Below are 55,727 nucleotides of genomic sequence, written 5' to 3'. Positions count from 1 at the left end.
GTCGGCGGCGATCACCGCGGTGACGGCCCCGGTCGCCATCGGCAAGTTCACCCGGAAATGACGGCCCGGCCGGCCGGCCCTCGTCAGACCAGGGCGAGGGCCTGCACGGCGGTGAGGCGGGCGCCCTCCGCGCGGGCGGCCGTGTACGCGTCCTCGGTGAGGGCGGCGCGCACGGTCGCCTCGGCGTGCTCGCGGGCCGTGCGCTCGGCGAATCGGGTCACGTGCCCGGCCGGCAGCAGCGCGTCGGCGGCGCCCAGGCAGCGGGCGGCGTCCGGGGCCCGGCGGCCGCCGTCGGCGCCGGCCAGCGCAGACGCGACCAGGGTGAGGCACAGCGACTGCATATGCGGGGCGATCGCGCGGGACAGCGGTTCGTCGGCCCGGGCCAGCGCCCGGCGGCCCTTGTCGAGCGCCTGAGCGTGGTGCCCGTCGAAGACGTCCAGCCAGCCTTCCTGGGCGAGCAGGAAACCATCGAAGATCACGAACGTGCCGGGGCCGAAGTCCTCGCGGACCCTGCCGAGTTGCTCGCGCGCTTCCGCGGTGCGCCCGGTGACGCTGAGCCAGCCGGCGAGGAAGAGGCGTGCGAAGGGCATCGCGTCGGTGGGCCCGCCGTCCTCCCCGCCCGCCACCTCGCGGAGCAGCGCCTCGCCCCGCTCGGCCTCCCCGACCTCCAGCAGCGCGCTGCCCAGCCGGGCGGTGAGCACCGCCACCTGGGCGCGCGCACCCAGTTCCTCGGCCTGCGCGACGGCGGCCTCGTAGTCCGCCGCGGCCCGGTCGAACGCGCCGCGGCGCTCGTGGGCCTCCCCTCGGGCGGACAGCGCCTCCGCGACGCCCCACGCGTCACCGAGCCGCCGGAAGGTCTCCAGGGCCTCGTCGGCGTCCCGGGTGGCGTGGCCGGCCGAGTCGACGCGGTTGGCGAGGAGGTTGGCCCGCATCTGGAGGCAGACGGCGAGGTCCCACTCGTAGTCGGGTCGGCTGCGGCAGGTGCGGACGGCCTCCTCGGAGATGACGCGGACCCGCTCCATGTCGCCGCCGAGGAGCACCGCGAAGAACCAGAGGTAGCCGGGCGACCGGCAGGTCTGGGGCATTCCGGGGCGGTAGGTCGCCGCGATCACCCGCAGCTTCTCCTTCGCCTCCGGGGTCTCCCAGGCCTCCGGTTCGGTGTCCATGCAGGCGAGGTGGGTGAGATGGAGCCCGCGCCGCGCCTCGGCGAGCGGTTCACCGGTCCACGGCGGCGGGTCGTCCGTGACGCGTTTCCAGACCGGCTCGGCGGGGCGGACGGGCGCGGCGAACGGGTCCGGGCCGAGGTCCATGACCTCCCGCGCCCAGTGGCGGGCCTCCGGACGCAGGTCGCGCATCTGCCAGTACCAGCCGAGGGACAGCACCAGGCAGAGCGCCTCCTGCTCGTCCTGCTCGGTGATCGCGTGGCGCAGCGCGGTGCGCAGGTTGTCGTACTCCCGCTCCAGTCGCCCGATGGCGGCGCGCTGGCCGGGTCCGCGGAGCAGCGGGTCGGTGGTGCGGGCCAGTTCCCGGTAGTACGTCAGGTGGGCGCGCTCGGCGTCCGGGCGCCGGCCGGACTCGTCGAGGCGTTCGGAGGCGTACTCGGCGACGGTCTCCAGCAGCCGGTAGCGCATCGCACCGTCGCCGGAGGGCGCCGCGACCACGAGGGACTTGTCGACGAGCGAGCCGAGCGCCTCGAACGCGGCGGGGCCGCAGACGGCCTCGGCGGCGGCCAGGTCGCAGCCGCCGGCGAACACCGACAGCCGCCGCAGCACGTCCCGTTCGGCCGTGTCGAGGAGGTCCCAGGACCAGTCGACGACGGCCCGCAGGGTCTGCTGGCGGGGCAGCACGGTACGGCTGCCGGAGGTGAGCAGCCGGAAGCGGTCGTCGAGCCGGTCCGCTATCTGGCGGGGAGTCAGCATCCGTAGCCGGGCGGCGGCGAGTTCGATGGCGAGCGGCAGGCCGTCCAGGCGCCGGCAGATCTCGGCGCAGGCCTCGGCGGTCGCCGCGTCGGCCCGTGCGCGGAAGCCCGGGCGGGCGGCCGCGCCGCGTTCGTCGAGGAGCCGCAGCGCGACCGGCTCGGGGAGTGGTTCCACGGGCCGCAGCACCTCGCCGGGGACGCCGAGGGGTTCGCGGCTGGTGGCGAGCACCGTCAGCTCCGGGCAGCGGGCCAGCAGCTCCGCGGCCAGCGCGGCGGCCGCGTCCACGACGTGCTCGCAGTTGTCGAGGATGAGCAGCATCCGGCGGCGCGCGCAGTGCTCGGCGAGGCGTACGACGGGATCGGCGGGGCGCTCCGCCGCGGCCCTGATCTCCTCGGCGCCCGCCCCGCGCAGCACGGTCTCGCGGGCCCCGAGGGCGGTCAGTACGGCCTCCGGCACCGCTTCCGGGTCGTCCAGCGGGGCCAGTTCGGCCAGCCACACCCCGTCCCGGGCGGCGTCCCGCACGGTCTCCGCGGCTTCCTGGGACAGCCGTGTCTTGCCGGCCCCGCCGGGACCGAGCAGCGTGACGAGCCGCGCGGTCTCGAGGTCGTCGCGCAGGTCCGCGATGTCGGCCTCCCGTCCGACGAAGGAGGTGAGTCGGGCGCGGAGGTTCCCGCGGACGCGGGCCCCGGACACCGGGGCGGAGGAGTGCGCCGGGGCGGCCCCGTCGGGGTGGGCGTGCGGCGGTGCGACCCCGGTCGGGTGGGCGTGCGGCGGTGCGGCACCCGCGGGGAGGCGGCTCGCGGCTGCCTGCGGGGCCGGCCCTGCGGAGGGCCCGGGCACCGGGTGGGGGCCGGCGACGGGGTCCAGCAGCCGGGCGTGCAGTTCCCGCAGCTCCGGGCCGGGGTCCGTGCCGAGCCGGTCGGCGAGCAGCCGGCGCACGTCCTCGTAGGCGGCCAGCGCCTCCGCGGCCCGGCCGGTGTCGCGCAGCGCGCGCATCCGCAGCGCCTGCAGGGGCTCGTCCAGCGGATGGGCGTCGCACAGGGAGGTCAACTCGGGCAGCGCGTGGTCGGCGTCGCCGAGGGCGAGCGCGGCGGCGAGCCGGGCGCGGCGGGCGTCCAGCAGCCGCCGGTCGCAGCGGGCGGCCTCGGCGGCGCGGTCGGGCAGGTCGGCCAGCGCGGGCCCGTACCACAGGGCGAGTGCGTCGTCGAGGACGGCGGCCGCCTTGGCGGGGTCGCCGTCGGCGAGGGCGCGCAGGCCGTCGCCGGTCAGCCGCTCGAAGCGGTGCAGGTCCACGTCCTCGGGCGGGGCGGCCAGCAGGTAGCCGCCCTCGGCGGAGCCGACCGCGTCGGCGCCCAGGGCCCGGCGCAGCCGCCCGACGAGGGCCTGCAGCGCGCCGGTCGCGTCCGTCGGCCGGTCCGCGTCCCACACCTCCGCCACCAGCCGCCCGACCGGCACGGTCCGGCCCGCCCGCAGGGCGAGCACGGTCAGCAGGGCGCGCAGCCGCGCTCCGCCGAGGGGGACGGCCGTGCCGTCGGGGCGGATCGCCCGGGTGGTGCCGAGGATGCGGTAGCGCACGGGGGCCATTGTCCCGGATCGGTCCGGAGCGGGCGGACGGCTCATGGAGGTCATCCTCGGGGAACCCCTGCCTGGCCGCGAGACGTTTTCACCGAGCGCGATACGGTCGGGCAGTCCTGTGCGCGCACGACAAGTCAGGAGCCCCGCCCATGACCATCGCGACCACCCGCCGCGCCGACGAACGGCGGATCAGCCCGGTCTTCCTCGGCATCCTCGCCGTGATGGCGGTCACCGGCTGGGCCACCTGGACCGGGTACGCCGAGCAGCCGGGCACCGCGGTGTTCCTGTTCGTGACGTCGGCCTGGATCGTCTCGCTGTGCCTGCACGAGTACGCCCACGCCCGCACCGCGCTGCACGGCGGCGACCTCACGGTCGGCGCGAAGGGCTATCTGACGCTGAACCCGCTGAAGTACACGCACGCGCTGCTGAGCATCGTGCTTCCGGTGCTCTTCGTGATCCTGGGCGGTATCGGACTGCCGGGCGGCGCGGTCTTCATCGAGCGCGGCCGGATCCACGGCCGCTGGAAGCACAGTCTGATCTCGGCTGCGGGCCCGCTGACGAACGTGCTCTTCGCGATCGTGTGCACGGCGCCGTTCTGGCTGCACGCACTGGACGGGGTGCCGGCGGACTTCCGGTACGCGCTCGCCTTCCTGGCGCTGCTGCAGGTCACGGCGGCGATCCTGAACTTCCTGCCGGTCCCCGGGCTGGACGGCTACGGGGTGATCGAGCCGTGGCTGTCGTACGGCGTGAAGCGGCAGGTGGAGCCGTTCGCGCCGTTCGGGTTGATGTTCGTGTTCGCGCTGCTGTGGGTGCCGTCGTTGAACGGCGCGTTCTTCGACGGTGTCGACGCGGTCCTGCGCGGCCTGGGCGTCAGCGACTTCGACACCGCCGCCGGCTGGTCGCTCTACCGCTTCTGGTAGGCGGCGGCCGCCCTGCCGCGTCGCAGGTAGTACCAGGTCATGTTGGACGACAGTCCGGCGAGCAGCACCCAGACGATCCCCAGCCAGCTGCCCTGGACGAAGGAGACCACGGCCGCGGCCACGGCGAGCAGGCAGACGGCGAGGGTGTAGAGGGCGAGGCGGGGCATGGCGGTCGGCTCCTGTCGGGGACACTGCGGGCACTGCTGGCGCCCCCAGTGTCCCCCATGGCCCGCCCTTCCGTGACGCGGAGGCCCGGCCGGGGCCGGGTCACACGTCCCCGAGGCGGGCCCGGGTCACACGTCCCCGAGGCGGGCCCGGGTCACACGTCCGTGACGCGGAGTCCCGCGTGCGCCTTGTAGCGGCGGTTCACGGAGATCAGGTTGGCGACGAGCGACTCGACCTGGTGGGCGTTGCGCAGCCGGCCGGCGAAGACGCCCCGCATGCCGGGGACGCGGCCGGCCAGCGCCTGCACGGTCTCCACGTCGGCGCGTTCCTCGCCGAGCACCATCACGTCGGTGTCGATCCGCTCGACCGCCGGGTCCAGCAGGAGCACCGCGGACAGGTGGTGGAAGGCGGCGGTGACCCGGGAGTCGGGCAGCAGCGCGGCGGCCTGCTCGGCGGCGCTGCCCTCCTCGGGCCGCAGCGCGTAGGCGCCCTTCTTGTCGAAGCCGAGCGGGTTGACGCAGTCGACGACGAGCTTGCCGGACAGGTCGGCACGGAGCGACTCCAGCGTCCTGGCGTGTCCGTCCCAGGGCACGGCGACGATCACGATGTCGCTGCGGCGGGCGGCCTCGGCGTTGTCGGCGCCCTCCACGCCGTGCCCGAGTTCGTCGGCGGCGGACCGCGCACGCTCGGCGGCCCGCGAACCGATGATCACCTTCTGCCCGGCCCGGGCGAAGCGGAGGGCGAGCCCCTTGCCCTGCGGGCCGGTCCCGCCGAGCACGCCGACCACCAGTCCGGAGACGTCGGGCAGGTCCCAGGGGTCCTTGGCGGGGGCCTTCCGGTCGCTCGGGCCCTGCTGTGCGCTGTCGCTTGAGGTCATGGGGCGACTCTACGTGCGGGCCGCACCGGCGCGGGCACCGCTTCGGCGGGGGCAACACGTCGGCGGGGCACCACTTCGGCGAGGCGCGGCCCGGCGAGCAGAACCCGCGGCGGGAGAACCGGCGGCAGGCAGGACCGCCGGGGAGGGGCTGCCCGCCGCGTGGGGCGCCGTGGCCGGGGCCGCGCGGAAAAGCGGTTGCCGCGGTCGGCGTTCACGGCGGACCGTTGCCCCTCGTGACCGACGACTCCCCCGCACCCGCCGCCTCGCGGCGCGGCACCCTGCTGCCCGACCTCGCCCCCTGGCGGGCCTCCGCGGACTTCCGGCGGCTGTGGCTGGCGGGGCTGGTGTCGAACTTCGGTTCCTTCCTGACCTTCGTGGCACTGCCGGTGCAGGTGAAGCAGCTCACCGGCTCGGCCGCGGCGGTGGGTGCGCTCGGCGCGGTGGAGCTGCTGCCGCTGGTGGTGTGCGGGCTGTACGGCGGCGCGCTCGCGGACGCCTTCGACAAGCGGCGGCTGATCCTTTGGACGGAGGCCGGGCAGGGGCTGCTGAGCGCGGTGCTGCTGGCCGACGCGCTGCTGCCGCGTCCGGCGCTGTGGCCGCTGTACCTGGTGGCCGCGGTGTCCTCGGCGCTGGGCGCGGTGCAGCGGCCCGCACTGGACTCGCTGTGGCCGCGGATCGTGGCGCACGCGGACCTGCCGGCCGCGGCCTCCCTGAACTCGCTGCGGTGGACGGTCGGCGGCGTCGCGGGGCCGGCGCTGGCCGGCGTGGTCGTCGCCTGGGCGGGACTCGGCTGGGCGTACGCCGCGGACGTGCTGACCTTCGCCGTCTCGCTGGCGTACATCCGGCGTATCGCCCCCTCCCCCGCCTCGCACGAGGCCTCGCGGCCGTCCCTGCGCTCGATCGCCGAGGGCGCCCGGTACGCCTGGAGCCGCAAGGAGCTGCTGGGCACCTACGCCGTCGACCTGGCCGCGATGTTCCTGGCGATGCCGCTGGCCGTGCTGCCGTTCCTCGCGGACGGGCTGGACGCGGCGTGGTCGCTGGGCCTGATGTACGCGAGCATCCCGGCGGGGGCGCTGCTGGTGAGCCTGACCAGCGGCTGGACCGCGCGGATCCACCGGCACGGGCGGATGGTCGCGGTGGCGGCCGCGGGGTGGGGGCTGGCCGTGGCGGCCGCCGGGGCCTCGGGCAACGTGTGGCTGGTGCTGCTGTTCCTGATGCTCGGCGGCGGATGCGACATGGTCAGCGGGATCTTCCGGTCCGCGATGTGGAACCAGACGATCCCGGACGAGCTGCGCGGCCGGCTCGCCGGGATCGAACTGCTGTCGTTCTCGGTGGGCCCGACGCTCGGCCAGGTCCGCGCCGGGTCCACCGCCGCCTGGCTGGGTGTGCGGGCGTCGGTGGGTGCCGGCGGGCTGCTGTGCGCGGGCGCGGTCGGGCTGCTGGCGCTGTGCCTGCCGCAGCTGATCGGGTACGACGCGCGGACCAGCGTGCACGCGGTGCGGCTGCGCGAGCGGCGGGAGGCCGCCGCCCGTGCGGGGACGTGATCAGTCCTCGTCGGCCGCTCCGCCCGCGGGGGTGTCGTGCCAGCGGGGGTCGTTCTCCCACTCCAGGTTGCGCTCGCGTGCGGTCTGCATCGCGTGTTCGGCCTCCTGCCGGGAGGCGTAGGGGCCGAATCGGTCCTTGGCGGGGCACTCCGGGCCCTCCTCGACCTTCCTGTGCTCCAGGCAGTAGTACCACTCGCCCGGTTTCCCGACCGTCCGCTTCTTGAACAGGGCCATGCCGGCTCCTTTCGCCCTTCTGATCGCCACGGACATGGTCGCCCACGGCGGGGGTGCCGCGCCCGGCGACAGGCGACGTCTGCCCCGCATCGGGGCGCGGCACGCCCGTGCGCGGCACCGGGCGCCGTTGCGGCGCGGGCGGGTGCGGCCCGGCGCGGGACTAGACTCGCCGGCATGTCTGGCCAGTCACTGCTCGTCCCAGGGGAGCTGTCTCCCACCCGTTCCGTGCCCGGAAACATCCGCCGCCCCGAGTACGTCGGAAAGCCCGCGCCGACTCCGTACTCGGGCCCCGAGGTGCAGACCCCGGAGACCGTCGAGGCGATGCGTGTCGCCGGCCGGATCGCCGCGCGGGCGATGGCGGAGGCGGCGAAGATCATCGCGCCGGGTGTGACGACGGACGAACTGGACCGGGTGGCGCACGCCTACATGTGCGACCACGGCGCCTACCCCTCCACGCTCGGCTACCGCGGCTTCCCGAAGTCGCTGTGCACCTCGGTCAACGAGGTGATCTGCCACGGCATCCCGGACTCGACGGTGCTGCGGGACGGCGACATCGTCAACCTGGACGTGACCGCGTACATCGGCGGGGTGCACGGCGACAACAACGCCACCTACCTGGTCGGGGACGTGGACGAGGAGTCCCGGCTGCTGGTGGAGCGGACCCGGGAGGCGCTGAACCGCGCGATCAAGGCGGTCCGGCCGGGCCGGCAGGTCAATGTCATCGGCCGGGTCATCGAGTCGTACGCGAAGCGCTTCGGCTACGGCGTGGTCCGCGACTTCACGGGCCACGGCATCAACTCGTCCTTCCACTCGGGCCTGATCATCCCGCACTACGACAGTCCGCACGCGACGACGGTCATGCAGCCGGGGATGACGTTCACGATCGAGCCGATGCTGACGCTCGGCACGCACGAGTACGACATGTGGGTCGACGGCTGGACGGTCGTGACGAAGGACCGCAGGCGGACCGCGCAGTTCGAGCACACGCTGGTGGTGACGGACACCGGCGCGGAGATCCTCACCCTGCCCTGACCCGCCCGGACCCCGGTGCCCGACCGGGGCGCAGTGCCCGACCGGGGCGCAGTGCCCGACCGGGGCGCAGTGCCCGACCGGGGCACGGTGCCCGACCGGGGCGCGGTCGCCCGCGCCCCCGGGTCAGCGTTCCAGGGTCACGCGTCCGCCGATCTCCACCCAGCCGTGCGGCTGGGGTGCCGTGAGGAGCTGCGAGCCCGCGCCCTGGGTGATGTTGAGGGCGCGGCCGAGCCGGTCGGTGAGCAGCAGGGCCGCCGCGCCCGTCGCCTCGTCCTCGTCGATGCCGTCGTCGCGGCCGGGGAAGGCGCGGGCGCGGATCCGCCCGGCGGGTTCGTCCTCCCAGGCCCAGGCGTAGATCCACTCCCCCTTCGGCGGGACGGGCAGGTCGTCGACCTCGGCGGCGGTGGCGTACCGGCGCAGCGTGCGCGGCGGCGCCCACTCCGCGCGGGCCTCGATCCAGCTGAACTCGCCGTCCAGGCGGGTGCCCGCGGTGCCGGCCGGGGTGACCAGTTCGGGGACGTCCAGCAGCCAGGCCGTACCGACGCACGGGTGCCCGGCGAAGGGCAGGCGGGAGGTGGGTGTGTAGATGTCGATGACGCCGCGCTCGGGGTCGTCGACGAACACCGTCTCGCTGAAGCCGAGTTTCGCGGCGAGCGCCTGCCGGTCGTCGCGCCCGGGCAGTGCGGAGCCGTCGCGGACGACGCCCAGTTCGTTGCCGTATCCGCCGTTCGGAGCGCAGAACACGCGCAGCACGTCGTAGTCGGTCACAGGGGCATTGAAGCATCAGGCGGGCGGCCGGGCGCCGGCCCGGCGGCGCCTGCGGGGAGCGGCCGGGTACAGGCGAGCGGACGCGGGCGGCGGGTTGCGGGACGGGGCGCACGGGTCGGGCCGTCCGGTGGGGCGGGCGCGCCCGGGCGTGCTGCCGTGCGCCGGCCGGGCGCGGGCGGCCGGGCGCCTTCGGGTCGGGGCACGGCGGCACGCACCCCACCAGGTCACTTGACTGTTCATTGACTTCCGCTTGACTCTTGCTTTGCCTTCTCGTGATCGCCCCGCGTCCGTACCGCCTCCGTGAGACCTGAATCACGGCATGAAGGGGCCCAGGTGAGGTAAGCCTCCGATAAGTTAGGCGAGCCTCACCAACCTTCCGGGTGGGGCGAACCTCCGCTTCACCGACAGCAAGCCAGAGCCGCCAGGAGCCCGCATGCGAGCCGCCAGACTCTCCGTCACCACCGCCGTCGCCACGGCCGCGGTACTGACCGCCGTCACCGGCTGCACCCAGAAGAGCACCGCCGGCGGGGACGGCACGATCGAGGTGACGGCCGCCGACTCCACCTGCACCACCTCCACCAAGTCCGTCCCGGCCGGGCGCGTGACCCTGCAGATCGAGAACAAGGGGTCGAAGGCCACCGAGGTGGAGATCCTCTTCCCGGACGACCGCATCGTCTCCGAGAAGGAGAACATCGGCCCCGGCACCAAGTACACGCTGACCGCCGAGGTCAAGGCGGGCTCCTACGAGATCGCCTGCCGCCCCGGCATGAAGGGCAGCGGCATCCGGCAGAAGCTCACCGTGGCCGGCGCCGGCACCCCCGCCGAGAACGACCCGCGCCTGGACAAGGCCGTCGCCGCCTACCGCGCCTACGTGCAGGCACAGGCCGACGAGACGCTGCCCAAGGCCGAGGCGTTCGCCGCGGCGGTCGGGAAGGGTGACCTGGAGGCCGCCAAGCAGGCCTACGCCCCGTCCCGCATCGGCTGGGAGCGCACCGAGCCGGTCGCCGAGTCCTTCGGCGACATCGACCCCGAGGTCGACGTCCGCGAGGACGGCCTGGAGCCCGGCCGGAAGTGGACCGGCTGGCACCGCCTGGAGAAGGCCCTCTGGAAGGACGGGAGGATCGGCGCCGACGAGAAGGCGCTCGCCACCAAGCTCGTCACCGACCTCAAGGACTGGCAGAGCCGGGTCGGCAAGGCCGACATCACCCCCAGCTCCATGGCCAACGGGGCCAAGGAGCTCCTCGACGAGGTCGCCACCGGCAAGGTCACCGGCGAGGAGGAGCGCTACTCGCACACCGACCTGGTCGACTTCAAGGCCAACCTCGAGGGCGCGCAGCAGGCCTACGAACTGCTCAAGCCGGTCGCCCGGGAGAACGACGAGGCGCTGACCGCCGAGCTGGACAAGCAGTTCGCCGCGCTGTCCGCGCTGCTCGACAAGTACCGCACCGGCGCCGGCACCTACGCGTTCACCTCGTACGACAAGGTCGGCGAGGCCGACCGCAAGAGCCTGTCGGACGCGGTGAACGCGCTCGCCGAACCCCTGTCCAAGCTCGCCGCAGCCGTCGTGAAGTGAGAGGTAGCCGACGATGACGGAGTCCCAGAAGACCGCTGACGGTACCGGGGAAGCCGCCGCGCGGGCGTCGTCCCCCTCGCGCCGCTCCCTGATCGGCTGGGGCGGTGCCGGGCTCGCGCTCGGCGCCGCCGCGGCCGGCGGCGCGGTCGCGATGGCCCGGGCCGGCGACGACATGGAGCCGGCCGGCGCCGCGATGGGCGGCGCGGTGGACTTCCACGGCGCCCACCAGGCCGGCATCGCCACCCCGGTGCAGGACAGGCTGCAGTTCGCCGCGTTCGACGTCAGGACCGAGGACCGGGCCGCGTTCGTCCGCCTGCTCAAGGACTGGACGCAGGCAGCCCGCCGGATGACCGCCGGGAAGCCCGTCGGGGACGGCGCCTACGGCGGGCTGCCCCAGGCTCCGCCGGACGACACCGGCGAGGCCCTCGGCCTGAAGCCCTCCCGGCTGACGCTCACCATCGGCTTCGGGCCGTCCCTGTTCGAGAAGTTCGGCCTCCGCGACAAGCGGCCCGCGGGCCTGGTCGACCTGCCGAAGTTCCCCGGCGACAACCTCGAGGCGAACCGCAGCGACGGCGACCTGTGCATCCAGGCCTGCGCCGACGACCCGCAGGTCGCCGTGCACGCCATCCGCAACCTGGCCCGGATCGGCTTCGGGACGGTGGCCGTGCGCTGGTCCCAACTCGGCTTCGGCAAGACCTCCTCCACCACTCCGGACGCGCAGACCCCGCGCAACCTGATGGGCTTCAAGGACGGCACCCGCAACATCGCCGGGACGGAGACGGACCGGCTGAAGAAGTTCGTGTGGGTGGACGGCAAGGACCTCGACGGCGCCTCCGCGTGGATGGCCGGCGGCTCCTACCTGGTCGCCCGGCGCATCCGGATGAACATCGAGACCTGGGACCGCACTTCGCTGCGCGAGCAGGAGGACGTGTTCGGCCGCGACAAGGGCGAGGGCGCACCGGTCGGAAAGGCCTCCGAGCACGACGAGCCGTTCCTGAAGGCGATGAAGCCCGACGCGCACGTGCGGCTCGCCCACCCCGACTCCAACAGCGGGGTGGCGATCCTGCGCCGCGGCTACTCCTTCACCGACGGCACCGACGGACTCGGCCGCCTGGACGCCGGCCTGTTCTTCCTGGCCTACCAGCGGGACGTGCGGAAGGGGTTCATCCAGATCCAGCAGAACCTCTCCCGCGGCGACGCGCTCAACGAGTACATCCAGCACGTGGGTTCGGCGGTCTTCGCGGTTCCCCCCGGCGTCCGCGACTCCGGCGACTGGTGGGGCAGCACGCTGTTCCCCGAGGAGGCGTGAGACTCGTGTTCTCCAACTACCTGATCGGCCTGCGCGAGGGGCTGGAAGCCAGTCTCGTCGTCTGCATCCTCATCGCCTACCTCGTCAAGACGGGCCGCCGGGACGCCCTGCGGCCCATCTGGACCGGCATCGCCATCGCCGTGGCGATCGCGCTCGGCTTCGGCTGCGTCCTGGAGTTCGGCTCCCAGGAGCTGACGTTCCAGGCGCAGGAGGCGCTCGGCGGCAGCCTGTCGGTCCTCGCGGTCGGCCTGGTGACCTGGATGGTGTTCTGGATGCGGCGCACCGCCCGGCACCTGAAGGCGGAACTGCACGGCAGGCTGGACGCGGCCCTGGCGATGGGCACCGGCGCGCTGGTGGCCACCGCGTTCCTCGCGGTGGGCCGCGAGGGCCTGGAGACCGCGCTGTTCGTGTGGGCGTCGGTGCACGCCGCCTCCGACGGCACCCCCCGCCCGCTGGTCGGCGTGGCGCTCGGACTGGCCACCGCGGTGCTCCTCGGCTGGCTGTTCTACCGCGGCGCCCTGCGGATCAACCTCGCCAAGTTCTTCACCTGGACCGGCGGCATGCTCGTCGTCGTCGCCGCGGGCGTGCTCGCCTACGGCTTCCACGACCTGCAGGAGGCCGGCTGGCTGCCCGGCCTGACCCACCTGGCCTTCGACGTCAGCGGCACCGTCGACCCGTCGAGCTGGTACGGGACCCTGCTGAAGGGCGTGTTCAACTTCCAGCCCGACCCGACCGTGCTCCAGGTCACGGTGTGGCTGCTGTACCTGGTCCCGACGCTCGCGCTGTTCCTCGCCCCGATAGGGTTCCCCTCCGGGAAGGGGAAGGTGGAGGAGCGCGATGAGCAGGGAACGCGGCCGTCGCAGGCCTCGCAGGCGTGAGAGCGGCGCTCGCATGGCGGCCGCCCTCACCGCCGTGGCGCTCACGGCGAGCGGATGCGTGGTGGTGCACGGGGAGCGCGCGGTGCTGCCCGCCGCCGGCCGCGGCGAAGCGGCCGAGGCGCTGCGGCAGTTCACCGAGGCGTACAACGCGGCGGACAAGGCCTACGACGGTTCGCTGGACGCCGGCCGCACCACCGGGGCGCTCGGCGACATCGACGCGGCACGGCTGAAGGCCGGGCACGTCAACCACCCGCAGGGCAACTCCTCGTACACGCCGCTGGAGCTGACGGACGCGAAGTTCACCGTCCCGAAGAAGGCGGGCTGGCCGCGCTGGTTCCTCGCCGACACCAAGGCGAACAAGGGTGCCGCGGCGCGCTGGCTGCTGGTGTTCGTGCGCCACGACCTCGACGAGCCCTGGCGGGTGGCTTATCTGACGCTGGTCGCGCCGGGCGCGGTGCCCGCGTTCCGGAAGGACGCCGACGGCTGGGCCGAGACGGTCCCCGTGCAGTCGGCGGGGTTCGCCGTCCGGCCGGACGAGCTGAGCCGGAAGTACGTGCACTACCTCCGGGACGGCGGCGGCGTCTTCGCGGACGGCACCCACACCAGCCGGTGGCGCGCCGAGCGGGAGCGCCGGGCCACCCGGCCGGGCCTGGTCACCCAGTACATCGACGAGCCGGTGGCCGACGGCGACTACGCGCCCCTGGCGCTGCGCACCGCGGACGGCGGCGCGCTGGTGTTCTTCACCACCCGCCACTACCAGAAGCAGACCGCAGCCGCGGGCGCCTCCGTCCCCACCCCCGACAAGGGGGTGCTGGCCCTGACCACGGGTGAGATCAAGCAGTCGCTCACCATGGACACCCTGTCCAACGAGGTGGCCCTGGACCCGCGGCAGGGCGCCGACGACGGGAAGGTCCACGTGCTGGGCCGCATCCAGGGCCTCATCTCCGCGCAGGGAGGCTGACCCGGTCCCGGGTCCCCGGCCGCCGGCCGGGTGCGGCCGGCCCCGCCGGAGGACTCCTCCGTCCTCCGGGAGCCGTCAGTGGCGCAGGGGCCAGGCCGCCTGCGCGTGGTCGGGCTCCGCGGCGGCGTACCGGGCACAGGCCTCGGTCAGGATCTCCAGCAGGCTCAGCGGGTCCGGCAGCTCGTGCTCCGGGCCGCGCAGCCAGTGCACGGCGCGGCCGTCGTCGCCGGGCAGCCGGGCGGGCGGCACCAGGACGTAGGAGCCGCGGCAGTGCCAGCGCAGGCCCGGATGCTCGTCCATGGTCTCGGGGTGGCAGTCCAGCTCGCACGGCCACCACTCGTCCTCGTCCTCGGGGGTGCCGCGGGTGAGGGTGAAGAACAGCATGCGGCCGTCGTCGCTCTGCGCGACCGGTCCGACGTCCACTCCGGAGGACAGGAGCCGGTCCAGGGCCTGCCGGCCCGCCTCCACCGGCACGTCGAGCACGTCGTGCACCGTGCCGGTCGCGGTGATGAAGTTGGCCTGCGGCTGGTGCCGGGCCCAGCGCTCGACCTGCGCCCGGTCGGTGGTGGACTGCGTCTGCCAGGCGAACGACACCGGGTGCCGGGCCGGGGTCGGGCAGCCGACCCGGTCGCAGGAGCAGCGGTAGCCCGCGACGGGGTGTGCGGCGGGTGCCAGGGGCAGCCCGGCAGCGGCGGCGGCGAGCAGCAGGGGCTCACGGCCGTCCCCGTCGGCGGGGCCCTGGGGGGCGCCGCCGCGCAGCCAGTGGGTGAGTCTGCCCCGCAGACCGTTCCGGGCGCCGAACTCCGCGCTCATCTGTCCCCTCGTCTCGCTGTGGTGCCGACAGCATGCCCTATGGTCGCACCCTCCGGCGCCTCGGGGGGCCGGAGCCCGCGCACGGGGCGGCGGGGGCGGTGGGGGCACGGGGGCAGGACGTACCCCGCACCGGGACGGCACGCCCCGAGTACCGCCGGGACGGGCGGCAATGAGCGGTGGCGGTTCAAGGGCGGGCCGGGGGCCGTTGCGCGGCGGGGGCCGGGGGCCGTTGCGCGGCGGGGCCGGGGGCCCGGTGCGCGGCGGGGGCCGGGGGCCCAGTGCGCGGCGGGGGCCCGGTCCGGGGCGGGCGCGTTCCGCGCGGGGCGGGACCAGCGGGGTGGAACGAGCGGGGCGGGACCGGACCTCGGGGAGGGAACGCGGGGAGGGCGTCAACCCGGGTTCCCGTCGGACGACGACGGCGACGGCGACGGCGGCGGCGGCCAGGGGTCGCCCCAGTCGGCGTCGCGGGCGGCCCGGTACAGGTCGCCGTGGCGCTTGGTGACCGTGGTGCGGCGCAGCCGCGGTTCGGGCTCGCACAGGTCGAGCAGGACCTGCCCCTTGCGGATCTGCGGCCTGCGGACGATGCGGGCGGGGGTGGGCGGGCCGGCCTCGGCGGGGAGGCGCACGGCGGCGACGTAGGCGAACTTCTCGTCCTCGTGGGCGAGCGAACCGCCCTTGACCCGCCGGTGCAGGGAGGAGCGGCTGACGCGGGCGGAGAAGTGGCACCAGTCGGTGCCGGGTGCGATGGGGCAGGCCTCGCTGTGCGGGCAGGGCGCGGCGATGCGGAAGCCCGCGCCGGTCAGCCGGTCGCGCGCCTGGAGGATCCGGGTGTAGCCGTCGGGGGTGCCGGGCTCGACGATCACCACGGCCCGGGCGGCTCGTGCGGCGGCGTCGACGAGGGCGGTCCGGTCGTCGGGGGCGAGTTCGTTGAGGACGTAGGAGACGGTGACGAGATCGGTGCTCTCCAGGGTGAGCGCTGCTCCGATCCGGGAGCGCTGCCAGCGGGCCTCCCGTAGGGCGGGCCGTGACGCGGCGATCTCCCGGCCGAGGGCGAGCGCCGGTTCGGCCCAGTCGAGCACGGTGACCGGCCGGGTGCCTTCCCAGACCGCGCTGACCGCCCAGCTCGCCGCTCCGGTGCCGCCGCCGACGTCCAGGTGACCGGCGGGTGTCCAGCCGGGCACGGAGTCCGCGAACGCGGTGAGTGCCGCGCGTACCGCCTCGAACGTGGCGGGCATCCGGTAGGCCGCGTACGCCACCACGTCCGCCCGGTCCCGCAGGATCGGCGCGTCGGTCGGGGTGGCGCCCCGGTAGGTGGCGATCAGCCGGTCCACGGCCTGCGCGGCCTGCCGGGACGGAAGCCCGTCGAGCAGTCCGGCGAGGGCGTCGCGGAGGGTTTCGGCGGGGGGCGCTGCCGGGGATGCGGGGACGTTCACCCGGCGATTCTCGCAGAGTCCCGGAGCCGCCGGGGCGCCGCCGGCCGCGGCCCGCGAAGTGCCGCGGCCCGCCCGCCGGGAGGCGCCTGCCGGGGAGTCCCACCACCCGCCGGGGGAGCCGCCGCGCGCCCGGCCGCGTCGCCCGGCGGACCTGGGCGGCCCGTGCGATCCCGGCCCGGCGGCCGGTCACGGGCGGCCGGGCACAGCCGGCGCGGTCGGTCACCCGGCGCGGTCGGTCAGCCGGCGCGGTGATTCACCCCGCGCGGTCGGTCAGCCGGCGCGGTCGGTGAGTTCGTCGGCGAACACCTGGGACAGCGGCTGCGGTCCGACGTACTGCTGGCAGTTGCACTGCGCGGACTCGTAGCGCACCGGCTTCTTGTTCTCGTCCCAGGCGGTCGGCACCTCGACCCGCTCGTGGCACTTGCCCTTCTTGTCGTGCTTGGCGAGGTGGTGCGTGCAGCCGCAGACCGGTTCCGGCGGCTGGTGCGCGGCCTCCACGGCCAGGCGCTCCTGCCGGTCCGCCTCCAGCACCTGCATGCGGCGCTCGTGCCGGTTGCGCAGCGCGGTGCGGACGTTGTCCGCGATCCAGGCGAACCCTCCCGTCCAGAACACGATGAGGACGACCCATATCCAGTCCATCAGCCCCCCTGGCCGCGTCCGGCGCCCCCTCCCCGACGGCGGAGGCAGGTTCCCAGCATAGGTGCAGCCGGGCCGGGCGGACCGCGGGGCGGGCCCGGCGCCGGACGCTCATCTGACCCGGTCCCGAGCGGCCCGTACCGCCCGGGCGAGCCGGGTCGCCGCCGCCGCCCGCGGGGTGCTGTCGGGGGCGCGGCGGCGGGGGTGGACCGTGTTCGCCAGCAGCACCAGGAAGGTGTCCGTCGCCGGGTCCAGCACCAGCGAGGTGCCGGTGAAGCCGGTGTGCCCGGCCGCCCCCCGGCCCGCCAGTTCCCCCATGAACCACCGCTGGTCCACGCGGAACCCCAGGCCGGGCGGCGTCAGCAGCAGTTCGACGAAGTCGGGGCCGAGGATGCGGGCGGGGCCGTAGGAGCCCCCGGCGAGCAGGGTGCGGCAGAACACCGCCAGATCGCGTCCGGTGGAGAAGAGGCCGGCGTGCCCGGCGACGCCGCCGAGCGCCCACGCGTTCTCGTCGTGCACGACCCCGCGCAGCATGCCCCGGTCGGCCTTGGCCCACGGCCGCCGCTGGTCCTCGGTGGCGGCCGCGCCGGGGCAGGGGCCGAAGCGGGTCGCCGCCATCCCCAGCGGGCGGGTGATCCCGTCCCGCACGAGCACGTCGAGCGGGCGGCCGGTGAGTCGTTCCAGGAGCTGCTGCAGGAGCAGCAGGTTCACGTCGGAGTACCGGTACGCGCCGGGCGGCCCGGTCGGCGGCTCGGCGCGCAGCAGCGCCAGCCGCTCCTCGTCGTCCCGGCAGTCGTACAGCGGCAGCTCGGCGGGGAGCCCGGAGGTGTGGGTGAGCAGCTGGCGCACGGTGATCCCGTGCCGGGCCACCCCGGTGAACTCGGGCAGGTAGGCGCCGGCCCGGGCGTCGATGCCGAGGGTGCCCCGTTCGATCTGCTGGACCGCGGCGACCGCCGTGAACAGCTTGGTGAGGGAGGCGAGGTCGAACGGGGTGTCCACGGTCGCCCGCACCCGGTCCGGCTCGGGCAGTTCGACGCCGGCGTCCGCCCGCGGATCGTAGGCGGAGTACCGCACGGCCCAGCCGGCCGCCTCCTCCACGGCGACCACCGGGCCGCGCCCGGCGACCACGACGGCGCCCGCGGCCCAGGGGCGGTCCCCTGCGGTGGCGTCCCCGACCTCCGTGACCATCCGTTCCAGTTCCCCGGGGTCCAGTCCGGCCCGCTCCGGCGTGTCCCTGCGCAGTTTCGGCGCGCTCAGTGCTCCACTCCCTCCACGCCCCCGCGTGCATTCCAGGGTCGGCACATTCCCATGAAGCAGGCCAGTGCCACCAGTGCGGACATCAGCTGGACGACCGCCATGGGCACCGCGGTGCGCTCCCCGGCGATGCCGACGAGCGGGGAGACGGCCGCCCCGATGAGGAAGGAGGTGGTGCCGAGCAGGGCGGAGGCGGAGCCCGCGGAGTGCCGGGTGCGCATCAGGGCGAGGGACTGGGTGTTCGGCAGGGTGATGCCCATCGCGGACATCAGCACGAACAGCGCGGTGGCCACGGGTGCCAGCCCGACCCGCCCGAACACGCCGGTCGCCATCAGCAGCAGGGCGGTCGCGGCCAGCACGACGACGGCCAGGCCGGCTCCGAGTACCCGGTCCAGGCGGACCCGGCCGACGAGCACCTTGCCGTTGAACTGGCCGACCGCCACCAGGCCCACGGAGTTCAGCCCGAACAGCAGGCTGAAGGTCTGCGGGGAGGCGCCGTAGATCTCCTGGATCACGAACGGCGAGGCGGAGATGTAGGCGAACAGCGCGGCGAAGGCGAAGCCGCCGGTCAGCACGTAGCCGGCGAAGGGCGGGTCGGCGAGCAGCCGGCGCATCGCGCGCAGGGCCTCGCCGACACCGCCGGCGTGCCGCTCCCCCGGCGGGAGCGTCTCCGGCAGCCGGGCCCAGACCAGCGCGGCGAGCAGCACGCCCACCGCGGTGAGCACGACGAACACGCCGCGCCATTCCGTCACCCGCAGCAGCTGACCGCCGATCAGCGGTGCGACGACCGGCGCGACGCCGGACACCAGCATGAGGGTGGAGAAGAAGCGGGCCATGGCCACACCGTCGTACAGGTCGCGGACCACGGCACGGGCGATGACGATGCCGGCGGCGCCGGCGAGTCCCTGCGCCAGCCGGAACGCGACCAGGGCCTCCACGGTCGGCGCCAGCGCGCACAGCAGGGTCGCGAGGATGTAGACCGCCAGGCCCGCCAGCAGGGGGCGCCGGCGGCCCCACCTGTCGCTCATCGGGCCGACGGCGAGCTGGCCGAGCGCCATTCCGGCCAGGCAGGCGGTGAGGGTGAGCTGCACCGTGGCGGCGGGCGCGTGCAGGGAGCGGGTGACCTCCGGCAGGGAGGGCAGGTACATGTCCATCGACAGCGGCGGCGTGGCGGTGAGACCGCCGAGCACGAGCACGATCAGCAGGCCGGTGCGACGGTGCGGTGTGCGGACCGACGGGTCCCCCAGCACCGTTGCGGCCTGCGACGCGTGCGGTACGGATCGCCCGGCTTCGGGCATGCGCCCCTCCCTCTCCTTGCTTCCCGCCCACTGCGGGTACGGCTGCACTGCGGTCCCCCCTTCCGGGCCTGCGGACGGGGACGGCCTCCGCGCCGTCCCGGCCGCGGCCGGCCCCGACCGCTCCGGCTCCCCTCCGGCGGATCGGCCACCTATGCTCTCAGCTCGGACGGAATGCTTGAAGACGCAATAGTGAGGGTGGGGCGTAATGGCGGCGGACGGCGTGCGGTGGGGGATCCTGGCGACCGGCGGCATCGCCGCCGCGTTCACGGCGGACCTGGTGGACCTGCCGGACGCCGAGGTCGTGGCGGTGGCCTCGCGGTCGCAGGAGTCGGCGGAGGCGTTCGCGGAGCGGTTCGGGATTCCGCGGGCGTACGGCGACTGGTCGGCGCTCGCGGCGGACCAGGACGTCGACGTGGTCTACGTGGCCACCCCGCACTCGGCGCACCGGGCGGCGGCCGGGCTCTGCCTGGAGGCGGGGCGGAACGTGCTGTGCGAGAAACCGTTCACCCTGAACCTGCACGAGGCCCGGGAACTGGTCGATCTGGCGCGGCAGCGGGGGCGCTTCCTGATGGAGGCGATGTGGATGTACTGCAACCCGCTGGTGCGGCGGCTGAAGGAGATGGTCGACGGCGGGGCGATCGGCCGGGTGCGGACGGTGCAGGCGGACTTCGGCCTGGCGGGCCCCTTCCCCGCCGCCCACCGGCTGCGGGACCCGGCGCAGGGCGGCGGTGCGCTGCTCGACCTGGGCGTCTACCCGGTGTCCTTCGCCCAGCTCCTGCTCGGCGAACCGTCCGAGGTGACGGCGAGAGCGGTGCTCTCCGATGAGGGCGTGGATCTCCAGACGGGTGCCCTGCTCTCCTGGGAGAGCGGCGCTCTCGCTTCGGTGCACTGCTCCATCGTCGGCGGTACGGCCGCCACCGCCTCGGTGACCGGCTCCGACGGCCGCATCGACGTCCCCGGCGGCTTCTTCCACCCCGAGCGCTTCGTCCTGCACCGCGACGGCCGCACCCCGCAGGAGTTCACGGCCGACCCGGCGGACGGGCCGCGCACCAGTTTCCGCCATGAGGCCCGGGAGGTCATGCGAGCGCTCCGGGCGGGCGAGACCGAGTCCCCCGTCGTCCCGCTGGACGGCACCCTCGCCGTGATGCGGACCCTGGACCGGATCCGGGACCGGATCGGCGTCCGCTACCCGGGCGAGGCGGAACTCCCGCGACAGCCGCGGACGACCGTGCCCGCGTGACGGAGCGGACGGCAGTGCCCGCAGGACGGAGGGGGCAACGGCGCCCGCGGGGCGGAGGTGACGACCGCGCCCGCGCGGCGGAGGTGACGACCGCGCCCGCGCGGCGGGGAGAACGAAAACACCCGCATGGCGGAACAGTGATTCCGCTTGACGGAGTTTCCTCCTACACTGCCGGAGCATGAGCAGCGAGCACCCCCCGGAGCAGACCCGGACGGCCGTGGTGACCGGGGCCGGCTCCGGGATCGGGCGGGCGGTCGCGGTCGAACTGCTCCGCGCGAACTGGGCGGTGGCCCTCGCGGGGCGCCGCGCGGCCGCCCTGGAGGAGACGGCGGCCCAGGCCCCCGGGGGCGCGGTCCTGCCCGTACGCACCGACGTCTCACGCCCCGACGAGGTGGACGCCCTGTTCGCCGCCGCGGTCGACCGGTTCGGCCGGGTCGACCTGCTGTTCAACAACGCGGGCACCTTCGGCCCGGGCGGAGTGCCGGTGGAGGAGCTGTCCTACGAGGCCTGGCGGCACGTGGTGGACACCAACCTGAACGGGGCGTTCCTCTGCGCGCAGGCCGCGTACCGGCAGATGAAGCGGCAGGACCCGCAGGGCGGACGGATCATCAACAACGGTTCGGTCTCCGCGCACTCCCCCCGCCCGCACTCGGCGCCGTACACCGCCACCAAGCACGCGCTGACCGGCCTGACCAAGTCGCTGTCGCTGGACGGGCGGCCGTACCGGATCGCCGTCGGCCAGATCGACATCGGCAACGCGGCCACCGACATGACGGCCCGCATGCAGACGGGCGCCCTGCAGGCCGACGGCAACTTCGCGCCCGAGCCGACGATGGACGCGGCCGACGTGGCGCGCACGGTGCGGCACATGGCCGAACTCCCCCTGGAGGCGAACGTGCAGTTCGCGACCGTGCTGGCGACGACGATGCCGTACGTGGGGCGCGGCTGAGGGGCCCCTCACCCGAACGGCCCGCCCGGTGGCCCGCACGCCGGTAACGCTGTCACGGTGGAGGCGTGGGGGACCGTTCCTGCCGTCCTGCTGGGGAGTCGACGTGACGCTGTACAACCGACGGGATACGGGCCTGCTGCTGCTCCGGCTGGGGACCGGTGGGGTGCTCGCCGCCCACGGCGCGCAGAAGCTGTTCGGCTGGTTCGGCGGCCACGGCATCGAGGGCACGGGCCGGTTCATGGAGTCGATCGGCTACCGGCCCGGCCGGGCCAGCGCCATGGCCGCGGGTCTGGCGGAGGCGGGCGGAGGCACCCTGCTGGCGCTCGGGCTGGCCACCCCGGCCGCCGGTGCGTCCGCCGCCGGCGCCATGGCGGGCGCCGCCTCGGCGCACACCCCGAACGGTTTCTTCAACCAGGGCGGCGGCTACGAGTACGCAGCCTCGCTCGGCCTGACGGCGGCGGGCCTCGCGGTCACCGGCCCCGGACGCCTCTCCCTCGACCACGCCCTTCGCCACACCGCCGACCGCGGCTGGATGGTCCCGGCCGCGTTCGCCGCGGTCGGCCTCGGCACGGCCCTGATCGTGGGCGCCCGCTCCCGGCGGCTCCGCGCCCGGGAGACGGAGCCGGAGCCGGAGGCCAGCTTCGAGGAGTACCCGGAGGACTGACGGACACCGGCGCGGGCGGGGCACCGGCGCCGGCGCTCACCGCGGCCGGAACGCCCTCGGCAAGGGGGCCCGGACGAACGGGCGTGGGACGCTGGCCGCCATGACTGATCAGGACGCGACCACCGACCTCTGGGAATCCGTCGACGGCCTCTGGGCCTGGCTGGAGGAGCACCAGCCCGTTGCGGGCCGGGAGGGCCTGCTGCTGCGGGTGCTGAAACTGTCGGAGGAGGTCGGTGAGGTCGCCGAGGCGGTGATCGGCGCGGTCGGGCAGAACCCGCGCAAGGGCACCTCGCACGACTGGGAGGACGTCCGGTCCGAACTGTGCGACGTGGCGATCACGGCGCTGGTGGCGCTGCGCACGCTGACCCCGGACGCCCGCGAGGTGTTCGCCCGCCACCTGGCCGGGGTCACGCGGCGCTCCCTGGCCCCCGCCACCCCGGAGTCGACGTAGCGCGCTGCGGCGAAGGAGGGGAGGAGGCCCGACGGGGGGCGGGAAGGGAGCCCGGGCAGCGGGGAGTTCGGCCGGTGGAGTGGCGTACGCCTCAGTGCGGGCGCTCGTGTCGATGGTGTGAAACATGTGTTCGTTGGGCAGTGACAGCGCGTGCGAAAACAAGGGAGGTCCGTTCGGTGGGGGGAACAGCGTGAGCGTGTGTGTGATCGGTGCCGGCCTGTCCGGACTGGCGGCCGCCCACGCGCTCGCGGAGCAGGGGATCGACTTCGTCTGCCTGGAGAAGTCACCGGAGGTCGGCGGGGTTTGGCGGCAGCCGGGAGCCGGTGAACGGGGACCGGGGTACCGGACGCTCCATCTGAACACCGCCAGGTCGCTCACCGCGTACTCCGACTTCCCGATGCCGTCCGCCTACCCGCTGTACCCCCGGCACAGCCAGGTCGCCGCCTATCTCGGCGACTTCGCCGACTGGGCGGGACTGCGGGACCGGGTCGAGCTGCGGACCGAGGTGCTGTCGGTGCGCCGGGAGCCGGCCGGCGACTGGACGGTCGTCAGCCGCGGCGCGGACGGAACCACGCGTACCCGGAGCTTCGGGCAGGTGGTCGTCGCCTCCGGGCACAACACCGATCCGGCGCTTCCGGACCCGCTGCCGCCGGGCGCCGACACCTTCCCCGGAAGGATCCTGCACTCGGTCGACTACCACGACGGCCGCGACTTCTCCGGGCAGCGTGTCGTGGTCGTCGGGCTCGGCGCGTCCGCCGTGGACATCGCCGCCGATCTGTCCCGGCACGCCGAGCAGACCGTGCTCTCGGTCCGCCGGGGACTGCACATCGTGCCCAAGCAGTTGTTCGGCATGTCGGTGGACCTGATCGCGGAAGCCCCCTGGTTCACCGCCATGTCCTTCGAGGAGCAGCGCCGCTTCTGCGAGCAGGCGCTGCTCGTCGCGCGGGGCAAACTGGCCGACTACGGCCTGCCCGAGCCCGACCATCCGCTGTTCTCCTCGGCCGTGACCATCTCCGACGAGATCCTCAGCCGGATCCGGCACGGCACGGTCACGCCGAAGCCGGCGATCGACTCCTTCGACGGCAGCCGGGTCGTGTTCTCCGACGCCGGCGCCGTCGAGGCCGACGCGGTCGTCTACTGCACCGGCTTCCGGATGTCGTTCCCGTTCCTGCCCGCCGGCTGCCCGGCGAACGGGCAGGGCACGGTCGAGCTGTACAAGCGGGTCGCCGCCCCCGACCACCCCGGCCTGTACTTCGCCGGACTGGTCCGGCCCCAGGGCGCCATCACACGGCTGGTGGAGGCCCAGTCGCGATGGATCGCACAGCTCGTCGGCGGCGAGGCCGCACTGCCGTCCGCGGACGTCATGCGCAAGGAGATCAGCGACTACCTGACCGGCATCGACGAGCGGTACGGCAACACGGAGGGGTCCTCCATCCAGGTGGACTTCGGCCCCTACCTAGCCGAACTGCGCGAGGTGCAGCACGCCTGACCGGGCGCCGCCTCCCGCCCTCCCTGCGGGAGACCGGCCGGGTCCGTCGCCCGTACCCCGGCCGGCGGACCTGGACCCACTGCTCCGTGCCTGCGTCGCGGCCGCGACGCAGGCACGGCCGTACGGTCGCCCCGGCCCCCGCGGCGCCGAACCACCGGCGCTCGCGCTGCCGCGGACGTCCCGTGTCCGCGGTTGGACGGGCCCGTTCGGCCATCGGCCGCAGCGCCTCCTGGCGGCTCAGCGGGGCGGTGCGCCCCGGCGGGGCGAGGGAGGGCCTGGTTGCCGTGGAGGGGTGGTCCGAAGGTTTAGCCGTGCTGTGCCGACAGGGGGTTGGAGATCGCGCCGGGTGCGGCCCGCCTCCAGCCCACAGCCCGCCGGCACCGCCGGCACCAGTGGCCCGCCTCCCGTCCTCTCGGCCGCTCGGCCGCTCGGCCGCTCGGCCGCCCGGCCGGAGACCTGTCGCCCACCGGGGAGGCCCCGCAGCGGCGGCCGTCCACCGGCCCTGCGGAGCCCCGACTCCCCGGCGTCGCACGGCGCCGGACGCGCACGGTCGGGCCCACGTCTTGCGCGGCCCACGCCGTGCGCGGCCGGCGCGGGACGGGCCGACGGCCCGCTCAGATCACCGGCTCCGGCTGCCGTACCCGGGCGGCGGGGGGCCGTACCGCGTACGCCTCGGCGGAGACGTAGGCGGTCACCCGGGGCGGGTGGCCCTCCTGGTGGGCGAGGGCCAGGTAGGCGATCAGGCCCACGCCCTCCGTCAGGGGCCGCTCGGTGGCGGCCGACAGGGCCTCGGCCAGCGGCCCGGCGTCGATGCCGCGGGTGCGGAGCACGTCCGCCGCGCGGTCCAGGGCCTCGGCGTCGTCGCGGGCGTAGTCGCGGACCGGGATGTGCAGCGTGAAGCCGCTGGGACGCTCCGACCCGGACTCGGTGAAGGCGTGGCAGGACAGACCGGGTCGGCGGCCGAGCCGCAGGTCCCCGCCCTCCGCTCCCCCGCCGGTGCCGTCCCCGCCGTCCGGTGGGGCTCCGGCGGCGGTGCGGAAGAACTCCTCGATCTCGGCGCGCGCGGGGCCGCCCGCCGTCCGGGGCAGGCCGGCCGCCCCGCTCGCCGACAGGTCCTCGTGCCGCAGGTAGACCTTCACCCGGGGCGTCTCCCAGTCACCCAGGTCGAGGGCGAGGAAGGGGTGGCCGTCGGCCGGGGGCAGCGCGTCGAATCCGCGCCGGTGGCCGAACCGGCGCAGCGCCTCCCGCACCGTCTCGGCGGAACGTTTCGGCCCCGAGGCGGCCGGATTCAGGTACACCTTCACCTTGGGCACGCCGCCGGGCCGCAACTCCAGCGCACACCACAGGGCCAGCGGGCCGTGCGGGGACGGCGGGAGGAAGAGGTCCCGGACCTCGTCCAGCGCGGCGGTGGAGAAACCCCAGCGCCGGGCCATGTACCGGATCGCGGCGAGCCCGGCGCGGCCGTTGCGTGCCAGGCTGTCTGCGCCGCAGCCCGGCTCGAACAGCACGCGCAGCGCGGGGGGTGCGCCCCGGGTGAAGGACAGCGAGTACTCCACCGGCGTGTGGTCGTCGGAGAGGAAGGTGCGGTTCGGCGGCGGCAGGTCCAGCGGCCGTGCCGCCACCGGGCCCAGCGTGGCGGCGAGCAGGTCGGCGTAGGCCTCGGCGTCGGCCGGGTCGAGTCCGGCGACCCGGCCCAGCCGCCGCAGCTGACCGGCCGTGTGCGCGCCGAGGGTGCCGGACCGGGCGGCTGCGGGGAGGCCGGGGTCCGGGGTCACCGGTCCCCCTGCCTGGACGGGGTGCGGGCAAGAAGATACCCGCCTGGCGGGGCGGGTATCGGGGGGTGTGTCACGGTGGGGTGATGTCGGAACGCGGCGGTCGTGGATATGTGGTCCACGACACCTCCTCTGCCTCGTAAGCAACTCGGAATACCGCGCTCCTCACTACCCCGGCCGTTCAACGTTCATGCGGTGAAAGGCAGTTGGCAGTTGTTGTGTCCGTCACCTCGTCAGCCAGGTCAGGAACTGGCTCCACACGCCGCTGCGTTCGCCCCGTCCGGTCGCCTGGTCGGGCTGCGGGGCCGGTGCGGGCGGCAGGTGGTCGGTACGCGGCCGTGCGGCCTGGGCGCGGCCCGGAGCTGCCGGGGTGAACCGGGTGGGCAGGGTGGCCAGGGCCCGGTTGAAGGGGCCGGGCCGCCAGGTCAGGCTGTCCTCGGGGACGGCGAGTTCGACGTCGGGCAGCTGGTTGAGCAGGTGCTCCACCGCGGTCACGGTGATCTGGCGGGCGGGCTCCTTGGACGGGCAGGCGTGCGGGCCCGCGCTCCAGGCCAGGTGCGCCCGGTTGCTGCCGGCCTGCCGTGCGGCGGTGAGCGCCGGACCGGTGTTCGCGGCGGCGAAGCTGACCAGCAGCAGGTCGCCGGCGTTGACCTTCTGCCCGGCGAACTCCATGTCGCCGGCCGGGTAGTGCGGCGCGTAGTTCGACATCGGCGGGTTGTCCCACAGCGTGTCGTCCAGCGCCTCGTCGATGAGACCGCCCTCGTAGGCGTACCGGTCGTCGGTGAGGAGGCGGTGCAGGGTGTTGCCGATGAGGTTGCGCAGCGGCTCGGCGCCCGCGCCCAGCAGCAGGGCCAGCTGGTGGACCAGTTCCTCGTCGCCGAGCTGGGCCGGGTGCTGCATCAGCCAGGAGGTGACGTCCTCGCCCGGGCGGCTGCGCTTGAGCGCGACCAGCTCGCCCACGGCTTGGAAGAGCACCTCGGTGGCCTTCTCCGCGTTGACGCCGTCGAACATGCCGGTGATGCCGAACAGCACGCGGTCGCCGATGCCCGCCGGGCAGCCGAAGAGCTCGTTGAAGACGAACAGCGGCAGCTGCTTGGCGTAGTCGCCGACCAGGTCGGCCGAGCCCCGGGAGGCGAACTGGGCGATCAGGTAGTCGGAGATGTTCTCCGTGCTCTGGCTGAGCCGGCGGGTGTCGACGCGGGCCATGCTGTCGGTGACCGCCTGGCGGAGCCTCAGGTGCTCGGCGCCGTCGGCGAACATGCAGTTCGGCCGGTACGCCAGCAGGGGGACGACCGGGCTGTCCGGGGGGATCCGCCCCTCGGCGAAGTCCCGCCAGCGGCGCGCGTCCTTGCGGAAGGACCCGGAGTCCTGCAGCAGGTGCAGGGCGGTGGCGTAGTCGGTGACCAGTGTCGCGCCGACCCCGGGTGCGAGTTCCACCGGGGCGGTGGGCCCGTAGTGGCGCAGGTAGGCGTAGTACGCCTGCGGGTCGGCGGCGAACTCCGGCCCGTGCAGCGGCACCCGGCCGCCGGAGCCGTGGGCCGGACACCCGGGCGGGGGCACCGGGGCGGGGGTGTGAGCGTCCATGTCTGCTCTCAGTTCCTAGTGAGCTGTCGTGGGGCCTCGGAGGCCCCGGGCGGGACCTGCCGGGACACCGCGGAGGGGAGTCCGGGCGGGAGCCGGTACTGCGGCGGGCGCCCCGGGCCCGCAGAGGGCGGCGCCCGGGGCCCCTCGCGGGGCGCCGGAGGCGCCGTACCGCACGCGGGGCGTCCCCGGGGCGGGCGGCGGTGCGGTGCGCGGGGCCGCCGGGCGCCGCGTCGGGGCGGGCACCGTCCGCCGCGGGTGCCGTGCGGGACTTCCGGAACACCCGCTAGCGGGCATGGTCCAGCAGGTAGCGGACCAGGGTGGTCAGCGCGGCGGCCGACGACTGCTCGTCGCGGGCGTCGCAGGTGACGACGGGGGTGTCGTCGAGCAGGTCCAGGGCCTCACGCAGCGCGGCCAGGTCGCGGGCCGTCGCGCCGTCGAAGTGGTTGACCGCGATGGCGTAGTCGAGGCCGTAGTGCTCGATCAGGTCGATGACCGGGAAGGAGTCCGCGAGCCGCTCCGGGTCGACCAGGACCAGCGCGCCCAGGGCACCGCGGGCCATGTCGTCCCACATCTGCACGAACCGCTGCTGTCCGGGGGTGCCGAACAGGTACAGCACGACGCGTTCGCTGATGGTGAGGCGGCCGAAGTCCATCGCCACCGTGGTGGTGGTCTTGCCCTGGACGCCCTTGAGGTCGTCGATCTGCTCGGCGGCCTGCGTCATCGTCTCTTCGGTGGACAGCGGCTCGATCTCCGAGATCGAACCGATGAAGGTGGTCTTGCCCACCGCGAAGTGGCCGACGACGAGGATCTTGACGGCGGTCTGCTCGGCACCGCCCCGGACGTAGTCCTGCTCGTCCAGGGCGGGCCCTGCGTCCGGCCGGACTTCCACGTCCAGGACCTTCGGCTCACCCGAACTTGGCGCGGAGACCATTCAGTACCTCCTCCAGGATCTGCCGATCGGCAAGGGGGGCCCGGGCCACGGGCGGGCGGGTGATGACCTGACCGCCCTCGGTGAGGGCGGCGAGGAGGATCTTCACCACGCCCAGCGGCAGCCGGGTGTGCCCCGCGATCTCGGCCACCGAGAGGTAGCCGGCGGAGCAGAGGTCCAGCAGCCGCTGCTCCTCCGGGGACAGCCGGGTGCGCCGCTGCCCCTGGTCGGGTGCCGCCGTGACCAGCGTGATCAGGGAGAGCTGCTGCTCGTCGGGCAGTCCTCGTCCCTTGGTGATGACGTACGGTCGCACTAATTCGGCGGCCTCGGGCTGCCACTCCCCCGTCCCGGTCACGAGTGCGCGCCGAGGTTCTCGCGCGGCGGCGCGGCCAGCGCCTTGCCGAGCTGGCCGACGAGCTGCTGCATCCGGAAGGTGATGTCCTGCATGTCGACGTCCGGCGAGGCGGACACGCCGAGGTAGGCGCCGTCACCGGCGGAGATCAGGAACACCCAGCCGCCGTCGAACTCCACCAGGGTCTGCCGCCACCGGTGGCCGGGGTCCTCGCAGAAGAACCCCAGCGATCGGCTGAGCGACTGCACCCCGCTCATCGCGGCGGCGACCCGGTCCGCGTTGTCCTTCTCGAAGTCCTTCGTCCGGGCCATGAGCAGGCCGTCTGCGGAGATCAGGACCGCGTGCAGTGCGCCGGGAATCTCCAGGGCACTGTCGAGCATCCATGACAGATCGTCGTTCACGAGACCTCATGTCCTTCGCTGCTTGCACCACGTGGGCTGCTCGGGTCGTCCGTGCCGCCGGGACGGTCTGCCCGGCCGGACTGGGTGCCCCGTTGGAAGGCCCCCATGATCGCCGCTGTCTCCGCACCGTCGCGGGTCGAGGTGCGGGTGGTGGACGCGCTGCCCGGCACGATGGCCATCGGCCGCTTGCGGCGACGCCGCGGCAGGCCGTCGGAGGTGGTGGCCGCGGAGAGGGCGGGCTCCGGCCCGGCGGGGTGCGGTGCGCCGGCGGCCCCGGCGGGGGCCGGGGCCTTGTGCTCCGGCATGGCGGTGAGCAGCTCGTGCGGCAGCAGAACGACCGATCGCACCCCTCCGTACGGGGAAGTGGAGTCCACGGACACCTCGAAGCCGAACCGGTCGGCGAGGACGCCGATCACGGCGAAGCCGAACTGCGGCGGGTTCCCGAGCCCCGAGACACCGGAGACGCGCTCGCTGGACAGCAGTTTCTCCGCCCGCGCCCGCTCCTCGTCGTTCATGCCGACGCCCGCGTCGTCCACGACGATGCAGATGCCCTTGGGCACGGTCCGGATGTTGATCTCGACAACGGTGTCGGGGCTCGAATAGCTGGTGGCGTTGTCGAGCAGCTCGGCAAGGGCCAGCGCCAGGGGCTCCACGGACCGGCTGCTGACGCCGAAGTCGACCTGGGAGAGGATCTCCACGCGCCGGAAGTGCCGGATCCGGCCCTGGGCGCTGCGCACCACGTCGTACACGGACGCCACGTCGCGGTGGCGTCCGAGCCAGCCGTCGCAGAGCACGGCGATGGACTGGGCGCGGCGGCCGAACTGCGAGTTGGTGTGGTCGATCTCCAGCAGGTCCTGGAGGATGGCCGAGTCACCGTACTTGCTCTGCAACCGCGAGACGACCAGCTGCTGCTCGGCGGCGAGGCCCTGGAGGGTCCGCATCGCGGACTTCAGGACGGTCTTGGTGGCTTCCTCGGCCTGTTCCTGGGCCGCCTCGACGGACTGGCTGTAGTGGTTCTCCAGTTCGGAGTAGTGGGCCCTGAGCCCGCCGATCTCCTGCCTCAATGCCTGGGCCGCCCTGCGTTGGCGGACGATGAGGGCGATGGCGGCAAGAACAGCGACGAGAAGAGCCCAGAGCACAGGGTTCTCTATGTATTCCGTCATAAGACTCTCTTCAGGCGGCTGACGGCAGCTGCGGGAATGCATCACTGGAACGCATGCGTCCGCCCGCTCCGCGAGTGCGGTGATCGTATCACCGCGGGAACGCCTGTCCGAACGTCAAACAGGCGCGCACACAGTTAGGTTGAGGCTTCAACCCCGTTAACGCAGGAGGCGCGACCGCGGCCGCGGCGGCCGCCCACCGGCCCTGCCGGCGGACGCCGGAGGGCCGCGCCGGCGGACGCCGGCGGGGTGTGCTGGTGGACGCCGGCGGGGTGTGCTGGTGAACGTCGGAGGGCCGCGCCAGGGGACGCCGGAGGGCCCGCGGTACGTACCCCCGGGCAGGCCGACCGTCGCCGCACACCAAGTCCGGGCCGAAGCGCCTGGACGACCCGCAGCGGTGCGTGGATCAGGTGATCGCCGACCGGGTACCCGGCGAACTGTTCGAGACGGGCGTGCGGCGCGACGGGGGCGACCGTCACGCCGACCGCACCCCAGCGCAGCGGCAACCGCCCGAGCGGCAGCGGGCCCCCTCGGGGAAGGCGGCCTCTTCGCGGGCTCCGGTGCCGATGGCAGTGGGTGCCGCCCGCGGCCGCTTGACGTATTCCGATATGGGAATACGATATGTGTCATGGCACGAGCAGCGACGACGTCGGACGTCTTCAACGCGATCGCCGAGCCGCAGCGCCGGGACATCCTGGCGCTGCTGCGGGCGGGTGAGCGACCGGTGACCGAGCTGGCCGAGGAGCTGGGGATGAGCCAGCCGGGAGCGTCCAAGCACCTGCGGGTACTCCGGGAGGTGGGACTGGTGCGGGTCCGCGGGGCGGGCAAGCAGCGCCTCTACGGCCTGGACGCGGCAGGGCTGCGGCCGGTCCACGAGTGGGTCGGCGGATTCGAGCGGTTCTGGAACGAGAGCTTCGACCGGCTGGACGCCTACGTGCAGGACCTCAAGCAGACGCGACCGGAGGGTTGACCGATGGCAGGAGCAGAGCAGGAGATCCGGGCGGAGTCGGCGACGGCCGACCGGGAGATCGTGATCTCCCGGGTCGTCGACGCCCCGCGAGAGCTGGTGTTCGAGGCGTTCACCGAGGTCCGGCACCTGTCGCGGTGGTGGGGCCCGGAGGGGTTCACCACCACCACGCGGTCCTTCGATTTCCACGAGGGCGGGGAGTGGAACTTCGTACTGCACGGGCCGGACGGGACCGACTACTCCGAGTGGATCCGCTGGCTGCGGATCGTCCCGCCCGCGCGGATCGAGCTGCTGCACGGTGAGTACCGCGACGACCCGAACGCCTTCGCATCGGTCCTGACCTTCGCGCCGGACGGCGCGGCGACCCGGATCACGATGCGCACGGTGTTCCCCACCAAGGAGCTGCGCGACGAGGCGGTCGAGAAGTACCACGCGGTCGAGGGCGGCCGGCAGACCCTGGACAACCTGGCGGCATACGTCGCCGGGACCGTCCGGAAGGGGGCGGAGGGCTGATGGCCGGGAAGGTGTTCTTCAGCGTGTCGATGTCGCTGGACGGGTTCATCGCGCCCGAGTCCCCCGGAGACCTGATGGGACGGCAGTGGCGGGAACTGCAGCAGTGGATCTTCCCGCAGCGGTTCTTCCGGGAGAACCTGGGGCTGGGCGAGGGCGGCGAGGAGGGGCGCGACAACGACATCGTGCGCGAGACGTTCGAGCGCACCGGCGCGAGCGTCATGGGCAAGCGCATGTTCGACGCCGGCGAGCAGATGTGGCCCGAGGAACCGCCCTTCCACACACCGGTCTTCGTCGTCACCCACACCAGGCGTGACCCCTGGGAGCGGCCGGGCGGAACCACCTTCCACTTCGTCAACGACGGCATCGAGAACGCTCTCGACCAGGCCCGCGAGGCCGCCGGAGACCGCGACGTGCGCATCGCCGGCGGCGGCGCGACGATCCTGGAGCACCTGAACGCAGGCCTGGTCGACGAGTTCTCGATCGCGCTGTCACCGGTGCTGTTCGGCTCCGGAATCCGCCTGTTCGACGGCGTGGACGCGTCCAGGGTCGCGCTGGAGCCGGTCCGCTCGGAGCCGTCGCAGCGGGTGACGCACCTCACCTACGCCGTGCATCCCCGGTAGCCGCGCCACCGCTCCGCCCAGCGTGGTCTGCGGGCGACGGGACAAGGTCGGCGGGCGGCGGAACCGGGCCCGTGGGAGGGCGGGCCACGAGTACCGTGCGGATCCCCTCGGGTCCACGACGAGTGCAGTGCACGAAACAGCGCCAGAGCTACGACAGTCAGAGCCAAGACAGACAGAGCCTCGAAGGAGAGCCCGCTCGATGCCTCGTTACGCCGTCCTGCTCAAGGGGATCAACGTCGGTGGCAAGAAGAAGATCGCGATGGCCGAGCTGCGCACGCTGCTCACCGACTTGGGATACGAGGACGTCTCCACGTATCTGCAGAGCGGGAACGCCCTGCTGACCTCCCCCCAGCCCCCGGCCGAGGTCGCCGAGCGGGTGGAGGCCGGCATCGAGAAGCAGTTCGGGAAGAAGGTGCGCTGCCTGGTCCGCACGCACGGGCAGCTGAGGTCCGTGATCGACGCCCATCCGCTCGCCGAGGCCGCGGTGACGCCCTCGTGGATGTTCGCGCTCTTCCTGTCAGGGCCGCTCGACCCCGACCGGGTGGCAGAGCAGGACCCACGCGGCCTGGCCCCGGACCAGGTGCGGCTGGGCGAGGGCGTGGTCTACCAATGGTGCCCGCAGGGCCCGCTGGAGGCGCCCGACGTCAGCGCCTTCCTGGAGCGGCACCACGCCGTCACGGTGACCGCCCGCAACTGGAACACGCTGGTGAAACTGGCGAAGTTGACCGCCTGACCGCCCGACGCCGCCACCCGGCACGCGTCCCGCGACCCGCGGCCGCCGTCCCGGCAGGAGACGGCGGCAGGTCCGACCGGGTGCCCGGTGCGTGGCTGCGCACCCCGGCGGTCCGCCGCGACCACAGCGACCACCTCGGTGGTCTGCACGGGCCTTCCAGGCCCCGGCCGTCGCCGACGCTACAGGGCAGGTGCCTCAGGTCGCCCAGGCAACTTGGGTGTGCCGCGGCGCGGCGCAACCCACAGGGGGCACCACGCCGACGTACCGCCGGGGCAGGCGCAGTACGGGACCGGCGCGCAGGGTGCCGTCCTGGACGACATCGTCGACCTCCGGGCAGCTCACCGGCCTTCGGGCGGTGGGACGCCGTCGAACTCAGCGAGGACGACGACCGCTCCGTTTAGCCCGAGGGACTCGGGCACGCGCTGACGGCACTGACGCCCACCTCGGCCGCCGTGTACCAGTGTTCCCAGCCGAACACCCCGCGACGCGAGCACGGCACCCACCCCCTGCACCCCATCCTGTCCCTCCCCCGCCCCGCACCTCGCCCCCGTCCTCTCCGACCGCGACGCCACCACCTCCCCCTCACCGAGGCGGAACGCCTCGGCCTGCTACCCCGCTACGGGCGCCCCCGCGTCCGACCCGCCTGACAGCGGCGGACCACACGGCACCGGCAACGAGCCGTCAGCCACCTCACCCGCAGGATGCCGTCCGGCCCGGCACCGTGCGCCGACCCCGATGTGAGACTTGCAGCATGGACATGGGGCGTGAGTCGCGGTGGGAGAAGGACGCAATGACAGTGGAGATCGTTTTCGCCCTCGTGACCGCCGCCGCGCTGGCCGCGGCGGTCTTCGCCGTCGCTCTGGCTCTCGCGCTGGCCTTCGACATCTCCGGTTCAGTGAGAAAAGACGTGTTGGTCGGAGGTGCACTGCTCGGAGCCATGGCCGGAACGTGGCGTCTGGTACGGGTGCTGCGCCGGTTCGACGCGCAGCGCAGAACGGGCCGCTGACCACGGGGCTGCTCCTTGAGGCCGGCGGCCTGCCGACACGTGGATCGTCGAGCGGCGACTCGGCCGACACCGCTGGACCATCGATAGCACCGCTGCCCGGCTCTCCGGCCGCCGCCGACTCCCCCGCCGCTACGATCGATCGCTAGGTCGAGCCCTCCTCGCCTTCACCGGCGTCGCCTGCAGGCGTGCTCACAACTCCCCGGTGGCAGACCAGCCGAACCGCACTCTCATGCAATGCACCTTCACCGAACCACCAGAAAGCACCTGGGAATCACATGCTCCGTGCTCTGCTCCCGTCCTCTCGCAGGCACCGCCGGGGTGGCACCCCCTTGGCGCTCGTACTGACCGGTCTTCTCCTCAGTGGATGTGCCATGACTGACAGCAGCTCCAGCGCTTCCCCCAGCGGCAAGGTGGGCAGGTCCGAGCAATCAGCGTCCGGAGTTCCCTACGGAGGGACGGCCACGACCGACGAAGTGGTCGCCAAGGTGAAAGAGGTCTCCAGCCATATCTACGACTTCGCCGGCGTTCCCGGCAAAGCCTCCGAGCCCGGCCCCGGTGTCAAGGAGTGCCAGGGCAAAGACACAGATACGTACTTCCACGTCTACCACCCCTGGAACTTCAAGCCTGACGCCAGAGCCGACAACGACATCGCCATGGCGAACCTGAAGGCCAAGCTGAGTACCGGCGGCTGGGTGATCAAAGACTCGTATCGAGACAACAGCTCGAACAAGAACCTGAACCTCATCGCGGACAACGATTCCGGGAGGGTGAGCGTCTGGATCGTCGCCTACAGCAGCCGCACCGTTCCAAGCCTCGGTATCCAGGTCACATCCGGTTGCTACGAGGTACCCAAGGGGGACACCGTCGACCATTTCTGACAGCACGGGAAGATCGGCCGTCTCCCGGCACACGTGAGCCGGCGGCAGCGTCGAACGCTCCAGCACGGTCCGCCCTGCACGGCCGGGGCGGAGGCCACGACTTCCGCCTCGCCCTCGCTCTCGACACCGACGCCCGCACCCTCCGCATCGCGGTCAGCGACGCGCGCGGCGACCGCATCCCGCGCCCTCCACCGCGTCGTCGTCCCGCCCGGACGAGGCGGCCGAATCCGGTCGCGACCCTCCTCCTCGTCGCCGCGCTGGCCGACCGCTGGGGTACGGAGTCGTACCCGCCCGGCGGCAAGACCGTCTGGGCGGCGGTGGACCTCGCCATCCCCGGCCAGTTGCCACCCAGGTGACCGCGGGACCGAACCGGCGACCGGCCAGACAGGGGCCCGATCCGGTGCCGCACCGCCGTCCTCGCCGTCACACCGCGAAGCGCCACCCGCTCGGGCAGCGACGCTCCAGAAACCCGACGGCGCCCTGGCCGTCGGGCACTCGCAGACCCCCTCGGAGATCCACCCACCGCAGCGGAGGGCAGTCGCGACGCTGTGACGTCCATCTCAATGGTGACGAAGTGTGTTCGATGCGCGGGTTCGGTGAGTCAGCGGTGAAACTCCGACTGCTCACAGAAAACGCACAGACACCGCGGTCCACAGCCTCCACGACCGCATGGCGATCGGTGACCATCGGTAACTACCCTTACACAAAAGCCTGTTGCTCCCGCGATCAGGGGTGTGCCTATGGTGCATTCGGCGCCCACCAGGACCCTGACCAGGTCCAGCAGGTCTGGGCGTCGGCCAAGTGGGCGCACCGGGGGAGGCGCCGGGCAACACCTCAGGTTCCCGCTACCTCGCGGGGCCTGTTCGTCATCCCTCCCCGGGGCGCTGCAAATAGCCACCCCCCAGCAGAGAGGGATACGCGTGCTGCGTAAGCCACCGAAACGGGGCAGACAACTCAAGTGGGTAGGGAGGTTGACGGCGCCGGTCGTCTCCCTGACCTCCCTCGCCCTGCTCGCCACCGTCGCCGTCCACCCCGCACCAGGCGCTGCCCGGGCGCCGCACACGGCGACCGTCGCCGACTCCTACGACGGCTACGACATGAAGTCGGCCGCACAACTGCGCCAGGACCAGTGCCTGATGGCCGACGTGCTGCGCACGGGCGGACCGCACATGTTCGCCGTCGCCCAGCAGGCCCTCGGCCAACCTCCCCTGTCACCCGAGGACCTGCACAAGCAGGCGTCGCGGGCGTACCCGGACTCGCCCGTGGCGAAGGCGTTCACCCAGGACGAGAACACGGCGGACGCCTGGCAGAAGAGGATTCAGGACCGCACCTCGGCTTGGAACAGCGCCGTGTCCGGGCTGGAGGACTACCCGGGCAAACCCAGCGGCCAGTGGGACATCTACAAGAACACCGGCCTACTGCCCTGGGTCTGGTCCTCGTACGCGAAGGTTTCCTTCTTCTTCATCGATCCGGCCCCGGCAGCCGACCAGAAGACGGTCGACGCCCTGATCAAGCTCGGCGACAGCCGGTACAGCACCGGCGGCAACGCGGCGGAGCAGGCGGGCTGGAAGCTGTGGCGCAAGTACGCGTCCCAGACACCCCCGCGGCAGGTGTGGGCGGACGACGCCCGCATGTTCCTGGCCTCCGGGGGTTTCCCCGTAAGTGCGCCCGCTGCTGGCACACCCGAGTTCCGTGTCGCCGTCGAGGATCTGAAGTCCCGTTTCGCGGCGTGCGGCTGGCAGAACCTCCCCGACCCCAACCGGGTCCTGGGTGCCGAGTTGAAGACGGCGCACGCCGAGTGGCAGCAGGAGATCGCTGACCAGGCCACCCAGCGCAAGTGGATCTTCACCGCGAACGCGAAGGCCACCAGCGCGCTGTCCACCGGCGCCTATGCACTCGGCGAGACGCTGGGGCAGTCCTGGATCGCCGACTACGCCACCAAGTGGCAGGACTACTGGGGCCCGGGCGGGAAGGGCTGGATCGGTGACTCGCCCGTCGTCGTGCAGTTCCATGCCGCGAAGGGCATGTGCCTGGACGTCGAGGGGGGCAAGAAGACCAGCGGGACCCCGGTGCAGATCCACACCTGCAACGGCACCGCCGCGCAGAAGTGGGTCCTCGGTGAGGACGGCACGGTCCGGGGTTTGGGCTCCGGCATGTGCCTCGACGTGGCCGGCGCCAAGTCCGCGAACGGCACGAAGATCCAGATCCATTCCTGCAACGGGACACCGGCGCAGAAGTGGACGTACTCGACGACGAAGACGACGAGCCTGCGCAACGAGGCCACGGACAAGTGTCTCGACGTCCACAAGTACGACAACGGCTACAACGCCTGGCTGTGGACGTGCAACGGCAGCGGCCCGCAGCAACTCGACGTCGCGCCCACCGGCCACAACGGCACCGACATCCCCTGGTACCCGGGCAAAGCCGAGTTCACCAAGGCCAAGACTGCCGTGGTGAACGCCCGGACGGCGGCCAAGAAGCAGCTCGATGTCGTCAACGCTCAGGTGAAGGCCGCCGACCAGGCCGTCAAGGACACGGGCCTGAACCTGGCCGAGGCATACCGCAAGGCCGACAAGATGGGCGTTCCCCGTGGCCGGGGCCTCATCGCCGGAATGCAGAAGGCCCAGGTCACCAAGGCCTCGGCGGCGGCACTGCACGCCATGGCCAAGGCCGCCGAGACCGCGTACGCGGCCACCAGGGCGTCCGCCGGAGACATGGCCACCGTGATGGACCGTGCCCGAGCCGCCGCCGCGAACGCGAAGGCCCAGTTCCGTCTCGCGGCCGCCAAGGAGGCGGAGGAGCAGGCGAAGGCCGCAATGGACGCGGCCGAGGTGCAGAAGGACAACGCACGCACCACACGGGACACCGCCGGGACGAAGCTCGCCGACGCGACCAAGGCCGAGGCGGACGCGAAGGTCCAGGCCGCCACCGCCCACGCCAAGCGACTGGCCGCCGAGGCGGAGGAGAAGACCGCGAAGGCGGAGAAGGAGACCGCAGCCGCCAAACAAGCCGAGGCCGCCCAGCACCAGAGGAACGCCCAGGCGCAGGCGACGGCGGCGCAGCAGGCGCAGGCGAAGGCCGAACGGGCCGGGGCGACCGCCGCCACCAAGCGTGACGAGGCGGAGAAGGCCCGCGACCACGCGATGACGAAGCGGGACGACGCGTGGGACGCCGAGCAGAAAGCCGCAGCGGCCCGTGCGAAGGCGGACGCCAAGGACGCCTACGCCGACTCGCTGGACGCCTCGGACGCGGCGACCGCGGCGCGGAAGGCAGCCGACGCGGCCGACGCGCAGGCCACCACGGCCGAGGCGGCGGCAAGGAAGGCACGTTCCGAGGCCGATGCCGCGACGAAGGCGGCGGCGGACGCGGACGCGGCGGCCACCCGTGCCGAGGCCGCTGCCAAGCGGGCCCGCGCCGACGCCCACGCCGCCGAGGCCGCCAAGGCTAGAGCCGACGCGGACGTGAAGACCGCCACCTCCGCGGCAGCGGACGCCATCGACGCCGCGCAGTCAGCCGCTTCGTCGGCACGCACCGCGGTCGAGCTGGCCGACGAGGCCTCCCAGCACGCGGACACCTCGCGCCAGAACGCGGACGCGGCCGCGAAGCAGGCAGCAACCGCCGTCTCCGCGGCGGCAGACGCCGCCGGACACGCCTACATCACCGCCCAGGCCGCCAACGACGCCAGCCAGGCGGCCCTGCAGGTGGCGAAGCCGGCCAACGACGCGATCCAGCTCGGCTCTCCCTACGTAACCTCCGACAGCGCCGCCGGGCTGGCCGTACTGTCGGCGCAGGCGTCGAAGACGATCGCCGAACAGCAGCAGGCGGTCGCACAGGCCCACGCGGACAACGCGAAGCAGGCCGCCTCACAGGCCCGGGTTCTCGCCGACACGGCGACCGGGGACGCGAAGGCCGCCTACCAGTGGGCCGCGCAGGCAGCCGGCCACGCGGCGAACGCGCACGCTGCGGCCAAGCAGGCGCTGGGATACGCCGCCGAGGCCGCGGACTACGCCGCAGCCGCGTCGACATCACTGGCCCGCACCATCGGCTACCGCGACGCAGCCGCCCAGGACGCGTCAGCCGCCGACAAGGCCGCCGGACGTGCGGAGGGCTACGCCAATTCCGCTCGCGACAGCGCCGACCAGGCCGCACTCGACGCCGAGGCGGCTCGCGCGGCCGCCTCACGGGCCGAGCAGGCCGCGAAGGACGCCCGCGCCGCAGCCCAGCGCGCCGACCAGGCGGCGACCGAAGCAGAACAGGCCGCCGAGGACGCCGCCAAGTACGCGAAGGAGGCCCAGGAAGCGGCGGAGAACACTGCCAGGAAGGAGGCGAACAAGCAGGTCTCGACCGGGGGCGGAACCGGCGTCGGCGGAGTGTTCTACGTCATCGACGAGGACAAGTCGGAGATCGTCTCCGGCAAGCAGCTCAACGACTGCACACTCACCCTCCAGGGCTGCACCGTCACCTACCAGGTCACCGTCGACCTGGTCGCCGACTTCTACCTGTGCACGGACGGCAGCGCCCTCGCCACCCCCGCAGGCTGCCCGAAGCAGGCGTGGAAGTGGCTCGACCGCAAGCCGGTCACAGCCAAGGACGTCGAGTGGACCCACCACTTCAGCGCCGGCGAGATCACCCGCCTGGGCTGGCAGAACCTCTTCGGCGACACCCTCGGCAGCATCCTGTACGACCTGATCCTGGGCGACGCCGTCAAGTGCTACCACGGCTCCAAGTCGGCATGCGCCTGGAGCGCCGCCATGTTCGCTCCGGTCGGCAAACCGCTCGGGGCTCTCGCCGACGCCGTCAAGGCACTCGACGCCGCCGCCAGGACCGGCACCGGCTTCACCGACGCCTGGAAGGGCCTGCGCGCTCTGAAGGTATCCGACGAGGTCATCGCCGGCATCGGCGCGAAGGCACTCGGAGATCTCGAGGAAGGATGCGCGAAGGGGGCAGTGCGAACCGCCGCCTTCACCGTCACCGCCTATGCCGCAGGCATCGGAGGCGGCGTCACCGTCTGCAGGTGGCTCGTCCTCGGCGGCCCCGGCGCTTGGCAGGTGGTGAAGGAAGGGGGCAAGAAGGCTCCCGCCATCAAGTACGAATACCAGATCACCGGAGTTCCGCAGGATTTCGGATACGTGATTCACGGCACCCCGAACCCCAGGGGTTTCGTCAAGTTCGACGGATACAAGGACGGCACCCTGTTGGACGCCAAGGGGCCCGGGTACGCGAACTTCGTCGAGAACGGAGAATTCGTGAAGAAGCCATGGCTCGATATGCCGTCGGAACTGGTGAACCAGGCGAAACGTCAGCGAGATGCCGTGAAGGCCGGCAAAACCAGCACGCCGATCCGCTGGAACGTCGCCGAGAAGGAAGCGTACGACGCGATGACGAAGCTGTTCGACGACAACGGCGTTGACTGGATCAACCTCGTGTACACACCGGCAACGTAATTCACAGATCCTGGTGGGGCTGGCTTGGTTTCTCCGCCAAGGCCGGCCCCACCGCGACAGCAGCGGATACACTGTCCCGACGCCACGAATCGAGTGATCCACATTGAGTGAAACCTTCCTCTCCGTCATCCCGACCGACCCGGATTGGCAGCCGGATCAGGCCGCAGGTGACGGCTCGGCTGCACTGCTGAACGAGCTGTGCCCGAGGGCGGGCGGAGAGATCGAGGTGCGCTGGCACACTCTGCCCGCCTTCGTGAATTCCGGAGCCGACCTGGAGACCATTTCGTGCCCCCGGTGCGGGAGCCGACTCGATATCCGCGAGTGGTGGATGCCCCAGATGGACGGGGCCTACGACGGCGCCGGTTTCTCGAATCTCGACATTCGCATGCCTTGCTGCGACTTCCACACCACACTGAATGATCTGGTATATGACCGACCGTGCGGGTTCGCCCGCTTCGAGATCAAGATCCTTGATCCTGACAGGGCCGAGTTGAACAGCGACGAACTCAGTGCGATCAGCGACAAGCTCGGCCATGACGTGCGACAGGTGTGGGCTCGCATCTGACGGGAGGGGGGCGGAGGCCTCGGTGCTGCAGCCGTGTCGTTCAGGTGAGGTGTCCTGGTTGATCACGTGACGCCGAGGGTGATCAGTGGACGGTTGGCGTCGCGGGTGTGGTGGCGGAGTCCGGCGGCGATGTTCGTGTGGTCGGCGAGTCGGAGAGCACCGATGACCAGGTTGCGCAGGGATGCCATGGCGCGTGGAGCGGTGCCGGTGCGTACGCGGGAGGCGTCCTCGGCGTACGTGTCCGGGCGGCGGAATCGAGAACCCGCAGGTGGTAGTCGGATCCGAGGTCGTGGAAGCGGGCATCGGGATCGCTGAGCAGGTGTCAGACGATGACGAGCATCGAGCGGGCGACGGACTCGGTCCACTCGCAATTGACGTCATGGCCACGACTGCACCCCCGTGCCCTGACCATCTTCTCAGCATCGTGCTGACCGGCCCCGTGGTCTCCTGCCGGCCGTGCCCGGCTTCTGGGTGGCCGTCGTCCGGCGTCTGGCCTCGACCCGCGTGCAGTGATCGTCCATCCGCGTTCCGGCGGGCACTCCCACCGGAACCCTCGGGTCAGCGGGCCGCGGGGCACGCTCGGAAGCGCCACGTGCTCGGCCTCGACACGCACGCGTCTCCGCACCGGGCGGTCGGGTGGGTCAGATCGGCACTACCCCGGGCCGACTGGTGATCGCCAGCCACCGACCACACCGGACGTCGACGCCATGCGACGGAGCCCGCCCCCTGCACCGTCCGATGGCCCTGCCGGGTGCGAGCCTTGCTGAAGCCGTTCCCCCTGGAGGCTGCCTCGGCCGCCAGCGGCGGCGATGCGACAGCACCGGCTGCCCGCTACGCGGGGGCAAGATCCGGCTCGACCAGGCGTGGGCCGAGCGCCTCAGGGGGGGAAGCGTCAACCGGCGCGTGCGCGTGGACCTCCCACCTGCGGCGAGCCGCCGCGGCCACGCCGGCGTCATCCGCAGGAAGGCCACGCCCACCGGACACCGCAGTCCCGCCCGCGACGCCTTGGACCGGCATCGGCGGACTGATAGACACGCTGTGAGACCAGTGGTTCCATCCGCAGAGAAACGGACGGCAGAAGGGTGACAAGGAACGGCATGGTGACAGTCGCAGAGGTCGACGCCTTCGTGGACCAGGCACACGCGGGACAGGTCGACAAGATCGGTGTGCCCTACGTGGAACATGTCCGCGCCGTCGCCGCCGGGCTCGCCCCGTTCGGCCCCGACCTGGAGATGGCGGGCCTGCTGCACGACGTCCTGGAGGACACGGACTGCACGCCGGGCCGGCTCCGAGCCATGGGCGTCCCGAACCGTGTGGTGGACATCGTCGAAACCGTCACCAACCGGCCCGGCATCTCCTACGCAGACAAGATCCGTCACATCACCGGCAACCGCGGTGCGACCCTCGTCAAGATCGCCGACAACGCCCACAACAGCCGACCCGACCGCGCTGCCCGACTGTCCGACGGGAACCGGGCCCGGCTGGCCGCCAAGTACCGGAGCGCACGGGAGTTCCTCTGGCCCGCCGTCACACGGGAGGAGGTCGAGGAGATCGTCTCGATCGTCAACCCTGCCCTGCTCGAGGAACTCTGAGAACACCCGCCACCGCCCCGTCTCCCGCTCCAGGCCCCCGGCAGCGCGCTCTTCGAGATCGCCGCGATCAGCCACGGAGCCGTCCAGGTCCGCATCGAGCACCAGGTGCGGACTCCCCGCATCCGGTGCCCAGCGTTGCTGCAGACGCGGGCCGTTGGCTCACAGCGTCCTGGCCGGCGGTCATCTGCCGCGAGAACGATCGCCTGAACGAGACACCGGGGCACCGCCAGGGTGTCCACGGATGCGAGGGGGAACGCGGTGGGGCCATGCTGCCCGCATGCACGCCCCCGCTCGCACTCACACGAGGAGCACGTCATGGCGTTCATCACCGCTGGTGGGGAGAGGGCGCTGACAGCGGCCTCCGCCACGAGGATCACCGCGTCGGGCAGACGGCTTCCGTCCGCGGCCATCCGGGTCCGGGGCCGGGTTCACAACCGGTGCGCCGGAGGAGTACGCCCCGCTGTGGCTGGAGGCCCCGGGGCGCGCCGTCGCCCACGTTCGCCGTGGCCGGACCGGCCGGACCGGCCGGACCGGACCGGCCGCGGAGCCCGGCCGCGACACCTCTGCGAGCGTTCCCGGCTCCCGCACGAGCAGGAGGACGGGCCGTCGGAGGCCGCGCGACACGGCTGCCGCCGGCGTCCCCGGCGGGGCAACGGGATTCGGTCGGCGCTTCGATCCGTACCGGATCGAGGAGGTCGCCGGGACCGGGACCGCCTTGTCGGCCCGTCCGGAGCGCTCCCGCCGCAGGGCCGGGTTTCCGGCCTGCGTCGGCATCGGCGTGTTCGACGGGGTCTCCGCGGTACCGGTACTCACCGCGCTCCGCTCATCGCCGTCTCGGCGGCGGGACGACCGGGGAGGTTCTCATGACTGCGGCGGTGGACCCGGATCGCTCGGAGTGGGACGTCGTCGTCCTCGGCGGAGCCGCCGCGGGCGAGAACGCCGCCCAGTACGCGAGCCGGTACTCGGGCCTGTCCTCGGTGCTCGTGGAGGACCACCTGCTCGGTGGCGAGTGCTCGTACTGGGCCTGTATGCCCAGCAAGGCCTTGCTCCGGCCCGTCGAGGTGGTGGACGCGGCGACCCACCTGCCCGGGGTGTCGGCGCGGCTGGATGCCGCCGGGGTACTCGCCCGGCGAGACCTTGTGATCAACGGGCTGGATGACGCCTCCCAGGTGAAGTGGGCGCTGGACACCGGCATCGACGTGGTGCGCGGTTACGGGCGCCTGGCCGGTGAGCGCACGATCGTGGTGACACGACCGGACGGTTCGACCAGGACGCTGACGGCCCGGCACGCCGTCGTCGTCGACACCGGGTCCCGCCCGGCCGTACCGGATGTTCCGGGCCTGCGCGCCGCGCTGCCGTGGACGTCGCGCGATGTGACGACGATGAGCGAGGTGCCGCGCCGGGTCGTCGTCATGGGCGGGGGCGTGGTCGCCTGCGAGGCGGCCACCTGGCTGCACGGGCTGGGTGCCGAGGTGACGGTCGTCCACCGCGGGGAGCGGCTGCTGGCCCGGAACGAGCCGTTCGCGGGGGAGATCGTCGGCGAGGAACTGCGGAAGAGCGGCGTGCGGCTGCTCCCGGGACGCCGTCTGTCCCGGGTCGAGCGGTCCGACGCCCGGGACACGGGCGAGGGCCGGGTGCACGGAGGCGAGGTGAGCGTGACCCTCGACGACGGCACGGTCCTCGTGGCCGACGAGGTGGTCGCGGCCACCGGGCGCACCCCGAACACCGGCGACATCGGCCTGGAGACCGTCGGGGTGTCGCCCGGCGGGTATCTGGACGTCGACGACCAGCAGTGTGTGCGGGGGGCCGGCGGGACGTGGCTGTACGCCATCGGCGACGTGTGCGGACGCGCGCTCCTCACCCACATGGGCAAGTACCAGGCACGTATCGCCGGAGAGGCCATCGCGCTGCGGGCCGGCGGCTCGGCCGACCTGCCGTCCGCGGCGGCCGGACACACCGGGCTGCCGCAGGTCGTCTTCACCACCCCCGAGGTCGGCAGCGCCGGAATGACCGAGCGCCGGGCACGCGGGGCGGGCCTCGACGTCGAGACGGTGGAGTACGACCTCGCCGCGCTCGCCGGAACCTATGTCATGCGCCCGGACTACCGAGGCCGGGCCAAGCTGGTCATCGACCGGGCCGGCGATCTGGTGGTGGGGGCGACGTTCGTCGGCGCCGGAGTCGCCGAACTCGTGCACTCCGCGACCACGGCGATCGTGGGCCGCGTCCCGCTGCCGACGCTGTGGCACGTCGTGCCCAGCTATCCCACGGCCGGCGAGGTCTGGCTGCGTCTTCTGGAGACACTGCGCGCGCAGCGCCGGGCGGAGTAGGCGGTACCCGGACCAGGAGGTCGTGCCCGGGAGCGGCACGGATGCGGGCGCCGCCGCGCCCGGACCGGGCCGCCCCCGGTCGGCGGAGGAGGAGGTCATGGTCATCACCCCGACCGCGGCTCACCGGCGTGCTCGGGCACGCACCGCGAGGCCCCGGTTCGCGGGCGCCGCGCGGACCGGCACGGCACTTCGCGGCGCGGTGAGGTGCGGTGAGGTGCGGTCAAGGGTCTCGGGCCATGCCGATCGTCGACGCGGGACTCCGCACCCCGCGCTCGACGGACACCGGCGCGCCTCAGCCGTCCGTCACGTCGCCCCGCCGATGGCCCCGCATCACCCGGCCCGCCGTGCGGGGGGCGGTGTGTTCGGGAGCGGCCTGCTCGGGGGCGGTGTGTTCGGGAGCGGTGTGTTCGGGAGCGGCGTGCTCGGGGACGGCGTGCTCGGGGACGGCCTGCTCAGGGACGGCCTGCTCGGGGGCGGCCATGCCTGCGAGCAGGCGCAGGCCGTCCTCCGACTCGCTGCCCGGACGCGCGTGGTACGTGACCAGGGTCTGCCCGCCGGTGCCCGGGACCAGCAGCTTCTCGTAGTGCAGTTCGAGTGGGCCGACCAGGGGGTGGTCGAACCGGCTCGTTCCGCTGGTCTTGTGCTTGACGTCCTGCCTCGCCCACAGGGCCCGGAAGCGCTCGCTGCGCAGCGACAGTTCCCCGACGATCTCCACCAGCCGGGGGTCGTCGACCTCCGCACCGGCGACGGAGCGCAGGTACGGGACGATACGGGCGGTCATGTCCTCCCAGTCCGGATGGAGCTCGCGCATCTCCGGTTGCAGGAACGCGGCGAGGATGCCGTTGTGCCCGGGCGCGTTGAACGGCGACAGTGCGACGGCGAGGCCGTTCGCGGCGAGTACGTCCATGTACCTGCCGTGCACGTAGGCCGGGGTCAGCGGCCAGGTGCCGATGAGTGTGCGGATTCCCTCGGCGGCCTTCTCCGGTCTGCGGGCGCGTCTGCGTCTCGGGCTCTGCGGCTCGGCGAGCCGGAGCAGGTACCGGGTGGCGTCCCCGTCCAGCTGCAGCGCGCGGGCGATGCCGTGCAGGACCTGCTCGGAAGGGTGCCGGTCGCGGCCCTGCTCCAGACGGACGTAGTAGTCGGAGCTGACCCCGGCGAGAAACGCGACCTCCTCGCGGCGCAGCCCGGGAACCCGGCGGTTGCCCAGGTCGGGCACGCCTGCGGCAGCGGGCGTGACGAGTTCCCTGCGGGCTCGCAGGTATCTGCCCAGGGTGTTGGCGTCCTCGGTGGCCATGCGTTCAGCGTAGGTGCCCTGTTCCCGGTCCCGGGTGGCCCTGGCGGTCCCAGTCTCGAGGGGGCCTGGCCGGTCCGCGGCCGCTGCCGCACGGTGGGCGGAGCCCATTGCCTTTTGCCTTTCCGACCGAGGGAATCCGGAGTCTTCCATGTCCGAGCCAGTGGAGAGCCCGTTGTCCGAGCCAGTGAAGAGCCCGTTCGACCGGCACTCGACCGCTTCCGAGGTGATCGAAGGCGTCGGCCTCGCCGGCCGGCGCGCGATCGTGACCGGGGCCACCTCCGGGATCGGGGTGGAGACCGCCCGGGCGCTGGCGGCCGCCGGTGCCGAGGTCACGCTCGCGGTCCGGCGCCCGGACGCGGGTGAGGAGGTCGCCGCCGCCCTGCGGGAGAGGACGGGGAACGACGCGGTGCGCACCGCCCGCCTGGACGTGGCGGACCTGGACTCGGTGCACGCGTTCACCAGCGCCTGGCGCGGTCCGCTGCACATCCTGGTCAACAACGCCGGGATCATGATGCCGCCGGAGCTCGAGCGGGGCATGCGCGGCCAGGAGCAGCAGTTCGCCACCAACTACCTGGGCCACTTCGCGCTCACCGTCGGACTGCACGGGGCGCTGGCGGATGCCGGCGGTGCCCGCGTCGTGACGGTGTCCTCCAGCGGCCACCTGTTCTCGCCGGTGGTCTTCGACGACCTCGACTTCCGCTTCCGCCCCTACGACGCCCTGACCGCCTACGGCCAGTCCAAGACCGCGGAGGTCCTGCTGGCGGTGGAGGCGGACCGCCGCTGGTCGGCCGAGGGCATCAGGGCGAACGCGCTGCATCCCGGGGCGATCGCGACGAACCTCCAGCGGCACACCGGGGGCCTGAGGACCCCCGAGCCGTACCGCAAGACGGTCGAGCAGGGGGCTGCCACCTCCGTCTTCCTCGCCGCGTCCCCCTTGGTCGAGGGCGTCGGCGGGCGCTACTTCGAGGACGTCGCCCAAGCCCCCGTGGTCGACGCCCGGCCCACGGCCCTCGGGGTGCCCGCGGTGGCGCGGTACGCGCTGGACGCGGCGAACGCCGAGCGCCTGTGGAAGACCGCCACCGGCATCCTCCGCTGAGCTCCGCCACGGACATCCGGCCCCGTCCCGCAGAAGGGCAGCCACCTGTACGGGAAGATCGGCCAGGTCGGTCTTCCCGCCCTGGGCGACCAGGGCGCACCGATGGCGGAGGCAGTGGGCGGGCGCGGCCTCTTGTGCGGCACCTGCGCGCCCTCGGCTGTCCCGGACCGTCCGGGTCCGGTCTCCCGGGCGTCCCGGCGCGGTTCCCTCGCCACCGGTCTGCACCGCACCCGGCGTGCCGTGCCGCCGGCCGCGCTCGTGATCGCCGTCAAGCCGGGAACGGGGTCCGGCCTGCTCGCGGACCTGCTGCGCGCCCACCACGCCGACGCCGAGATGTTCTTCACCCACGACCAGCCCGCGGCACTGCGCGACGGCACGGCGGACGTGGCACTGCTGTGTGCGGACACCGACGACCTGGACGGCCTGGACACCGTGGAAGTGGGTGAGGAGAGGGCCGTCGCACTGCTGCCCGCCGGGCACCGCCTGGCCGGGCGACCCGCCGTGACCACTCGGGAACTGGCCGTCGAGGAGCCCTTCACCGCGCAGTGCCCGGCCGTCGCCCTCGACGAGATCGTCGACCGCGTCGCCCTCGGCCGTCTGATCACGATCGTGGGTTCCAGCGCGGCCGACCGACTCGGCCGCTCCGCCGTCGCCGTACCCGTGACGGACCGTCCCGCCACCCGGCTCGTCCTCGGCCGGCCCGACGGCGCTTCCCACGCCCCGACGGCCGCGTTCGTGGCGACCGCCCTGGCACTCACCGCTGACCGCCCTGGCACTCACCGCTGACCGCTCCGGCGATGCCACCGCGGACCGCCCCGGTGATGCCGCCTCCTGAGGCTCAGTCGCCCGTCCGGCCCCCGGGACGGCGGTACACGCCGTACCAGTAGCCGCGGGCCAGCTCGCGGGCGACCAGGGCGTCGTCGCTTCCGTCGCCGTCCGCCACCTGCCGGGCGATCACCTGCCCGCCGCCCTGCACGATCAACCTGGCGGCGAGTCGCGGGTCGACGTCCGCCGGTGTGCGCCCGGCCCGCTGCTCCTCCTCCAGGACCGCCGCGGTGTTGTCGATGAACCGGTCCTGATCGGCCGTCCACGCCTCCCGGACCGCAGGGTCGTACGCGGCCACCTCGTTGATCGCCGACAGTACGGCCGTGTGCTGGCGGTAGTGCCGCAGGATCAGCTCGTAGGAACGCGCCAGCCCGTCGATTCCGCCGTCGGGGCCGCAGGGGCGCCAGGACTGCGCGATCGCGAAACTCTCCGTCTTGAGCGAACCGCTCAACCGGAGAAGCACATCGACCTTGTCACGGAAGTACAGGTAGAACGTGGAACGGGAGATGCCCGCGGCACGCGCGATCTGCTCCACACTCAGCTCCGTGTACGTCACACCACCGCACAGAAGCTCCTCCAGCACGGACAGGATCCGCCCCTCGAGCACAGCCCTCCGGTCTGCCGCGGTGGAGCGTCGTCGCGTCGTGGAAGCCATGCGGCCATCCTAGGCAAACCGACCGGACGGCCTCACGGAGATCCTGCGTCCCGCCCGTACGGTGCCGGACAAGCGGCCGCACGGCGGGTACCGCCGTGCGGCGTGGCCCGCCCCGGTGTCGGCACCGCGTGTCAGCACCGCATGTCGGCACCCGGTACCGGCACCGCGTCGGATGCGCCGCAGCGGGGGCGTCCGGCGGGGTTCCCGCCGGGCGCCGACCGCTGGGACGATCACTCCGGCCAGGGGATTCAGTCGAACGGTCCGAGCACGATCTCCGCGAGGAGGGCCGCGAGCTCCACGGGCATCGACAGGAACGGGGAGTGGCCGCTCGCGACGCGGTGGACCACGTCGGACTTGGCGGACAACTCCTCCTGGTACTGCGGTGGCAGCGCCCGGTCGTGCTCGCAGACGACGTACGCCGACGGGACCGAGCGCCAGGCCGCCCGGGTCAGCGTGTCGCTGAAGGATCGCGTGCTCTGCGGCACCAGCCGCTCGGCGGCCCGAGCGGCCTCGGGCCCCGGCACGTCCGCGTAGAACATCGGCACCGGACCGTCCGGTACCGGCTGGAAGCCGCCGGGGTCCGGGGGAACGGGTGCGCCGTGGTACGCCAGGAGACCTTCTCCGACGTCGAGTTGGTAGGCCGCGAGGTAGACCAGGCGTGTGACGTCCGGGGCTTCGGCGACGGCCTGGGTGACGGGTATGCCCCCGTAGGAGTGCGCGACCACCACCGCCGGGCCGTCGATGCGCTTCAGTTCGTCGAGCACCGCCTGCGCGTCGTCCCGCACCCCGGCCTCCCGGCCGGCGCTCGGCAGGTCGACCGTACGGGTCGTCCAGCCGTCGGCGTCCAGCACCGCTCTCAGCCCGTCCCAGCACCAGGAGCCGTGCCACGCCCCGTGCACCAGGAGCAGGGTCGGCCTGGAAGTTCCACCAGCAGTCACGGTCATCCCGCTCCCATGATTCCCCCGCCAAGGCGCACGGTGGCGCCGTCACAGGACTCCAAAAGTGAATTGGACACACTGTCCAACGCCATATCCAAGTCCATGTTCGCGTTCATGTCCAACCCCGTGTCCGGCGAGCCGGTTCGGCTGCAGCCGGGCGCGGGGCTGTCAGGCGCCCGCCAGAGGTCCGCCAGGCGCCCGCCAGACGCCCGCCAGAGGTCCGTCAGAGGTCCGTCAGACGCCCGTCAGACGTCCGTCAGGGTCGCGAAGAGCAGGTTGAGTCCCTCGGCCATGGTGGGGTGAGTGATCACCATGTCGCGCAGGGCTGTGCAGGGCAGGCCGGCGAGCATGGCCGTCTGCACGGTGGTGATGGTCTCCCCGGCTTCCGGGCCGAGGAGCGAGGCGCCCAGGACGCGCTGGGTGCCGGCGTCCACGACGGCCTTCCACAGCCCCTGTGTCTCCCCGGTCGTGCGTGCCCGGGGGATGGCCGACACGGGCAGCCGGGCGATGCGCACGGCGTGCCCCCGGCGGCGGGCCTCCTCCTCGGTGAGGCCGACGTGGGCGAGGTCGAAGCTGAGGAACGTGGTGTGCGGTATCAGGCGGTCCCGGGTGGAGCGGGAGCCGCCGCGCAGGTTCTCCTTGAGGATCCGGTAGTCGTCCAGGGACGCGTGGGTGAACTGGGGGCTGCCGGCCACGTCGCCGGCCGCCCAGGTGTGCGGCGCGGTGGTGGCCAGGTGCTCGTCGACCTCGACGAAGCCGCCCGGGGTGAGCGCCACCCCGGCCCGGGGCAGGTCCAGTTCCGCCGTGACGGGCTCGCGTCCCACGGCGACGAGGATGTCGTCGGCGGCCAGTTCACGGCCGTCCGCCAACGTCACGGTCACCTCGCCGCCGCCGTCCCGGTCGACGCGCGTGGCCTTCCCGCCGAACACGAGGGCGACACCGTTGCCGGTCAGCATGTCCAGGGCGGCGGCCGCGATCTCGTGGTCCTCGCGCGGCAGCAGCCGGGTGTGCGGGCTCACCACGGTGACCCGGCTGCCGAAGGCGGCGAGCATGTCCGCGAACTCCAGCCCGATGGGACCGTCGCCGAGCACGACCAGACGGTCGGGAATCCGCTCGAGCCGCAGCAGCGTCTCGCTGGTGAGCGCCCCCGCCGTCGCCAGGCCCGGGACGGCGGGGACGCGCGGGCGCGTCCCCGTGTTGACGACCGTCTCGGCGCCGCGCAGCACACGGGTCCCTCCGTCGCGCAGGGCGACGCGCACCGTGCGCTCGGCGACGAACCGCGCCTGCCCGATCACCAGGTCCATGCCGGAGTCGAGGAACTGCTTGTGGTTGAGGGCGACCATGCCGTCGACGACCTCGCTCCGGCGGTCCCGCAGCAGTCCGGCGTCGACCCCCGCACCGCCCGCGTCACCCACGACGAGCCCGAGGTCGCGGGCGCGCCCCAGGGTCCTGCGGGCGCGGGCGCTGGCCACCAGGGTCTTGGTCGGGATGCAGGCGACGTTGATGCACGTGCCCCCGATCATGCCCCGCTCGACCATGGCGACGCGTCTGCCGCCCCTGGCCTGGTCCATGGCGAGCGTCTTGCCCGCCTTGCCGCCGCCCACGACGAGGAGGTCGACGTCCTCTGCCGTCGTCGTCATGTGTGCCCTGCCTTCCTGTCCTGGCTCGGAGCCGGTCGCTGTCGTGGGCCGGAGCCGGTCGCTGTCGCGGCTCGGAGCCGGTCGCTGTCGTAGCTCGCAGCCGGTCGCTGTCGTGGGCCGGAGCCGGCCGTTCGAACGGTCGGCGGACCCCGCGGTTCACGCGGTCCGTCCGCGCGGTCCGTTCACGCCGTCCGTTCACGCCGTCCGTTCACGCCGTCCGTTCACGCCGTCCGTTCACGCGGTCCGTTCACGCGGTCCGTCCGCGCGGCCGCCACGGGCCGCGCGGCAGCCGGCGGAAGTATCCGGTGCCGCTACTCCCCGGTGGTGCCGAGAGCGCCGCGGAGTGCCGCGACTGCCTGCGCGACGGCCGCCCGGGTGGCGTGCGTCGCACTCAGCGGGTTGAGCATCATGAAGTCGTGGGTGATTCCGGCGTAGCGGACGGCGGTCACGGCGACGCCCGCGGCCCGGAGCCTGGCGGCGTACGCCTCGCCCTCGTCGCGCAGTACGTCGGCCTCGTCCACGATCACCAGGGCGGGCGGCAGTCCGGCCAGTTGCTCCAGGCTCGCCCGCAGCGGGGAGACCGTGATGGCCGCGCGGCGTGAGACGTCGGGCAGGTAGGCGTCCCAGAACCACTCCATGGCCTTGGCGGTCAGGAAGTAGCCGGTGGCGAACCGGGCGTAGGAGCCGGTGTCCATGGCCGCGTCGGTGACCGGGTAGTACAGCGACTGATGCACGAAGCGGACGTCGCCGCGTTCCTCGGCCAGCAGTGTCAGCGCCGCGGCCATGTTCCCGCCGACCGAGTCACCGGCCACCGCCAGGCGGGCCGCGTCGAGGCCGTGGTCGTGGCCATGGCGCACGATCCACCGGGCGGTCGCGTAACCCTGCTCGACGGCGACCGGGTAGCGCGCCTCGGGAGACCGGGTGTACTCGACGAACACCACGGCGGCCCGCGCCCCGGCGGCGAGCTCGCACACGAGCCGGTCATGGGTGCCGGCGTTGCCGAGGACCCAGCCGCCGCCGTGCATGTAGAGCACCACCGGCAGCGGCCCCGTGGCTCCCCGCGGACGGACGACACGCACCCGGACGTCGCCGGCGTCGGCGGGCACGGTGATCCACTCCGAGTCGACGGGTGGTTTCCCGACCGGTGCGGCCTGGAGGTCGTCCAGCACCCGGCGGGCCTTCTCCACGCCGAGCTCGTACAGGAAGGGCGGCTGCGAGGTGGCGTCGGCGAGCTGCTGGGAAGCGGGTTCCAGAACGATGTCGGGTGCGGACTCGACGGTCATGGCACGACTCCTCCGTGTTCGGGCCGGTGGCGGCAGCCGGCCGGCTGCCGCACTGCCGTGCCGTCAGGGTGCTGCCGGCCGTGGGACGCCCGCATCCGTCACGCCCCGGCCGCGGCCCCCGGTCCTTCCCGTCGTGCCGGGCCGTTGCCCGGTCGGCCCGCTCCCCTCCACCGGTCCTGCGGTCGGCACGCTCCCCTCCACCGGTCCTGCGGGGGTGGGCCGCCCCCTCCACCGGTCCTGCGGGTGGGCACGACTGCGGCAACGACTGCGGCCCGTACGGCCCGTGCGGGGGGCCGGCGCCCGGCATGTGTGCCCCCAGGGCCTCCGGCACCGGACCGGGGACCTCCCTGATGCGAGGGGCCGTGCGGGCGACGACACTCGCCGCAAGGCCCGCAGACGCGAGCGACTTCGCCGGCGGACCGGCCGACACCCCGGTCCCCGGCCACTGACGGGTGAGGTGCCGGTCTCTCCGCCGACGCGACGAAGGAGGCAGCCGTGACCATCGGTGACCAGCAGTCCCCGGCAACCCTCGAGACGCTGAAGCTGACCGACGGCTTCACCATCACCCGCATGGGGTACGGGGCGATGCAACTGGCCGGCCCGCAGGTCTTCGGCCCGCCGGAGGACCGCGACCGGGCGGTCGCGGTGCTTCGGGAGGCCGTCGCCCTGGGGATCACCCACATCGACACCGCCGGCTTCTACGGCCCGGTCGTCACGAACGAGATCATCAGGGAGGCGCTGTATCCGTACGCCGAGCCGGTCCGCATCGCCACGAAGGTCGGCGCCCGCCGCGGCGAGGACGGTTCCTGGCTCAGCTCCCTGGACCCGCAGGATCTGAAGACTCAGGTGTACGAGAACCTGGAGCACCTCGGCCTGAGCGTCCTCGATCTCGTCTACCTCCGTCTCGCATCGCACGAGGGCACCACCGACACCTCGCTGGCCGAGGAGTTCACCGCGCTCGCCGAGCTCCGGCAGGAGGGCGTGATCCGTCATCTCGGCCTCAGCGGCGTCTCCTCGGCCCAGCTCACCGAGGCGCAGGCCATCGCGCCGGTCGTCGCCGTGCAGAACCTGTACAACCTGGTGAACCGCCAGGACGACGCGCTCGTCGAGCGTGCCGCGCACGAGAACATCGCCTTCGCGTCCTTCTTCCCGCTGGGCGGGTTCACCCCCCTGCAGTCCGGCACCCTGACAGCGGTCGCACGCCGGCTGGACGCCTCACCCCAGCAGGTCGCCCTGGCCTGGCTTCTGCAGCGCTCACCGACCTCGGTCGTCATCCCCGGCACCACCTCGGTCGCCCACCTGCGCGAGAACGTCCTGGCCGCCCGGCTCGAGCTGCCCGCGGACGCCGTTCGGGAACTGGACGCCATCGGCGCCTGAACCGGCCGTACTCCGCTGCCCGGGCGGCCCCGCGCTTCACCCGGCGGTGTCCGCCGGCAGCCGAGCCCGGTCGTACGGGCTTGAGTCTCCCCCCGGGGGAGGCCCCAGCCTCGCGGTCATGAACGGAACTGATCTCGACGGACGCGTCGCCGTGGTGGCGGGCGGCAGCAAGGGCACCGGACTGGCGACGGCACGCCGGCTCCGGGACGCCGGGGCGCGGACGGTCACCATCGCCCGGACGGCGCCCGATTCGCCCGACCCCCTCTTCGTGCGGGCCGACCTGGCCACCCCCGAGGGAGCCGCGTCGGCGGCCGCGGCGGTGACCGGGCTGGTCGGCGTGCCGGACATCCTGGTGCATGTCGTGGGCGGCTCCCGGAGCCCGGCCGGCGGGTACGCGGCCCTGGACGACGAGCTGTGGGCGCAGGAACTGGCGCTCAACCTGTACCCGGCGGTCCGGCTGGACCGCGCGCTGGTTCCCGGGATGGCGGCCCGCGGCTCGGGCGCCGTGGTCCACGTGACGTCGATCCAGCGCCGGATGCCGCTGCACGACTCGACACTGGCGTACGCCGCCGCCAAGAGCGCCCTGGCCACCTACAGCAAGGGGCTCGCGAACGAGGTGGCACCGGCCGGTGTCCGGGTCAACTCGGTCGCCCCCGGCTTCATCCGCACCGACGGTGCCGAGCGTCTCCTCTCCCGTCGGATGCTCGAGGACGGCATCTCCCGGGAGGCGGCCCTCGGCGGCCTGATGAAGGTGCTGGGCGGCATCCCGCTGGGTCGGCCCGCCGAGCCGGAGGAGGTGGCCGAGGTGATCGCCTTCCTGGCCTCGGACCGGGCGAGCGCGGTGACCGGCAGCGAGCACATCGTCGACGGCGGCACCGTCCGCACCCTCTGAGCCCCCCCATCAGCAGCAGAACGCAGGAGAAGAGCATGCAGGACATCCAGGAGTTCGCCGAGGAGTACTTCGCCGCGGCGGTCGATCCCGACCGCGAACGCTACTTCGCGCTCTTCGGGGACGACTCGGTGGTACACGACGACGGCCGGAGCCACCACGGGCTCCCGGCGGTCCGCCGCTGGCGCGACGAGGGACCGTCCGTGCGCTACGCCCTCGGCGAGGTCACCGGCACGGCCGCCGCGTGCGAAGCAGTCGCCGAAGTGTCCGGCGGCTTCCCGGGCAGCCCGGTCACCCTCCGCTTCGCCTTCGAGCGCGATGTGCAGGGGAAGATCACCCTGCTGGACATCGGCGTCTGAGGCCAGGACCCGAAACACGACCCGAAACACGACCCGACACCGGTCCGGACGAGTCCCCGAGGAGGGCGGCATGGCCGAGCGACTGACGATCGGGGAGTTCTCCCGGATCACGCACCTGAGCATCCGCGCGCTGCGCCGCTACCACGAGCAGGGCCTCCTCGTCCCCGCGGAGGTCGACCCGGCCACGGGGTACCGCTACTACGCGCCCGCGCAGGTCCGGCCGGCGCTGACCGTCAGACGGTTCCGGGAGCTCGACCTCCCGCTGGCGGATCTCCGGCGCTTCCTCGAGGCCGAGTCCGCCGGCGGGGGCGGGAGCGGTGGTGCGGCGCAGCAGGTCGTCGCCGCCCACCTCCGCCGGCTCGAAGACCGCCTCGGCCGCACGCAGCGGGCGGTCCAGGCGCTTCGGGAACTCCTCGACCCGGAGGCCGAGCGGGCGGTGGCCCTTGAGGTGCTGCCGCCTCAGCGCGTCCTGGCCGTGTCCCTCGACGTTCCCCCCGGATCGGACCTGAGCTGGTACGACAGCGCGATGCGCGATCTGGACGCGGCA

51 protein-coding genes and 1 pseudogene (2 of these 52 cut by a window edge) are annotated in these 55,727 nt (G+C 73.2%); 30 read left to right on the top strand and 22 right to left on the bottom strand.

Features of this window, described 5'->3' with window-relative positions:
* Positions 1–61, top strand: partial view of an ABC transporter permease gene (locus ACL02U_RS02835; protein ID WP_412788963.1) — the final stretch only. 755 nt of this gene lie to the left of the window's left edge; 61 of the gene's 816 nt are visible here — the last part of the coding sequence; the start codon falls outside the window, past its left edge; the stop codon is at positions 59–61.
* Between the two features lie 22 nt (positions 62–83).
* Here the strand turns inward: ACL02U_RS02835 and ACL02U_RS02830 are convergent, their stop codons facing one another.
* Complete coding sequence (locus ACL02U_RS02830; RefSeq protein ID WP_412789002.1) at positions 84–3,503, bottom strand: AfsR/SARP family transcriptional regulator; 3,420 nt, start codon at positions 3,501–3,503, stop codon at positions 84–86.
* Between the two features lie 140 nt (positions 3,504–3,643).
* Here ACL02U_RS02830 and ACL02U_RS02825 point away from each other — a divergent pair, with 140 nt between their 5' ends.
* A complete protein-coding gene (locus ACL02U_RS02825; protein ID WP_412788962.1) occupies positions 3,644–4,414 on the top strand; it encodes a site-2 protease family protein in 771 nt (256 codons plus the stop codon).
* Here the strand turns inward: ACL02U_RS02825 and ACL02U_RS02820 are convergent.
* Positions 4,399–4,581 carry a hypothetical protein gene (locus ACL02U_RS02820; RefSeq protein ID WP_412788961.1) on the bottom strand — a complete coding sequence of 61 codons (183 nt, stop codon included), beginning with the start codon at positions 4,579–4,581 and terminating at the stop codon, positions 4,399–4,401. The genes ACL02U_RS02825 and ACL02U_RS02820 overlap by 16 nt on opposite strands.
* 152 nt (positions 4,582–4,733) lie before the next feature.
* A complete protein-coding gene (gene npdG / locus ACL02U_RS02815; protein WP_412788960.1) occupies positions 4,734–5,456 on the bottom strand; it encodes an NADPH-dependent F420 reductase in 723 nt (240 codons plus the stop codon).
* Between the two features lie 233 nt (positions 5,457–5,689).
* On the opposite strand from npdG, the gene ACL02U_RS02810 reads away from it, so the two are divergent.
* Complete coding sequence (locus ACL02U_RS02810) at positions 5,690–7,000, top strand: MFS transporter (RefSeq protein WP_412788959.1); 1,311 nt, start codon at positions 5,690–5,692, stop codon at positions 6,998–7,000.
* On the opposite strand, the gene ACL02U_RS02805 is transcribed toward ACL02U_RS02810, so the two are convergent.
* On the bottom strand, positions 7,001–7,234 hold the full coding sequence (locus ACL02U_RS02805) for a hypothetical protein (protein WP_412788958.1): 234 nt from the start codon (positions 7,232–7,234) through the stop codon (positions 7,001–7,003).
* Positions 7,235–7,408: 174 nt separating this feature from the next.
* Between ACL02U_RS02805 and map the strand changes: the two genes are divergently transcribed.
* Positions 7,409–8,266 carry a type I methionyl aminopeptidase gene (gene map / locus ACL02U_RS02800; RefSeq protein WP_412788957.1) on the top strand — a complete coding sequence of 286 codons (858 nt, stop codon included), beginning with the start codon at positions 7,409–7,411 and terminating at the stop codon, positions 8,264–8,266.
* A 123-nt stretch (positions 8,267–8,389) separates the two neighbouring features.
* Here map and ACL02U_RS02795 read toward each other — a convergent pair whose 3' ends face one another.
* Complete coding sequence (locus ACL02U_RS02795; protein ID WP_412788956.1) at positions 8,390–9,034, bottom strand: PhzF family phenazine biosynthesis protein; 645 nt, start codon at positions 9,032–9,034, stop codon at positions 8,390–8,392.
* Positions 9,035–9,467: 433 nt separating this feature from the next.
* Here ACL02U_RS02795 and efeO point away from each other — a divergent pair, with 433 nt between their 5' ends.
* The 4 genes from efeO to ACL02U_RS02775 are packed head-to-tail and all read left to right on the top strand — an operon-like array spanning position 9,468 to position 13,755.
* Complete coding sequence (efeO, locus tag ACL02U_RS02790) at positions 9,468–10,607, top strand: iron uptake system protein EfeO (protein ID WP_412788955.1); 1,140 nt, start codon at positions 9,468–9,470, stop codon at positions 10,605–10,607.
* A gap of 13 nt (positions 10,608–10,620) precedes the next feature.
* Positions 10,621–11,916, top strand: coding sequence for an iron uptake transporter deferrochelatase/peroxidase subunit (gene efeB / locus ACL02U_RS02785; protein WP_412788954.1), 1,296 nt, complete (start codon positions 10,621–10,623; stop codon positions 11,914–11,916).
* A gap of 5 nt (positions 11,917–11,921) precedes the next feature.
* On the top strand, positions 11,922–12,794 hold the full coding sequence (gene efeU / locus ACL02U_RS02780) for an iron uptake transporter permease EfeU (protein ID WP_412789001.1): 873 nt from the start codon (positions 11,922–11,924) through the stop codon (positions 12,792–12,794).
* A complete protein-coding gene (locus ACL02U_RS02775) occupies positions 12,754–13,755 on the top strand; it encodes a hypothetical protein (protein ID WP_412788953.1) in 1,002 nt (333 codons plus the stop codon). Before efeU ends, ACL02U_RS02775 begins: the two co-directional genes overlap by 41 nt.
* Positions 13,756–13,830: 75 nt before the next feature.
* Here ACL02U_RS02775 and ACL02U_RS02770 read toward each other — a convergent pair whose 3' ends face one another.
* The 5 genes from ACL02U_RS02770 to ACL02U_RS02750 all read right to left on the bottom strand — a co-directional run bounded on the left by ACL02U_RS02770 (position 13,831) and on the right by ACL02U_RS02750 (position 19,189).
* Positions 13,831–14,568 carry a bifunctional DNA primase/polymerase gene (locus ACL02U_RS02770; protein WP_412788952.1) on the bottom strand — a complete coding sequence of 246 codons (738 nt, stop codon included), beginning with the start codon at positions 14,566–14,568 and terminating at the stop codon, positions 13,831–13,833.
* A 389-nt stretch (positions 14,569–14,957) separates the two neighbouring features.
* Positions 14,958–16,001, bottom strand: a complete 1,044-nt coding sequence (locus ACL02U_RS02765) for a small ribosomal subunit Rsm22 family protein (protein WP_412788951.1) — start codon at positions 15,999–16,001, stop codon at positions 14,958–14,960.
* A 270-nt stretch (positions 16,002–16,271) separates the two neighbouring features.
* Positions 16,272–16,640, bottom strand: coding sequence for a hypothetical protein (locus ACL02U_RS02760; RefSeq protein ID WP_412788950.1), 369 nt, complete (start codon positions 16,638–16,640; stop codon positions 16,272–16,274).
* 108 nt (positions 16,641–16,748) lie between these two features.
* Positions 16,749–17,825: a serine hydrolase domain-containing protein gene (locus tag ACL02U_RS02755; RefSeq protein ID WP_412788949.1), complete on the bottom strand. Its 1,077-nt coding sequence runs from the start codon at positions 17,823–17,825 to the stop codon at positions 16,749–16,751.
* A gap of 65 nt (positions 17,826–17,890) precedes the next feature.
* Positions 17,891–19,189: a multidrug effflux MFS transporter gene (locus tag ACL02U_RS02750; RefSeq protein ID WP_412788948.1), complete on the bottom strand. Its 1,299-nt coding sequence runs from the start codon at positions 19,187–19,189 to the stop codon at positions 17,891–17,893.
* 205 nt (positions 19,190–19,394) lie between these two features.
* Between ACL02U_RS02750 and ACL02U_RS02745 the strand changes: the two genes are divergently transcribed.
* From ACL02U_RS02745 to ACL02U_RS02725, 5 genes are all read left to right on the top strand, one after another.
* Positions 19,395–20,429, top strand: a complete 1,035-nt coding sequence (locus tag ACL02U_RS02745) for a Gfo/Idh/MocA family protein (RefSeq protein WP_412788947.1) — start codon at positions 19,395–19,397, stop codon at positions 20,427–20,429.
* Between the two features lie 178 nt (positions 20,430–20,607).
* A complete protein-coding gene (locus tag ACL02U_RS02740; RefSeq protein WP_412788946.1) occupies positions 20,608–21,378 on the top strand; it encodes an SDR family oxidoreductase in 771 nt (256 codons plus the stop codon).
* Between the two features lie 103 nt (positions 21,379–21,481).
* The gene (locus tag ACL02U_RS02735; RefSeq protein ID WP_412788945.1) at positions 21,482–22,042 is read left to right on the top strand and encodes a DoxX family membrane protein; all 561 of its coding nucleotides are present in this window, start codon (positions 21,482–21,484) and stop codon (positions 22,040–22,042) included.
* A gap of 100 nt (positions 22,043–22,142) precedes the next feature.
* Complete coding sequence (locus ACL02U_RS02730) at positions 22,143–22,493, top strand: MazG-like family protein (RefSeq protein WP_412788944.1); 351 nt, start codon at positions 22,143–22,145, stop codon at positions 22,491–22,493.
* 190 nt (positions 22,494–22,683) lie between these two features.
* Positions 22,684–23,982 carry a flavin-containing monooxygenase gene (locus tag ACL02U_RS02725; RefSeq protein ID WP_412788943.1) on the top strand — a complete coding sequence of 433 codons (1,299 nt, stop codon included), beginning with the start codon at positions 22,684–22,686 and terminating at the stop codon, positions 23,980–23,982.
* A gap of 614 nt (positions 23,983–24,596) precedes the next feature.
* Here ACL02U_RS02725 and ACL02U_RS02720 read toward each other — a convergent pair.
* The 6 genes from ACL02U_RS02720 to ACL02U_RS02695 form a co-directional block, all read right to left on the bottom strand.
* A complete protein-coding gene (locus ACL02U_RS02720) occupies positions 24,597–25,757 on the bottom strand; it encodes a tryptophan dimethylallyltransferase family protein (RefSeq protein WP_412788942.1) in 1,161 nt (386 codons plus the stop codon).
* A 222-nt stretch (positions 25,758–25,979) separates the two neighbouring features.
* Positions 25,980–27,338, bottom strand: a complete 1,359-nt coding sequence (locus ACL02U_RS02715) for a cytochrome P450 (protein ID WP_412788941.1) — start codon at positions 27,336–27,338, stop codon at positions 25,980–25,982.
* A 283-nt stretch (positions 27,339–27,621) separates the two neighbouring features.
* Positions 27,622–28,197, bottom strand: a complete 576-nt coding sequence (locus ACL02U_RS02710; RefSeq protein WP_412789000.1) for a GTP-binding protein — start codon at positions 28,195–28,197, stop codon at positions 27,622–27,624.
* A gap of 46 nt (positions 28,198–28,243) precedes the next feature.
* The gene (locus tag ACL02U_RS02705) at positions 28,244–28,621 is read right to left on the bottom strand and encodes a DUF742 domain-containing protein (protein WP_412788940.1); all 378 of its coding nucleotides are present in this window, start codon (positions 28,619–28,621) and stop codon (positions 28,244–28,246) included.
* Positions 28,618–29,019, bottom strand: coding sequence for a roadblock/LC7 domain-containing protein (locus ACL02U_RS02700; protein ID WP_412788939.1), 402 nt, complete (start codon positions 29,017–29,019; stop codon positions 28,618–28,620). The genes ACL02U_RS02705 and ACL02U_RS02700 overlap by 4 nt, the downstream gene beginning before the upstream one ends.
* Positions 29,016–30,182 carry an ATP-binding protein gene (locus ACL02U_RS02695; protein ID WP_412788938.1) on the bottom strand — a complete coding sequence of 389 codons (1,167 nt, stop codon included), beginning with the start codon at positions 30,180–30,182 and terminating at the stop codon, positions 29,016–29,018. Before ACL02U_RS02695 ends, ACL02U_RS02700 begins: the two co-directional genes overlap by 4 nt.
* 356 nt (positions 30,183–30,538) lie before the next feature.
* Here ACL02U_RS02695 and ACL02U_RS02690 point away from each other — a divergent pair.
* From ACL02U_RS02690 to ACL02U_RS02650, 9 genes and pseudogenes are all read left to right on the top strand, one after another.
* A pseudogene (locus ACL02U_RS02690) lies at positions 30,539–30,907 on the top strand (TylF/MycF/NovP-related O-methyltransferase); the annotation flags it as partial.
* On the top strand, positions 30,808–31,149 hold the full coding sequence (locus tag ACL02U_RS02685) for an ArsR/SmtB family transcription factor (protein WP_412788937.1): 342 nt from the start codon (positions 30,808–30,810) through the stop codon (positions 31,147–31,149). The pseudogene ACL02U_RS02690 and the gene ACL02U_RS02685, both read left to right, overlap by 100 nt.
* A gap of 3 nt (positions 31,150–31,152) precedes the next feature.
* Positions 31,153–31,659 carry an SRPBCC family protein gene (locus ACL02U_RS02680; RefSeq protein ID WP_412788936.1) on the top strand — a complete coding sequence of 169 codons (507 nt, stop codon included), beginning with the start codon at positions 31,153–31,155 and terminating at the stop codon, positions 31,657–31,659.
* Positions 31,659–32,279, top strand: a complete 621-nt coding sequence (locus ACL02U_RS02675) for a dihydrofolate reductase family protein (protein ID WP_412788935.1) — start codon at positions 31,659–31,661, stop codon at positions 32,277–32,279. The genes ACL02U_RS02680 and ACL02U_RS02675 overlap by 1 nt, the downstream gene beginning before the upstream one ends.
* A gap of 199 nt (positions 32,280–32,478) precedes the next feature.
* A complete protein-coding gene (locus ACL02U_RS02670) occupies positions 32,479–33,012 on the top strand; it encodes a DUF1697 domain-containing protein (RefSeq protein WP_412788934.1) in 534 nt (177 codons plus the stop codon).
* 751 nt (positions 33,013–33,763) lie between these two features.
* On the top strand, positions 33,764–34,018 hold the full coding sequence (locus tag ACL02U_RS02665; RefSeq protein ID WP_412788933.1) for a DUF6332 family protein: 255 nt from the start codon (positions 33,764–33,766) through the stop codon (positions 34,016–34,018).
* 371 nt (positions 34,019–34,389) lie between these two features.
* Positions 34,390–34,896, top strand: a complete 507-nt coding sequence (locus ACL02U_RS02660; RefSeq protein ID WP_412788932.1) for a hypothetical protein — start codon at positions 34,390–34,392, stop codon at positions 34,894–34,896.
* A gap of 971 nt (positions 34,897–35,867) precedes the next feature.
* A complete protein-coding gene (locus tag ACL02U_RS02655; RefSeq protein WP_412788931.1) occupies positions 35,868–40,340 on the top strand; it encodes a ricin-type beta-trefoil lectin domain protein in 4,473 nt (1,490 codons plus the stop codon).
* 103 nt (positions 40,341–40,443) lie between these two features.
* Positions 40,444–40,905 carry a hypothetical protein gene (locus ACL02U_RS02650; protein ID WP_412788930.1) on the top strand — a complete coding sequence of 154 codons (462 nt, stop codon included), beginning with the start codon at positions 40,444–40,446 and terminating at the stop codon, positions 40,903–40,905.
* A gap of 62 nt (positions 40,906–40,967) precedes the next feature.
* Here ACL02U_RS02650 and ACL02U_RS02645 read toward each other — a convergent pair whose 3' ends face one another.
* On the bottom strand, positions 40,968–41,093 hold the full coding sequence (locus ACL02U_RS02645) for a hypothetical protein (protein WP_412788929.1): 126 nt from the start codon (positions 41,091–41,093) through the stop codon (positions 40,968–40,970).
* Between the two features lie 909 nt (positions 41,094–42,002).
* Here ACL02U_RS02645 and ACL02U_RS02640 point away from each other — a divergent pair.
* Positions 42,003–42,497 carry a phosphohydrolase gene (locus ACL02U_RS02640; protein ID WP_412788928.1) on the top strand — a complete coding sequence of 165 codons (495 nt, stop codon included), beginning with the start codon at positions 42,003–42,005 and terminating at the stop codon, positions 42,495–42,497.
* 863 nt (positions 42,498–43,360) lie between these two features.
* Entirely contained in the window at positions 43,361–44,824 is a 1,464-nt protein-coding gene (locus tag ACL02U_RS02635; RefSeq protein ID WP_412788927.1) for a dihydrolipoyl dehydrogenase family protein, read from the top strand.
* Positions 44,825–45,116: 292 nt separating this feature from the next.
* Here ACL02U_RS02635 and ACL02U_RS02630 read toward each other — a convergent pair whose 3' ends face one another.
* Complete coding sequence (locus ACL02U_RS02630) at positions 45,117–46,118, bottom strand: helix-turn-helix domain-containing protein (RefSeq protein ID WP_412788926.1); 1,002 nt, start codon at positions 46,116–46,118, stop codon at positions 45,117–45,119.
* Between the two features lie 172 nt (positions 46,119–46,290).
* Between ACL02U_RS02630 and ACL02U_RS02625 the strand changes: the two genes are divergently transcribed.
* Positions 46,291–47,214 (top strand): SDR family NAD(P)-dependent oxidoreductase, encoded by a 924-nt coding sequence (locus ACL02U_RS02625; protein ID WP_412788925.1) that lies wholly within the window; start codon positions 46,291–46,293, stop codon positions 47,212–47,214.
* 102 nt (positions 47,215–47,316) lie between these two features.
* A complete protein-coding gene (locus ACL02U_RS02620) occupies positions 47,317–48,000 on the top strand; it encodes a LysR substrate-binding domain-containing protein (RefSeq protein WP_412788924.1) in 684 nt (227 codons plus the stop codon).
* Between the two features lie 52 nt (positions 48,001–48,052).
* Here ACL02U_RS02620 and ACL02U_RS02615 read toward each other — a convergent pair whose 3' ends face one another.
* The 4 genes from ACL02U_RS02615 to ACL02U_RS02600 all read right to left on the bottom strand — a co-directional run bounded on the left by ACL02U_RS02615 (position 48,053) and on the right by ACL02U_RS02600 (position 52,555).
* Positions 48,053–48,694 (bottom strand): TetR/AcrR family transcriptional regulator, encoded by a 642-nt coding sequence (locus ACL02U_RS02615; RefSeq protein WP_412788923.1) that lies wholly within the window; start codon positions 48,692–48,694, stop codon positions 48,053–48,055.
* A 248-nt stretch (positions 48,695–48,942) separates the two neighbouring features.
* Positions 48,943–49,638 (bottom strand): alpha/beta fold hydrolase, encoded by a 696-nt coding sequence (locus ACL02U_RS02610; protein WP_412788922.1) that lies wholly within the window; start codon positions 49,636–49,638, stop codon positions 48,943–48,945.
* Between the two features lie 239 nt (positions 49,639–49,877).
* A complete protein-coding gene (locus ACL02U_RS02605) occupies positions 49,878–51,272 on the bottom strand; it encodes a dihydrolipoyl dehydrogenase family protein (RefSeq protein ID WP_412788921.1) in 1,395 nt (464 codons plus the stop codon).
* A gap of 311 nt (positions 51,273–51,583) precedes the next feature.
* Positions 51,584–52,555, bottom strand: a complete 972-nt coding sequence (locus ACL02U_RS02600; protein WP_412788920.1) for an alpha/beta hydrolase — start codon at positions 52,553–52,555, stop codon at positions 51,584–51,586.
* Positions 52,556–53,056: 501 nt separating this feature from the next.
* Here ACL02U_RS02600 and ACL02U_RS02595 point away from each other — a divergent pair.
* The 4 genes from ACL02U_RS02595 to ACL02U_RS02580 all read left to right on the top strand — a co-directional run.
* Positions 53,057–53,932: an oxidoreductase gene (locus tag ACL02U_RS02595; RefSeq protein WP_412788999.1), complete on the top strand. Its 876-nt coding sequence runs from the start codon at positions 53,057–53,059 to the stop codon at positions 53,930–53,932.
* A gap of 118 nt (positions 53,933–54,050) precedes the next feature.
* Entirely contained in the window at positions 54,051–54,824 is a 774-nt protein-coding gene (locus tag ACL02U_RS02590) for an SDR family oxidoreductase (RefSeq protein WP_412788919.1), read from the top strand.
* A gap of 35 nt (positions 54,825–54,859) precedes the next feature.
* A complete protein-coding gene (locus tag ACL02U_RS02585) occupies positions 54,860–55,180 on the top strand; it encodes a nuclear transport factor 2 family protein (RefSeq protein WP_412788918.1) in 321 nt (106 codons plus the stop codon).
* A 70-nt stretch (positions 55,181–55,250) separates the two neighbouring features.
* Positions 55,251–55,727, top strand: partial view of a MerR family transcriptional regulator gene (locus ACL02U_RS02580; RefSeq protein WP_412788917.1) — the 5' portion only. 366 nt of this gene lie beyond the right edge of the window; only the first 477 of its 843 coding nucleotides appear in the window; the start codon lies at positions 55,251–55,253; the stop codon falls past the right edge of the window.

The sequence above is a fragment of the Streptomyces sp. MS06 genome (assembly GCF_047200655.1).
In the GTDB taxonomy this organism is placed as follows: Bacteria; Actinomycetota; Actinomycetes; order Streptomycetales; family Streptomycetaceae; genus Streptomyces.
Note: the sequence above shows the minus strand (reverse complement) of the source record. Positions and strands in the feature narration are given on the sequence as shown.

What these genes read in the sequence shown, in the direction of transcription:
- ACL02U_RS02695 (WP_412788938.1), bottom strand. Translation starts at nt 30,182, where the DNA reads ATGACGGAATACATAGAGAACCCTGTGCTCTGGGCTCTTCTCGTCGCT.
- ACL02U_RS02830 (WP_412789002.1), bottom strand. Translation starts at nt 3,503, where the DNA reads ATGGCCCCCGTGCGCTACCGCATCCTCGGCACCACCCGGGCGATCCGC.
- ACL02U_RS02730 (WP_412788944.1), top strand. Translation starts at nt 22,143, where the DNA reads ATGACTGATCAGGACGCGACCACCGACCTCTGGGAATCCGTCGACGGC.
- ACL02U_RS02775 (WP_412788953.1), top strand. Translation starts at nt 12,754, where the DNA reads ATGAGCAGGGAACGCGGCCGTCGCAGGCCTCGCAGGCGTGAGAGCGGC.
- ACL02U_RS02755 (WP_412788949.1), bottom strand. Translation starts at nt 17,825, where the DNA reads ATGGTCACGGAGGTCGGGGACGCCACCGCAGGGGACCGCCCCTGGGCC.
- ACL02U_RS02770 (WP_412788952.1), bottom strand. Translation starts at nt 14,568, where the DNA reads ATGAGCGCGGAGTTCGGCGCCCGGAACGGTCTGCGGGGCAGACTCACC.
- ACL02U_RS02640 (WP_412788928.1), top strand. Translation starts at nt 42,003, where the DNA reads ATGGTGACAGTCGCAGAGGTCGACGCCTTCGTGGACCAGGCACACGCG.
- map (WP_412788957.1), top strand. Translation starts at nt 7,409, where the DNA reads ATGTCTGGCCAGTCACTGCTCGTCCCAGGGGAGCTGTCTCCCACCCGT.
- ACL02U_RS02825 (WP_412788962.1), top strand. Translation starts at nt 3,644, where the DNA reads ATGACCATCGCGACCACCCGCCGCGCCGACGAACGGCGGATCAGCCCG.
- ACL02U_RS02760 (WP_412788950.1), bottom strand. Translation starts at nt 16,640, where the DNA reads ATGGACTGGATATGGGTCGTCCTCATCGTGTTCTGGACGGGAGGGTTC.
- ACL02U_RS02630 (WP_412788926.1), bottom strand. Translation starts at nt 46,118, where the DNA reads ATGGCCACCGAGGACGCCAACACCCTGGGCAGATACCTGCGAGCCCGC.
- ACL02U_RS02740 (WP_412788946.1), top strand. Translation starts at nt 20,608, where the DNA reads ATGAGCAGCGAGCACCCCCCGGAGCAGACCCGGACGGCCGTGGTGACC.
- ACL02U_RS02675 (WP_412788935.1), top strand. Translation starts at nt 31,659, where the DNA reads ATGGCCGGGAAGGTGTTCTTCAGCGTGTCGATGTCGCTGGACGGGTTC.
- ACL02U_RS02635 (WP_412788927.1), top strand. Translation starts at nt 43,361, where the DNA reads ATGACTGCGGCGGTGGACCCGGATCGCTCGGAGTGGGACGTCGTCGTC.
- efeO (WP_412788955.1), top strand. Translation starts at nt 9,468, where the DNA reads ATGCGAGCCGCCAGACTCTCCGTCACCACCGCCGTCGCCACGGCCGCG.
- npdG (WP_412788960.1), bottom strand. Translation starts at nt 5,456, where the DNA reads ATGACCTCAAGCGACAGCGCACAGCAGGGCCCGAGCGACCGGAAGGCC.
- ACL02U_RS02600 (WP_412788920.1), bottom strand. Translation starts at nt 52,555, where the DNA reads ATGACCGTCGAGTCCGCACCCGACATCGTTCTGGAACCCGCTTCCCAG.
- ACL02U_RS02610 (WP_412788922.1), bottom strand. Translation starts at nt 49,638, where the DNA reads ATGACCGTGACTGCTGGTGGAACTTCCAGGCCGACCCTGCTCCTGGTG.
- ACL02U_RS02670 (WP_412788934.1), top strand. Translation starts at nt 32,479, where the DNA reads ATGCCTCGTTACGCCGTCCTGCTCAAGGGGATCAACGTCGGTGGCAAG.
- ACL02U_RS02605 (WP_412788921.1), bottom strand. Translation starts at nt 51,272, where the DNA reads ATGACGACGACGGCAGAGGACGTCGACCTCCTCGTCGTGGGCGGCGGC.
- ACL02U_RS02805 (WP_412788958.1), bottom strand. Translation starts at nt 7,234, where the DNA reads ATGGCCCTGTTCAAGAAGCGGACGGTCGGGAAACCGGGCGAGTGGTAC.
- ACL02U_RS02660 (WP_412788932.1), top strand. Translation starts at nt 34,390, where the DNA reads ATGACTGACAGCAGCTCCAGCGCTTCCCCCAGCGGCAAGGTGGGCAGG.
- ACL02U_RS02615 (WP_412788923.1), bottom strand. Translation starts at nt 48,694, where the DNA reads ATGGCTTCCACGACGCGACGACGCTCCACCGCGGCAGACCGGAGGGCT.
- efeB (WP_412788954.1), top strand. Translation starts at nt 10,621, where the DNA reads ATGACGGAGTCCCAGAAGACCGCTGACGGTACCGGGGAAGCCGCCGCG.
- ACL02U_RS02715 (WP_412788941.1), bottom strand. Translation starts at nt 27,338, where the DNA reads ATGGACGCTCACACCCCCGCCCCGGTGCCCCCGCCCGGGTGTCCGGCC.
- ACL02U_RS02820 (WP_412788961.1), bottom strand. Translation starts at nt 4,581, where the DNA reads ATGCCCCGCCTCGCCCTCTACACCCTCGCCGTCTGCCTGCTCGCCGTG.
- ACL02U_RS02620 (WP_412788924.1), top strand. Translation starts at nt 47,317, where the DNA reads ATGGCGGAGGCAGTGGGCGGGCGCGGCCTCTTGTGCGGCACCTGCGCG.
- ACL02U_RS02590 (WP_412788919.1), top strand. Translation starts at nt 54,051, where the DNA reads ATGAACGGAACTGATCTCGACGGACGCGTCGCCGTGGTGGCGGGCGGC.
- ACL02U_RS02585 (WP_412788918.1), top strand. Translation starts at nt 54,860, where the DNA reads ATGCAGGACATCCAGGAGTTCGCCGAGGAGTACTTCGCCGCGGCGGTC.
- ACL02U_RS02685 (WP_412788937.1), top strand. Translation starts at nt 30,808, where the DNA reads ATGGCACGAGCAGCGACGACGTCGGACGTCTTCAACGCGATCGCCGAG.
- ACL02U_RS02680 (WP_412788936.1), top strand. Translation starts at nt 31,153, where the DNA reads ATGGCAGGAGCAGAGCAGGAGATCCGGGCGGAGTCGGCGACGGCCGAC.
- ACL02U_RS02665 (WP_412788933.1), top strand. Translation starts at nt 33,764, where the DNA reads ATGGACATGGGGCGTGAGTCGCGGTGGGAGAAGGACGCAATGACAGTG.
- ACL02U_RS02745 (WP_412788947.1), top strand. Translation starts at nt 19,395, where the DNA reads ATGGCGGCGGACGGCGTGCGGTGGGGGATCCTGGCGACCGGCGGCATC.
- ACL02U_RS02645 (WP_412788929.1), bottom strand. Translation starts at nt 41,093, where the DNA reads ATGGCATCCCTGCGCAACCTGGTCATCGGTGCTCTCCGACTCGCCGAC.
- ACL02U_RS02750 (WP_412788948.1), bottom strand. Translation starts at nt 19,189, where the DNA reads ATGCCCGAAGCCGGGCGATCCGTACCGCACGCGTCGCAGGCCGCAACG.